The sequence below is a fragment of the Pseudoduganella ginsengisoli genome, from assembly GCF_009720865.1.
GTDB classification, from domain to species: Bacteria; Pseudomonadota; Gammaproteobacteria; order Burkholderiales; family Burkholderiaceae_D; genus Rugamonas; species Rugamonas ginsengisoli.
Window position 1 is genome coordinate 1 of sequence record NZ_WNLA01000018.1, and the last position, 57,671, is coordinate 57,671.

General features: G+C 62.5%; 50 protein-coding genes (1 of these 50 running past the window's edge). 36 read left to right on the forward strand and 14 right to left on the reverse strand.

Going from position 1 to position 57,671, the window contains the following annotated elements:
- A partial coding sequence (locus tag GM668_RS22135) for a type I polyketide synthase (RefSeq protein ID WP_155441139.1) occupies positions 1-4,976 on the reverse strand: 4,976 nt, incomplete at its 3' end.
- 275 nt (positions 4,977-5,251) lie between these two features.
- On the opposite strand from GM668_RS22135, the gene GM668_RS22140 reads away from it, so the two are divergent.
- The gene (locus GM668_RS22140) at positions 5,252-5,920 is read left to right on the forward strand and encodes a substrate-binding periplasmic protein (RefSeq protein WP_229499730.1); all 669 of its coding nucleotides are present in this window, start codon (positions 5,252-5,254) and stop codon (positions 5,918-5,920) included.
- Between the two features lie 63 nt (positions 5,921-5,983).
- Here the strand turns inward: GM668_RS22140 and GM668_RS22145 are convergent, their stop codons facing one another.
- A complete protein-coding gene (locus tag GM668_RS22145; RefSeq protein WP_155441141.1) occupies positions 5,984-8,092 on the reverse strand; it encodes a prolyl oligopeptidase family serine peptidase in 2,109 nt (702 codons plus the stop codon).
- 14 nt (positions 8,093-8,106) lie between these two features.
- Positions 8,107-10,902, reverse strand: a complete 2,796-nt coding sequence (locus tag GM668_RS22150; RefSeq protein ID WP_170305767.1) for a TonB-dependent receptor plug domain-containing protein — start codon at positions 10,900-10,902, stop codon at positions 8,107-8,109.
- Between the two features lie 203 nt (positions 10,903-11,105).
- Between GM668_RS22150 and GM668_RS22155 the strand changes: the two genes are divergently transcribed.
- Complete coding sequence (locus GM668_RS22155) at positions 11,106-11,933, forward strand: crotonase/enoyl-CoA hydratase family protein (protein WP_229499732.1); 828 nt, start codon at positions 11,106-11,108, stop codon at positions 11,931-11,933.
- An 18-nt stretch (positions 11,934-11,951) separates the two neighbouring features.
- Here GM668_RS22155 and ftsZ read toward each other — a convergent pair whose 3' ends face one another.
- Positions 11,952-13,001 (reverse strand): cell division protein FtsZ, encoded by a 1,050-nt coding sequence (ftsZ, locus tag GM668_RS22160; protein ID WP_155441143.1) that lies wholly within the window; start codon positions 12,999-13,001, stop codon positions 11,952-11,954.
- 201 nt (positions 13,002-13,202) lie between these two features.
- Here ftsZ and GM668_RS22165 point away from each other — a divergent pair, with 201 nt between their 5' ends.
- Positions 13,203-15,851, forward strand: a complete 2,649-nt coding sequence (locus GM668_RS22165; protein ID WP_155441144.1) for a polysaccharide deacetylase family protein — start codon at positions 13,203-13,205, stop codon at positions 15,849-15,851.
- A gap of 15 nt (positions 15,852-15,866) precedes the next feature.
- Here the strand turns inward: GM668_RS22165 and GM668_RS22170 are convergent, their stop codons facing one another.
- A complete protein-coding gene (locus GM668_RS22170) occupies positions 15,867-16,937 on the reverse strand; it encodes a DJ-1/PfpI family protein (RefSeq protein WP_155441145.1) in 1,071 nt (356 codons plus the stop codon).
- Between the two features lie 204 nt (positions 16,938-17,141).
- Between GM668_RS22170 and GM668_RS22175 the strand changes: the two genes are divergently transcribed.
- Genes GM668_RS22175 through GM668_RS22195 form a run of 5 tightly spaced genes read left to right on the forward strand, consistent with a single transcriptional unit; the run spans position 17,142 to position 20,634 of the window.
- The gene (locus tag GM668_RS22175) at positions 17,142-18,146 is read left to right on the forward strand and encodes an ABC transporter substrate-binding protein (RefSeq protein WP_155441146.1); all 1,005 of its coding nucleotides are present in this window, start codon (positions 17,142-17,144) and stop codon (positions 18,144-18,146) included.
- Positions 18,146-18,712: an SCO family protein gene (locus GM668_RS22180; RefSeq protein WP_229499754.1), complete on the forward strand. Its 567-nt coding sequence runs from the start codon at positions 18,146-18,148 to the stop codon at positions 18,710-18,712. Before GM668_RS22175 ends, GM668_RS22180 begins: the two co-directional genes overlap by 1 nt.
- Complete coding sequence (locus GM668_RS22185) at positions 18,709-19,155, forward strand: cupredoxin domain-containing protein (RefSeq protein ID WP_155441148.1); 447 nt, start codon at positions 18,709-18,711, stop codon at positions 19,153-19,155. The genes GM668_RS22180 and GM668_RS22185 overlap by 4 nt, the downstream gene beginning before the upstream one ends.
- Positions 19,152-19,907 (forward strand): ABC transporter permease, encoded by a 756-nt coding sequence (locus GM668_RS22190; RefSeq protein WP_155441149.1) that lies wholly within the window; start codon positions 19,152-19,154, stop codon positions 19,905-19,907. Before GM668_RS22185 ends, GM668_RS22190 begins: the two co-directional genes overlap by 4 nt.
- Positions 19,897-20,634 (forward strand): ABC transporter ATP-binding protein, encoded by a 738-nt coding sequence (locus GM668_RS22195; RefSeq protein WP_155441150.1) that lies wholly within the window; start codon positions 19,897-19,899, stop codon positions 20,632-20,634. The genes GM668_RS22190 and GM668_RS22195 overlap by 11 nt, the downstream gene beginning before the upstream one ends.
- Here GM668_RS22195 and GM668_RS22200 read toward each other — a convergent pair whose 3' ends face one another.
- On the reverse strand, positions 20,635-20,985 hold the full coding sequence (locus GM668_RS22200; RefSeq protein WP_155441151.1) for a hypothetical protein: 351 nt from the start codon (positions 20,983-20,985) through the stop codon (positions 20,635-20,637).
- 134 nt (positions 20,986-21,119) lie between these two features.
- Between GM668_RS22200 and GM668_RS22205 the strand changes: the two genes are divergently transcribed.
- The 4 genes from GM668_RS22205 to GM668_RS22220 all read left to right on the forward strand — a co-directional run bounded on the left by GM668_RS22205 (position 21,120) and on the right by GM668_RS22220 (position 24,653).
- Positions 21,120-22,502: an alpha/beta hydrolase family protein gene (locus tag GM668_RS22205; protein WP_155441152.1), complete on the forward strand. Its 1,383-nt coding sequence runs from the start codon at positions 21,120-21,122 to the stop codon at positions 22,500-22,502.
- Positions 22,503-22,670: 168 nt separating this feature from the next.
- Positions 22,671-23,426, forward strand: a complete 756-nt coding sequence (locus tag GM668_RS22210; protein WP_155441153.1) for a hypothetical protein — start codon at positions 22,671-22,673, stop codon at positions 23,424-23,426.
- Positions 23,423-24,040 (forward strand): YdeI/OmpD-associated family protein, encoded by a 618-nt coding sequence (locus tag GM668_RS22215; RefSeq protein ID WP_155441154.1) that lies wholly within the window; start codon positions 23,423-23,425, stop codon positions 24,038-24,040. Before GM668_RS22210 ends, GM668_RS22215 begins: the two co-directional genes overlap by 4 nt.
- Positions 24,041-24,107: 67 nt before the next feature.
- Complete coding sequence (locus GM668_RS22220) at positions 24,108-24,653, forward strand: hypothetical protein (RefSeq protein WP_155441155.1); 546 nt, start codon at positions 24,108-24,110, stop codon at positions 24,651-24,653.
- A gap of 24 nt (positions 24,654-24,677) precedes the next feature.
- Here the strand turns inward: GM668_RS22220 and GM668_RS22225 are convergent, their stop codons facing one another.
- Together GM668_RS22225 and GM668_RS22230 are read right to left on the reverse strand one after the other, a co-directional pair.
- A complete protein-coding gene (locus GM668_RS22225; protein ID WP_170305776.1) occupies positions 24,678-25,898 on the reverse strand; it encodes an MFS transporter in 1,221 nt (406 codons plus the stop codon).
- Between the two features lie 27 nt (positions 25,899-25,925).
- On the reverse strand, positions 25,926-26,831 hold the full coding sequence (locus GM668_RS22230; protein WP_155441156.1) for a LysR family transcriptional regulator: 906 nt from the start codon (positions 26,829-26,831) through the stop codon (positions 25,926-25,928).
- Positions 26,832-26,937: 106 nt separating this feature from the next.
- Here GM668_RS22230 and GM668_RS22235 point away from each other — a divergent pair, with 106 nt between their 5' ends.
- The 7 genes from GM668_RS22235 (at position 26,938) to GM668_RS22265 (ending at position 33,394) form a co-directional block, all read left to right on the forward strand.
- On the forward strand, positions 26,938-27,579 hold the full coding sequence (locus GM668_RS22235) for an NAD(P)-dependent oxidoreductase (RefSeq protein ID WP_155441157.1): 642 nt from the start codon (positions 26,938-26,940) through the stop codon (positions 27,577-27,579).
- A 110-nt stretch (positions 27,580-27,689) separates the two neighbouring features.
- Positions 27,690-27,839, forward strand: a complete 150-nt coding sequence (locus tag GM668_RS22240; RefSeq protein ID WP_155441158.1) for a hypothetical protein — start codon at positions 27,690-27,692, stop codon at positions 27,837-27,839.
- Between the two features lie 113 nt (positions 27,840-27,952).
- Entirely contained in the window at positions 27,953-28,690 is a 738-nt protein-coding gene (locus tag GM668_RS22245; protein WP_155441159.1) for a transporter substrate-binding domain-containing protein, read from the forward strand.
- A gap of 168 nt (positions 28,691-28,858) precedes the next feature.
- Positions 28,859-29,935: a 4-hydroxyphenylpyruvate dioxygenase gene (gene hppD, locus GM668_RS22250; RefSeq protein WP_155441160.1), complete on the forward strand. Its 1,077-nt coding sequence runs from the start codon at positions 28,859-28,861 to the stop codon at positions 29,933-29,935.
- An 18-nt stretch (positions 29,936-29,953) separates the two neighbouring features.
- Positions 29,954-31,147, forward strand: coding sequence for an amino acid aminotransferase (locus GM668_RS22255; RefSeq protein ID WP_155441161.1), 1,194 nt, complete (start codon positions 29,954-29,956; stop codon positions 31,145-31,147).
- 227 nt (positions 31,148-31,374) lie between these two features.
- A complete protein-coding gene (locus GM668_RS22260) occupies positions 31,375-32,190 on the forward strand; it encodes a heparin lyase I family protein (protein ID WP_155441162.1) in 816 nt (271 codons plus the stop codon).
- A gap of 40 nt (positions 32,191-32,230) precedes the next feature.
- Entirely contained in the window at positions 32,231-33,394 is a 1,164-nt protein-coding gene (locus GM668_RS22265) for a putative peptide maturation dehydrogenase (protein ID WP_155441163.1), read from the forward strand.
- Here the strand turns inward: GM668_RS22265 and GM668_RS22270 are convergent.
- A complete protein-coding gene (locus tag GM668_RS22270) occupies positions 33,383-35,464 on the reverse strand; it encodes a response regulator (RefSeq protein ID WP_155441164.1) in 2,082 nt (693 codons plus the stop codon). The genes GM668_RS22265 and GM668_RS22270 overlap by 12 nt on opposite strands.
- A gap of 201 nt (positions 35,465-35,665) precedes the next feature.
- On the opposite strand from GM668_RS22270, the gene GM668_RS22275 reads away from it, so the two are divergent.
- Positions 35,666-36,778, forward strand: a complete 1,113-nt coding sequence (locus tag GM668_RS22275; protein ID WP_155441165.1) for an acyl-CoA dehydrogenase family protein — start codon at positions 35,666-35,668, stop codon at positions 36,776-36,778.
- Here the strand turns inward: GM668_RS22275 and pdxR are convergent.
- Positions 36,775-38,253 (reverse strand): MocR-like pyridoxine biosynthesis transcription factor PdxR, encoded by a 1,479-nt coding sequence (gene pdxR / locus GM668_RS22280; protein ID WP_155441166.1) that lies wholly within the window; start codon positions 38,251-38,253, stop codon positions 36,775-36,777. The genes GM668_RS22275 and pdxR overlap by 4 nt on opposite strands.
- Before the next feature lie 121 nt (positions 38,254-38,374).
- On the opposite strand from pdxR, the gene GM668_RS22285 reads away from it, so the two are divergent.
- The 6 genes from GM668_RS22285 (at position 38,375) to GM668_RS22310 (ending at position 44,298) form a co-directional block, all read left to right on the forward strand.
- The gene (locus tag GM668_RS22285; protein WP_155441167.1) at positions 38,375-39,655 is read left to right on the forward strand and encodes a 4-aminobutyrate--2-oxoglutarate transaminase; all 1,281 of its coding nucleotides are present in this window, start codon (positions 38,375-38,377) and stop codon (positions 39,653-39,655) included.
- Between the two features lie 17 nt (positions 39,656-39,672).
- Positions 39,673-41,127 carry an NADP-dependent succinate-semialdehyde dehydrogenase gene (gene gabD / locus GM668_RS22290; RefSeq protein WP_155441168.1) on the forward strand — a complete coding sequence of 485 codons (1,455 nt, stop codon included), beginning with the start codon at positions 39,673-39,675 and terminating at the stop codon, positions 41,125-41,127.
- A 207-nt stretch (positions 41,128-41,334) separates the two neighbouring features.
- The gene (locus GM668_RS22295; RefSeq protein ID WP_155441169.1) at positions 41,335-42,525 is read left to right on the forward strand and encodes an acetyl-CoA C-acyltransferase family protein; all 1,191 of its coding nucleotides are present in this window, start codon (positions 41,335-41,337) and stop codon (positions 42,523-42,525) included.
- Positions 42,526-42,623: 98 nt separating this feature from the next.
- Positions 42,624-43,055, forward strand: a complete 432-nt coding sequence (locus GM668_RS22300) for a PhzF family phenazine biosynthesis protein (protein WP_170305768.1) — start codon at positions 42,624-42,626, stop codon at positions 43,053-43,055.
- Positions 43,056-43,234: 179 nt separating this feature from the next.
- Positions 43,235-43,549, forward strand: coding sequence for a hypothetical protein (locus GM668_RS22305; RefSeq protein WP_155441170.1), 315 nt, complete (start codon positions 43,235-43,237; stop codon positions 43,547-43,549).
- A 56-nt stretch (positions 43,550-43,605) separates the two neighbouring features.
- Positions 43,606-44,298 carry a Shedu immune nuclease family protein gene (locus GM668_RS22310; RefSeq protein WP_155441171.1) on the forward strand — a complete coding sequence of 231 codons (693 nt, stop codon included), beginning with the start codon at positions 43,606-43,608 and terminating at the stop codon, positions 44,296-44,298.
- Positions 44,299-44,338: 40 nt separating this feature from the next.
- Here GM668_RS22310 and GM668_RS22315 read toward each other — a convergent pair whose 3' ends face one another.
- Positions 44,339-45,274: a LysR family transcriptional regulator gene (locus GM668_RS22315; RefSeq protein ID WP_155441172.1), complete on the reverse strand. Its 936-nt coding sequence runs from the start codon at positions 45,272-45,274 to the stop codon at positions 44,339-44,341.
- A 152-nt stretch (positions 45,275-45,426) separates the two neighbouring features.
- On the opposite strand from GM668_RS22315, the gene GM668_RS22320 reads away from it, so the two are divergent.
- From GM668_RS22320 to GM668_RS22340, 5 genes are all read left to right on the forward strand, one after another.
- Complete coding sequence (locus GM668_RS22320; RefSeq protein WP_155441173.1) at positions 45,427-46,203, forward strand: putative hydro-lyase; 777 nt, start codon at positions 45,427-45,429, stop codon at positions 46,201-46,203.
- Between the two features lie 33 nt (positions 46,204-46,236).
- Complete coding sequence (locus tag GM668_RS22325; RefSeq protein ID WP_155441258.1) at positions 46,237-47,511, forward strand: MFS transporter; 1,275 nt, start codon at positions 46,237-46,239, stop codon at positions 47,509-47,511.
- A gap of 106 nt (positions 47,512-47,617) precedes the next feature.
- Positions 47,618-51,241 (forward strand): hydantoinase B/oxoprolinase family protein, encoded by a 3,624-nt coding sequence (locus tag GM668_RS22330; protein WP_155441174.1) that lies wholly within the window; start codon positions 47,618-47,620, stop codon positions 51,239-51,241.
- A gap of 70 nt (positions 51,242-51,311) precedes the next feature.
- Positions 51,312-52,373, forward strand: a complete 1,062-nt coding sequence (locus tag GM668_RS22335; RefSeq protein WP_155441175.1) for a porin — start codon at positions 51,312-51,314, stop codon at positions 52,371-52,373.
- A gap of 12 nt (positions 52,374-52,385) precedes the next feature.
- Positions 52,386-52,853, forward strand: a complete 468-nt coding sequence (locus GM668_RS22340; protein ID WP_155441176.1) for a cache domain-containing protein — start codon at positions 52,386-52,388, stop codon at positions 52,851-52,853.
- Positions 52,854-52,864: 11 nt separating this feature from the next.
- Here GM668_RS22340 and GM668_RS22345 read toward each other — a convergent pair whose 3' ends face one another.
- A complete protein-coding gene (locus GM668_RS22345) occupies positions 52,865-53,026 on the reverse strand; it encodes a hypothetical protein (protein ID WP_155441177.1) in 162 nt (53 codons plus the stop codon).
- Positions 53,027-53,203: 177 nt separating this feature from the next.
- Between GM668_RS22345 and GM668_RS22350 the strand changes: the two genes are divergently transcribed.
- Genes GM668_RS22350 through GM668_RS30945 form a run of 3 tightly spaced genes read left to right on the forward strand, consistent with a single transcriptional unit; the run spans position 53,204 to position 54,103 of the window.
- Positions 53,204-53,575, forward strand: coding sequence for a four-helix bundle copper-binding protein (locus GM668_RS22350; RefSeq protein WP_155441178.1), 372 nt, complete (start codon positions 53,204-53,206; stop codon positions 53,573-53,575).
- Between the two features lie 41 nt (positions 53,576-53,616).
- Positions 53,617-53,907: a helix-turn-helix domain-containing protein gene (locus GM668_RS22355; RefSeq protein ID WP_371868757.1), complete on the forward strand. Its 291-nt coding sequence runs from the start codon at positions 53,617-53,619 to the stop codon at positions 53,905-53,907.
- Complete coding sequence (locus GM668_RS30945; protein WP_371868758.1) at positions 53,852-54,103, forward strand: LysR substrate-binding domain-containing protein; 252 nt, start codon at positions 53,852-53,854, stop codon at positions 54,101-54,103. The genes GM668_RS22355 and GM668_RS30945 overlap by 56 nt, the downstream gene beginning before the upstream one ends.
- A 9-nt stretch (positions 54,104-54,112) precedes the next feature.
- Here the strand turns inward: GM668_RS30945 and GM668_RS22360 are convergent, their stop codons facing one another.
- Both GM668_RS22360 and GM668_RS22365 read right to left on the reverse strand, forming a co-directional pair.
- Entirely contained in the window at positions 54,113-54,388 is a 276-nt protein-coding gene (locus tag GM668_RS22360; RefSeq protein ID WP_155441179.1) for an acylphosphatase, read from the reverse strand.
- A gap of 10 nt (positions 54,389-54,398) precedes the next feature.
- The gene (locus GM668_RS22365) at positions 54,399-56,120 is read right to left on the reverse strand and encodes a PHA/PHB synthase family protein (protein WP_371868759.1); all 1,722 of its coding nucleotides are present in this window, start codon (positions 56,118-56,120) and stop codon (positions 54,399-54,401) included.
- Positions 56,121-56,217: 97 nt separating this feature from the next.
- On the opposite strand from GM668_RS22365, the gene GM668_RS22370 reads away from it, so the two are divergent.
- Both GM668_RS22370 and GM668_RS22375 read left to right on the forward strand, forming a co-directional pair.
- Positions 56,218-56,997 (forward strand): enoyl-CoA hydratase-related protein, encoded by a 780-nt coding sequence (locus GM668_RS22370; protein WP_155441180.1) that lies wholly within the window; start codon positions 56,218-56,220, stop codon positions 56,995-56,997.
- 48 nt (positions 56,998-57,045) lie between these two features.
- A protein-coding gene (locus GM668_RS22375; protein ID WP_155441181.1) for a ferritin-like domain-containing protein crosses the window boundary here: on the forward strand, positions 57,046-57,671 show its 5' portion. The gene runs 172 nt beyond the window's last position; 626 of the gene's 798 nt are visible here — the first part of the coding sequence; it begins with the start codon at positions 57,046-57,048; its stop codon lies beyond the right edge, outside the window.

A 57,671-nucleotide genomic window follows, 5' to 3' on the forward strand; every position in this document is an offset into this window, starting at 1 on the left:
GGTAGCGCTGCGCGCGGCGGCACCGCCATCGGTGCGGCGGCGATGGCGGCCGCAGGCAATGGCATGGCCAGCGGCGCCGGAGCCGCGCCCAGGTAGCCCAGCATGATATCGCGCTGCTGCTGGACGAAATGATTGACGCTGTCGAAATAGCTGCGCATCACGGCCGCGCGCGCGCCGTCGTCGTATGGCGCCGGTTGCGCTGGGTGCGCCAGCGCCGGCTGCAGCGCCAGTTTGGTACCCAGCGCAGGATCGTACGCGTGTGCAGGCAGCTTGCCCTGCAGCGGCCTTGCGTGCTGGCCGTTGACGCTCCACATGGTCGCCGCCAGCGGTTTGGGATGCGCCAGATCGAGCACGCGCAGGCGCCGGTTGGCGTACAGCGCGCCTGGCGCCAGCGGTGCGCCCAGCGTGGCCAGGCGGGCCAGCGCATGCATCAGCCCTTTCAGTGGCGGCGCGTCGCGCAGCATCAGCGGCAGCGTCTGCACCGGTGCGCCGTCGAGAATATTGTTCACCAGCGACGACAGCGCGCCGCCCGGACCCACCTCGACAAACGTGCGCACGCCTTGTGCGTGCATGGCCCGTATCATGGCTTCGAAACGCACGGGCGAGGCGATTTGCCGGCCCAGGCTATCGGCCAGCGCATCGGCGGCCAAACCGTCTGGATAGGGCGCGGCGTGCTGGTTCGACCAGACAGACGTATCCGGCTGGATCGGAGCCAGCGGCAATTCGCGCAGGAAGGCGCCGAAATGATCGGCGGCAGCGCCCAGGCTGCGGCTGTGGAAGGCGCAGGCGACCGGCAGCATGCGCGCACGCATGCCAGCCTGCTTGCATTGCTGCAGCGCTGCCGTGATTGCGCTGGTGGGCCCTGCCAGCACGGTCTGGCGCGGCGCGTTCAAGTTGGCGATGTCGATCTCGCGCATTTCGCCAAGGCTGCCCAGCACTGCGTCAACCTGCGCCGCGTCGCCCTCGACAGCCAGCATGGCGCCGCGCTCCGCGCCGTCAAAGCTGCCGAGGATGCTGTCGGCACGCTGGCGGCTCACTTGCACCAGCGCGTTTTCCGCGATACTGCCTGCGTGGCACAACGCGCTCAGTTCACCGAAACTGTGGCCGGCCAGCTGGCTCGCTTCGATGCCGAGCGTGCGCAATACCTGCGCCGCCGCCATGCTGACGACGCCCAGCGCCGGCTGCGCCATGCGCGTGTCCGTCAGCGCGGCGTCCTGCGCGGCGCGCTGCTGGTCCGTCAGGGCGCTGGGCGGATACATGGCCGCGCACAGCGCCGGCTCGCCGGCCAGGTACGTTCGGGTGGCAGGGAAATACGTCAACAAGTCGGCGCCCATGCCGACAAACTGGCTGCCTTGGCCGGGGAACAGGAAGGCCAGCGGGCCTTCCATCGGCAGGCCGGCGCCGGTATAGACGCCGAGCGGGTCGGCCTGGCCCTGGACCGCCCGCGCCAGCCTGGCGCGAAGATCCTCCACGCTGGCCGCCACCACGGCGAGCCGCACCGGGCCATCGCCTTCATTGCTCAAGTGGTGGCTGTAGGCGATGTCGCACAGCCGGTGCTGGTGGCCGCCGGCCAGGTACGCTTGCAGGCGTTCGGCCTGCTGGCGGGCCTGGTCGGCGTTGTGGCCGCGGAACAGCAATAATTCATAAGGCCAGACCTGGGGCGCGGGCGGGACCGCGCCGCCAGGGCCGGCGTGGCCACGGTCGAGCACGAGATGGTAATTGGTGCCGCCGAAACCAAATGCGCTGACGCCGGCCTTGCGTTCGTGCGCCAGCCAGGGCAGCGTGCGCGCGGAAAAATAGAAGGCGCTGTGTTCTTGCCGGTAGTAAGCGTTAGGCTGTTCCAGATGCAAGGTGGGCGGCAGCAAGCCCTGTTCTACTGCATACGCCGACTTGATCAGGCTGGCGATGCCGGCGGCGCACTTGGTGTGGCCGATCTGGGTCTTGACCGAGCCCAGCGCACAAGCGCCGGGGGCGCTGCCTGCGCTGGAAAACACGGTTTCCATCGACGCCAGTTCCGTGCGGTCACCCACCACCGTGCCGGTGCCATGCGCTTCCAGCAAGCCGATTTCGGCCGGTGAAATCCCGGCGCGGCGGTAAGCGCGGTTGAGCGCCCGCTGCTGCCCCTGGCGGCGCGGCGCGGTCAAGCCCAGCGACTTGCCGTCGCTGGCGCCGCCGATGCCGCGGATCACCGCATAGACATGGTCGCCATCGGACAACGCATCTTCATAGCGCTTGAGCACCACGGCGCCGGCGCCTTCGCCCAGCGCGATGCCGTCCGCCAGTTCGGAAAAACTGCGGCACCTGCCGCTGGACGACAGCGCGTGGGTGCTGGAAAACATCAGGTAGTCATGGATGCCGTTATGGAAATCCACGCCGCCGGCAATGGCCACGTCGCTCTCGCCATAGCGTAATTCCTTGATGGCCGCATCGATGGCCGCCAGCGACGATGCGCACGCGGCATCGACGGTAAAGTTCTGGCCGCCAAGATCGAGCCGGTTACTGATACGGCCCGACACGACATTGCCCAGCACGCCGGGGAAGCTGTCTTCCGTCAGGCGCGGCAGGGCGGACAGCGCCTGGCCCAGCGCCGGTTCATCGAGCAATTGCGGCAGCATGATGCGCAACCCGTATGCGCCAGAAATGTCGGCGCCCGGCTCGATGCCGAAGATGACGGACGTGCGTTCGCGGTTGAAAGGGCGTTCGAGGTAGCCGGCGTCTTGCAACGCCTGGTAAGCCACCAGCAGGCCGGCAATCTGGGCCGGATCGATCGAGCCCAGGCTTTGCGGCGGAATGCCGAACAGGGCTGGATCGAAATGGAAATCCGGCACGAAGCCACCCCATTTCGAGTTGGTTTTCTCGCCGCGAGCACCGGCCGCGTCCGGGTCGTAATACAGCGCCTTGTCCCAGCGTCCGTCAGGCACCTCCGTGACGCAGTCTTTGCCCTCGATGATGTTGGCCCAGAATTGCTGGGCCGTCAGCGCGCCGGGGAAGATGCCGGCCATGCCGACAATGGCGATGTCGCACGGACTGCCGCGCTGTGTGGCCGTTGCCGGCACGCGCACATCGCGCAGCCATTGCGCGCTGGCGGCCAGTTCCTCGTGCAGGGCGGCAATGCTGAGCACTTGCTGGCGCAGGCAGGCGACGTCGCCAATCATGTACATGCCTTCATTGCGCTGCGTGTGCGTGTCGACTTCCGTGGCCACGCCGCCGATTCGCTTGCTGCCTTTGGACGCAATGCGCAAATGGCCGGCATTCATCTGTTCAAGCGCGAGGAAGATCTCGTCGCGGCTCTTGCCTTCGGCGCGCAGCCGCAGCCGCTCCTGTTCGAGGAAATCGACATACGGCGTGCGCAGGCAGCGTGTGACGTGGCCCGGCCGGGTTTGCACCAGTGCAGTCTCGCTGCTGGCCACGGCCAATTCCTGGTAAGCCGCCAGGATCGCGCCTTCGCGCACGGCTTCCTCGGTAAACAAATAGGCCGTGCCCATTGAAATGCCGACCTTCGCACCCAGCGCGGCCAGCGGCGCACACATGGCGCCCAGCAGCGCGCCAGACAGGCGGTCGTGCAAGCCGCCCGCAAACAGCAGCGACAATTCCGCGCAAGCGCCGGATTCCAGCGCCAGCGTAATCTGGCCCTCCCACAGCGTCATCGACGACAGCGGCCCGACGTGGCCGCCGCATTCGCGCCCTTCGAACACGAAACGGCGCGCGCCGCCGGCCAGGAAACGTTCGAACAGGCCGATCGTGGGGCAATGCAGGAAAGTTTTGACGCCTTGCTGCTCGAACGCCTTGGCCTGGTCGGGCCGGCCGCCAGCCAAAATCACGTAAGACGGCGCCATGGACAGCACCAGCTCGGCTTGCGCCTTGTACAGTTCGGGTGGCAGGAAACCCAGCAGGCCGACGCACCAGGGTTTGCCGTTGACGCGGTCCCGGGTCTGCTCGAGGATAGGCCGGGCGCGCTCTGGCGGGAGCACGGCCAGCGCGATCGACGGCATGGCGCCGGCATCGGCCACGGCGGCGGCGAAGCCAGGCCGGTCCGACACTTGCGCCATGGGTCCCTGCACCAGCGGATAGCGCAAGCCATGTTCGCGGGCGAACGGCGTATCGGCGCCGAACAGCGGCACGCGCCGGGCCTGGCGCAAGTGGCCTGCGATGGCTTCTTCGGTCGCGTGCACCAGGCCATCGATGTCGCCGTACTGCGCGTGGAACAGCTGGGCCAGCGCCAGGTCTTCACCGGCCAGCAGCGGTGCGGTTCCGCTGTGCAGTTGCGCCAGCAACTGGTCCCGGCTGGCGTCGTCGTCCACGTCGGGCACAAGTTTGTGGCGCAGGAAGCGGTAGCCGCCGGCGACCGCTGTTTCCGAACCGTTAACTGCCCTGAACACAGGCAGCAGCCCGGGGCGGCTGTGCGCGGCCGGCATCAGCGCCAGTTGCGCGTCGTACAGCACGCCTTGGGCGCCCGCCACCACGGCAGCTGCCGCCCCGTGCGGTCCCATGCCGCCCTGGGCCCAGTATGGCAGCGACAGGCGGCCGTGGGTCTGCTGCAGCAAAATGAAACTGTTGAATGCGCCGATCCGGCCGCCGCTCTCGGCGCCCTTGAGGATCAAGCCATGGGCGCCCAGGCGCTGCGCTTCCAGCGCTTCTTCCAGCGACACCACCTGCACCACGTGAAAGAAGCCGGACAGCGGCTGGAAGGCGGCCGGCGCCGCGTGCATCAGTACTTTCACACGCTCGCGCAGCGGCGCCAGCGCCGTCTCGTCCACGCGCACGCCTTCGGGAATACGCAAGCCGAAGCTGCCGGGCGCAGCCGCCTGGACACGCGTGATGGCGGCGCGCGCCTGCGGCCAGTCGCGCCCGATGTCAAGGAAAGCGAAAGCGCCCGCGCGCATGGCGTCGGCCACCAGACGGGCGTCGGGTGTTTCGAACGGCGACACGATCAGGACACTATTTAAGATGCCTTGCAAACCAGCCTCAGTACTCATGCTTGTATTCCTTGCTGTCTAAATAACTTTTAGTCGGCAAGTATGGTTGGCACGCGATGGCGAGTCTTGATCTTTTTACATGGAAAACTGCGCTAAATCGGCACAATGCGCTGGTTTTTACCCGTTGCGGCTATCATTCCGCAGAACAAATTCACTGGATCACTGATTTGATGTATTGCGAACTGGTTACTGGCCAACTGATGAAGGCCGCTGCGCGCCTTATGCTGGTTGCCTTTCTTTTGATCCCACACAGGGCAGGGGCCGCTGAACTCGTGATGGCCATTTCCAACGGCAGCGCCATGCCGATGACCGATATACGCGATGAAGCGCTGCGCGGCGGGATACTCAAGGAATTCGGCGATGCGCTCAGCGCACAGCTGCACCGCCAGCCGCGCTACGTGGTATTGCCGCGCACCCGGGTGGAAGGCGCACTGCTGCGCGGCCACGCGGACTTGCTGTGCGACTTGCGGCCCGAGTGGCTCGACAACCAGTCCTTCCTGTGGTCGGACGCGATCATCTCGAACCGCATGATCGTCGCCATGCGCCGCGAAACCCCTGCGCCCGCGTCCTTGCAGGCGATGGCGGGAGCGCGGGTAGGGACGATCCTGGGTTACCGCTATCCGGAAATCGAACAGCTGCAGCCCAACGTCGTGCGCGATAATGCCGCCAATGACAGCCAAAACCTGGAAAAGCTGTTGCACGGACGCTTCAACTACATTGTTACAAACCGCATTTATTTCGACTACCAGCGCAAGGTGCACCCGGAGCGGGCGCAGCTGGCGTCCCACCACTTGAAGATCACCGACTTCGATACTTTTTGTGCTGTTGGCCCGCAAGGCAAAGTCGGTATCCGGGAAGTGAACCAGGCGATCGCGGTATTGAAGGCGCGCGGCGTGATCCAGGCTATCCTGGGGCGGTACCGGCCACACGGCGCCACGCACTAGCAGCGGACTGCCCAGTTTAGCCGCGCCGGAACCACGTTCGCTCCGGCGCGCCCGCCACTTGGATTACTTCAAGCGGTCCCACAGGAAGCTGTACACCATGCCATACAGCTTGGCTTGCTGCTCGCCGTTTACCGCGCCGCCATGGCCGCCATCCATGTTTTCCCAATACAAGACTTGATGCCCTTGTTCTTGCATGCGCGCCACCATCTTGCGCGCGTGGGCTGGATGCACGCGGTCATCCCGGGTGGAACTGGTGAAGAACACCGGTGGATACGAGCGGTTCTTGTCCAGCAAGTGGTAGGGCGAATAGCGCGAGATATAAGCCCACTCGTCAGGACGGTCCGGATCGCCATATTCATCGATCCACGAGGCGCCGGCCAGCATCAGGTGGTAGCGCTTCATGTCGGCCAGCGGCACCTGGCTGACGACGGCATTAAACAGTTCAGGACGCTGCAGCGCGGCGACAGACACCAGCATGCCGCCCAGGCTGCCACCCATGATGCCCAGGTGTTGCGGCGACGTGACTTTCCGTGCGATCAAATCTTCAGCCACCGTAATGAAGTCGTCATATGACACTTGCCGCTTTTCCTTCAGCGCGGCTTCATGCCAGCGCGGCCCGAATTCGCCGCCGCCGCGGATATTCGACAGCACGTAGACGCCGCCTTTTTCCAGCCACGCGCGGCCGACGGTCGCGTTGTACGTCGGCCGCATGGAAATTTCAAAGCCGCCATAGCCGTACAGCAAAGTCGGGTTGTTGCCGTCGAACTTGACGTCCTTGCGCATGACGGCGAAATACGGAATCCGGGTACCGTCCCTGGCGGTGGCAAATTGCTGCTCCACCTTGAGTCCGGACGCATCGAAGAACGCCGGCTGCGATTTCAATGGCTGGCGCAAGTCGGTGCCGACCTGGCCCAGGTGCAGCGACGTCGGCGTGAGGAAGTCGTTCAGCACCATGAAGTAGCTGTCCGATTCCAGGTAGTCGACCGGCGAGATCGATACGCTGGCGTAGGGCGGCGTCGATACCGTCCGGCGTTCCCATTTGCCGTCCTGCATGCGCCACTCGTGTACCTGGCTGCGCACGTTGACCATCTCGTTCAGCACGATGGCGCTCTTGGTGGCCGTCACCGATTGCAGCGAACGGGTGGCGTCGGGTTCGTACAGGACGTTGAAATCGCGCTTGCCCGCCATGAAGCCATCAAAGCCGATGGCCAGCAGCGAGCCTTGCAAATAGGTCTTGCCGCCGGTATTCCAGTCCGCCCGCAAGCGGATCAGCAGCTGATCCCTGAAGGTGAAGGCGGTCGCGCTGTTTGGCTTGTCCAGCTTGACCAGCTTGCCCGCATGGCGGTAGTACATGTCGTTGGTAAAGAACGACGTCGATTGCAGGATGAATTCGCGGTTGACTCCCGGGTACTCGTCGGCATAGCCGGAGGCGCTGATGTCGGCCGGCTGTCCTTCAAACACAACGGAGGCAGCCTGCAACGGCGTGCCGCGCTTCCACTCCTTGACGATGCGCGGATAGCCTGAGCTGGTCAGCGATCCTGGACCGAAGTCGGTGGCCACCAGCAGGCGGTCCCGGCTCACCCAGTTGACGTCGCTCTTGGCTTCGGGCAGGGCGAACCCTCCCGATACGAATTGCAGGCGGCCCGTGTCGAACTCGCGCACGACGTGCGCATCGCCGCCGCCGCGCGTGAGGGAAAACAGGCAGCGCTCAGCCTTCGGCTTCAGGCAGTTCATGCCGTGCCATACCCAGTTTTCCTTTTCATCGCGCGCCAGGCGGTCAACGTCCAGCACGGTGTCCCACTTTGGCGCGCTGCTCTTGTAGCGTTCCAATGTCGTGCGCCGCAAGACGCCGCGCGGGTGCCCGGCGTCTTTCCAGAAGTTGTAGACGTACTTGCCTTGCTTTTCAACGAAGGGAATCCGTTCGCGCGAGTCGACGATTTCGCGGATGGCCTTGGACGTCTGCTGGAAGCCCGGCAGCGCGCCCAGCCGGCTGGTCGTCAAGTCGTTCCACTGCCTGACCCAGTCCAGCGCCCGCTCGGAGCTGACGTCTTCAAGCCACAGGTAGGGATCGGTATTGAGGGCCGGCGCCGGCGATGGCGCTTCCGCCTGCGCAGCGGCGCACAGCAGCAGCGCTGCCGCTGCTGCCAGGCCACGTGTCCTGGTTGGTGTCATGTGGCGCATTCCTCTCAGAACATGTGTTCAACGGTCAGTTTCAACGTGCGCGTGCGCAGCGGCAGTGCGCTGTTCGGATACAGTTTGACCGGATCCTTGCGGTCGAACAGGTTGAACACGTTCGCGGAAATCGTCGTGCCAGGGCGGAACGTATAGCGCGTCCAGAAATCGACCGTCGTATCGGACGCAATCTTGCACTCGTCCTTGCTGACGCTACGGCCTGCGCAGCCATCAATGGTGTTGGCAGTATCGAGTTCACCCCACGCCAACTGGGTGCCGCTGGCAAAGTTTGCGCGCAGGCCGGTGACCAGCACGGCATTTTCCCACGACAGCTTGGCGACAGCGCGCGTGCGTGGCACGCCGCGGTAGCCGACATAGTTTTGCGTGTACGTGTTGGCGAAGCTGTCCCACTGCTGGTATTCGAACTGGTGGTTAAGTTCCAGGCCCACGTTCACGGTACCCATGTCGCCCAGCGTCCAGCGGCCCTTGGCGTCGAGATCGATACCAGAGACACGGGACTTGCCATAGTTCTGGTACTGTGCCGCGATGGTGCGGATCGGGCCGATCGGGTACGCGACGTTTTTGCCCGACAGTTCGGCAGCGCGGCGGGCAATGTCGATATCTTGCGTGGTCAGCGGGTCGCGCTGCACCAGCCCGTTCGTCCGGTCTTCATTGGCCAGTGTCTGGTCGATATCCTTGACGGCAATTTCGTCACGGCGCTTGATGTTGTAATAGTCGATGGTAAAGCTCAGCGCACGGATCGGCTGCAATACCAGGCCCGCCGTGAAGCTGTTGGTGTGTTCCGGCTTCAGGTCCGGGTTCGGTGTGACGACCGACGGGAAGTTAACCTTGCAGCCCAGGTCATAGGCGGTCAGGGCCAGGTTCTTGTCTGCCGCGTTGCCGGTATTGAGGATATTGCGCAATTCCGTGGCGGCTGCGCAGCGCTTCGGATCCAGATAGCCATTGTTGAACCACGACGCGCCGCCATTGCCGGTTTCCGGCAGGCTAGGCGCGCGGAAGCCTTTGGAGACGGTGCCGCGCACCATCAGCATGTCATTGGCCGTGTAACGCAGGCCGAACTTTGGCACAATGGCGCCGGCCTGGTTAATGACCTTGTCGCCACGGATGGCAAAGCTGCCTTCCAGCTGCTTGGTGAATGGGGCGGCCAGTTCGGCAAAAGCGGCGGCAACGTTGCGCGCGCCATCGATCTTCACGCCGCTGAACTGTACGATGCGCGCTTCCAGCACGTTATCGCTGCTCATGTGTTCAAACGACTCGTGCCGCAGGTCGACGCCGGTCGCCAGCTGCAGCGGGCCGCCGGGCAGCGCGTACAGTTCACGGCTGGCTTTGAAGTCCATGAAGGCTTGACGGTATTGGCCATGCGAGCCCATTTCCGGGAACATTTTTTCCAGCAGCGCGCGGTCATTGGTCTGGCCGAATTTGTAGGCGCCGCTGACGATCGCGTCGGCGTACGCATAGCGGTCGCGGTACAGGTGCTGGCGCTGGCGGGCTTTCGAGCCCATGATGCCGACTGCGCTGTCCCATTCCCAGCCCATGCTCTCGCCCTGGATGCCAGCCAATGCACGGAACTGGTCCGACGAACCGACGTTCTTGAACATGTCGCGGTCGTCGGCGAAGCGGTAATTCAAGCCGATCGGGAAACTGTACGGATTGTTGGGGTGGCCCACCGGCAATTGCGGATCCGTGAAGTATTGCATCTTGCCGGTAATCGAGTCATACCATGACAGCGGTACGCCCGTGACGCTGCTGCGCGGCGGCGCCGTATGGTAGTCGTTGCGGGTTTTCGCCAGTTGCAGTTCGGCGTAGCCGGTCATGTCGTTGGGCAGCTTCATCTTTGCCGAGCCGAGGAAAGTGGCGCGCTCCGCAGGCGGGCGGGCCAGGCTGTCTTGCCAATAGTCATAGAAGCACAAGCCGCCTTTCAGGTTTTCCGGCGCGCAGCCGGGCGCTGCCACGTTGATCGACTTGCCTGCCAGCTTGGGGTCGCTATAGTTGGCCGGATAGCGGCCGACGTAGTTGCCGGGAATCGAACCGGTGGACGTCGCATCGCGGTCCGGGTTCATGCGGATATACCAGTCGGGCAGCAGAGGGCGGACCTGGCGGTCAGTATATTTACCGCGTGAATACAGTTCGAGGTGGGCGAAGGCGTTATAGCCGTCCGTGTCGAAGTCGCCCGTACCGCCAATGATGGACGCCTTGTGTTCGCGGTTAAGGAACGAACGCTCCAGCGATTGCTGGGCCGATGCTTTCACGCCCACGCCGCGGAAATTCTTGCGCGTGATGATGTTGATGACGCCAGCCACCGCGTCGGAACCATACACGGCGGAAGCGCCATCCTTCAGGATTTCGACCCGGTCGATGACGTCGCTTGGGATGGAATCAATGTTGACGAAGTTCGCTTGCAGGGCGTCTGCAAAGCCATATGCCGACAGGCGCCGGCCATTGAGCAGCACCAGCGTGGCGCCGGTGCCGAGGTTGCGCATGGAAACGCCCGATGCGCCGCTGGCCCACGAATTGGTGCCGCCCAGGTCGCTGATTGCGCCACGGTCGTTGCCGGTCAGGTTGTTGAGGATTTGCGCAACAGTCTGTGCGCCGCTTTGCTCGATTTCCTGGCGCGATACCACCTGGACCGGCGACGCGGTTTCTGAATCCACGCGCTTGATGTTCGAGCCCGTCACGACGACTTTTTGGACGTGCTTGCTGTCGGTCTCCTGCGCCAGGGCGAGGCCGGGAAATGCTGCGGCCAGCGATGCGACGAGGACGGTATATTGCAATTTACTGCTGTGCTTCACGTGTGTCTCCTTGTTCATCATGGACGATTTGATATCGTTCTGCATGTTGTTGGAAGGATACTTTTGCGTGAGGGGCACTGTCTTGTGGGTTTTCCCAGGCTAGCACGATGAAATCAGCACAGTGTGTTTTTGCGCTTTAGATTGACCCCTCGGAAATTTCGCAACGAGAATAGCGGTTTTCTACAATTGCGAAAAAGGCGCCCATGTCCACTGAATTGCCTGTCTTTGAAACTGTCACCGTCACTGTCGCGGATCACGTCGCCACCGTACGGTTGAACCGGCCGGAAAAAATGAATGCCATGAACCTGGCCATGTGGCATGACATCCGCCGCGCATTCGATTACATCGATGCGTTGCCGGAAGCGCGTGTGGCGGTGCTGGAAGGGGAAGGGCGGGCATTCACGTCCGGCATCGATTTGCAAATGATGATGGGCTTGAGCAGCCAGATCCAAAGCGACTGCGATGGCCGCATGCGGGAATCGCTGCGGCGCGTGATCCTCGATTTGCAAGACACGCTGACCAGCCTGGAACGCTGCCGCAAGCCTGTGCTGGCTGCCGTACATGGCGCGTGCGTCGGTGGCGGAATCGACTTGATCACCTGTGCCGACATGCGCTACTGCTCAGCCGACGCATGGTTCAGCATCAAGGAAATCGATATCGGCATGACGGCGGACGTCGGTACGCTGCAGCGCTTGCCGAAACTCATCGGCGAAGGCATGGTGCGCGAACTGGCGTACACGGGCCGCAAATTTGATGCGGCGGAAGCGAAGGATGTCCGGCTGGTCAACCGCGTGTTCGAGTCGCCTGAGGCGCTGCGCGACGGCGTGCGCGCAATTGCCGCGGAGATTGCCGCCAAGGCGCCGCTGGCGGTGCGCGGCGTGAAAGAAATGATTACGTATGCGCGCGACCATACGGTGGCCGATGGCTTGAACTACAACGCGACGTGGAATGCCGCGATGCTGATGTCGGCCGACTTGCAGGAAGCCATGATGGCGGGCATGGCCAAGCGCACGCCGCAATTCCGCGACTGAGGCCGCGTGCAACACTGTTCAGCCCGCAGCCTCGAAGCGGGTCTGGCGCACCTGGCCCAGCACGCCGCTGGGGCCTGAGCGCGATATCGCCGGGCGCCGCGTGCCGGCCGCGAAGTCGCTGGGCCGGTTCAAGCCGGTAGCGACAACGGTGACACGCATGGCGTCGCCCAGCGTATCGTCGAACACTGCGCCGAATTTGATGATGGCGTCTTCGCTGGTCTGCGCACAAATCACCGTCATCACTTGCTTGGTTTCACGCAATTTCAGCGTTGCTTCGGACGCGGTAATGTTGACCAGCAAACCGCGCGCGGAGTGCAGGTTGGTGCCATCGAGCAGCGGGCAAGAGATGGCTTCCTCGGCAGCTTTGACGGCGCGGTCGTCGCCTGCGTGCTGCGCCGAACCCATCATGGCCATGCCGGTCTGGCGCATGACGGTACGGACGTCTTCGAAATCCACGTTGATCATGCCGGGCACGGTGATGATTTCCGCGATGCCGGAGACCGCCTTGCTCAGCACGTCGTCGGCCGCGGCAAACGCCTGCTTTTGCGTGACATCGGCGCCCAGCACTTCTTCCAGGCGGCTATTGAGGATGATGACGAGCGAATCGACACTCTTGGCCAGCATGGCAATGCCTTCTTCGGCAACCCGCATGCGGCGCGGGCCTTCAAATTCAAACGGTTTCGATACCACGCCGACCGTCAGGATGCCCATTTCACGTGCGACTTCCGCTATCACGGGCGCAGCGCCGGTACCGGTGCCGCCCCCCATGCCGGCGGTAAGGAACACCATGTTGGCGCCCTTAAGCGCGTCGGCAATGGCGGTGCGTTCACGCATGGCGCTTTCCCGTCCGACGATGGGGTCGCTGCCCGCGCCCATGCCGCTTTCGCCAAGCTGGATCTTTTTTTCCACGTGGACCAGCGACAGCGCCTGCGCATCCGTATTGGCGCAGATAAATTCGAAGCCAGACAAGCCGGCAGACGCCATATGGTTGATCGCGTTGCCGCCCGCGCCGCCGATGCCGATGACTTTGATTACCGTTTCCGGCTGGGAATGTTTGTGGTCGTGCAAGGTAGACTCCTTCAATCGAATTGCGCTCGGCCGCCATGGCGGCCGATGCTTAGTCCGTTAGCCTACTTGCTGACGCGCGCACGATACAGCGTTTATGCGATTCAATCGCAAGCATTTGTAATAAAGCGTGCAATCTGGCGACAACTCGTGGCACACCGCAGTCTCGGCTAGAATTGCATAATTACAATTAATTAATAAAAAATGAAGATTTCCAAATCTGCGGTAATCGCGGCGGGCCTGGCTGCAGCGCTTGCCGGTGCGGTGTACATGAAGACCAGCCCGCCGCCTGCTGGCACGCAAGCAGCAGCGGCCAGCGCCGATCCCCAAGCGCCCTTGCAGGCAGAGCTGCAAAATATCCTGGCGAACTACCGCAAAATCATTGTCTTGCTGGCGGACGAGCAGGCCATGGCGGAGCCAGACCGCAAGGCCGCCGGCCAGGTTGGCCAAGTGTTGTTCCATGAGAACGTCGAGCGGCTGGGTAAAGTGCGCCAGCTGCTGGCCGCATTGCAGCAGGGGCCAGCGGCCCAGCGCGACACGGCTTATGACTTGTTGCTGGCTTACATTGAATCGGCCACCGATTTGTTTGACGCCGACCGCCTCGCCTTCCGCGAAGTGTTGGTGGAGATGCAGTTGCAGGCAGCCGCCAACCAAACGCTGCCAGGTATCAAGCTGCACAAGCGCGTCAGCGAAGACCTGGCCGCGCTGGAAGACATCGAGCGCCAGTATGACAAGGAGCTGAGCGGCATCTTTGCCCGCTTCGACCAGCGCGCCATCGTGCCGAAGCGCGAGCGGTGGGAAGACTACGTTGCCCACTTGAAAAAGCTGTTCACGCGTGACCAGATTATGAAGGATTACGGCGTCATCGTGCCTTACCCCGTGAAGCCGGGCGCCGCCGATTCCGCGGAAATCTTCGGCAAGTCGCTGCCGCCGAAAACCGTCGTGCTGACCTTTGACGACGGGCCGCATGCCACTTACACCGATGAAGTGGCGGCCATCCTCAAGCAATATGGCGTGCCGGGCGTGTTCTTCCAGGTCGGCAAGAACCTGGGCGAAGTCAACGCGCAAGGCAAGGAAGCGCTGGGCAAGCAAGCCGCTGCCAGCCGCCGCCTGCTCGATGGCGGCAATGTATTGGCCAACCATAGCTATAGCCACGCATTGCTGTCGAAAGAGCAGGGCGACCAGCTGTATGGAGAAATTGCGCAGGCCGACAAGTTGCTGAAGGCGGTCGACGCGCGCCGTTCTGCGCTGTTCCGTTTCCCTTATGGTGCGCACAATGCCGAGGGACTGGAAGTACTGAACAAGCTGGGGCTGCGTTCAGTGATGTGGAATATTGATTCACTGGACTGGGCCGATCCGGTGCCGAGTTCGATTGCGAACCGTGTACTGGGTTCGCTGGAGAAAGAACAGCGCGGCATCATCCTGTTCCACGATATCCACGAGCGTACCGTCAAGACCTTGCCGCTGGTGCTGGACAAGCTGATTGCAGACGGCTACAGCTTTGCCACATGGGATGGCAATGACTTTACAGTGGCCAAGGCTGGCAGGCCGGAGCCGGACAAGGTCGCCATCAGTACCGGCTACGCCAACAGCTATGCGGTGGTCATCGGCATTAACGACTACCAGAAATGGCCGAAGCTGCAATATGCGGTGCCCGATGCGAAGGCCATCCGGGATACGCTGGTGAGCCGTTTCGGTTTCGATAGCACGCGCGTATTTACGCTGACCAATGGCGAAGCGACCCGCAATAATATCCTGGCCGTATTCCACGACAAGCTGGGAGAAGCCCGGCTGAAGAAGGATGACCGCATCTTTGTATTCTTTGCCGGCCATGGCGCGACACGCCAGCTCAGTTCCGGCCGCAGCCTGGGCTACATCATTCCAGTCGATTCCGATCCGCAGCAAGTCAGCGTGGATGCGATCCCGATGACGGACTTGCAAAACATTGCGGAAAGCTTGAGTTCCAAGCATGTGCTGTTCGTGATGGATGCGTGCTATAGCGGCCTCGGCCTTACCCGGGGCGGCGGCACGTCAGCTTTCTTGCGCGACAATGCGCGCCGCATTGGCCGCCAAATGCTGACTGCGGGCGGCGCCGATCAAATGGTGGCCGACGGTGGGCCCAACGGCCATTCCGTATTCACGTGGACGTTGCTGCAGGCGCTAGGCGGCAAGGCCGACCTGAATGGCGACGGCATGATTACCGCGACCGAACTGGCGGCGTATGTGGCGCCGGCCGTGGCCAGCGTGTCGCAGCAGACGCCGGCCTTTGGTAGTTTGCCGGGTTCCGAAGGGGGAGAATTTGTATTCCAGTTGCCTGTCGAGACGGAATTCCTCAGCGGGGGGAGTCCCCAGCTGTCGCCGGAAGCCATTGCGCTCAACAGCAAGCTCGATAGCGGCCGCCAGCAGCAGGCTGACGGCAATAGCGTGGCCGTGAAAAACCTGCAAGGCGAAGTGCAAAAGCTGGCCGCCCCCAAGCCGGTGGATGCATCGAACCGGCAACTGGCGCAGCGCGCCAACGACCGTGGCTTGCAGCTGTATAAGGAAAAACAATATGCCCAGGCCGAGGCGGCCTTTACCGAGGCATTGAAATACCGTCCCGACTTCGGGCTGGCCGCCAATAACCTGGGCTTTGTGTATTTCAAGCAAGATAAATTTGCGGAAGCGGCGCGCTGGTTTGAAAACACGATTCAGATCGATGCGTCGCGCGCCATTGCTTATCTGAACCTGGGCGATGCGCGCCAGCGGCAGGGCGACCAGGACAAGGCGAGAAAGGCATACACCAGCTTCCTCGAACTGGCGCCGAACCACCCCAGCGCGCCGTATGTGCGGGAACAGTTGAAAAAACTAGGGTAACCGTGCCGGGCGCGCTCAGCGGAAGCCGGGGTATTCGAATTCCATGGCGATCCGCTTGGCGGTACGGGGACCATAGTTGTCTGCAATGCGGGCCAGCACTTTGTCCAGCACCTTGCCCGCCGCCACATTGTCCGGCGCTTCCAGCATGTCGTCCGGGGCGCCGGCTGTACCGGCAATGTGGTCCGGTTCGATCGCCAGGCCGAAGCGGCTGGTGACCGGGGCCGTGTTGGCGGCAACAAACAAGACTTTATTGCGTCGGCTGCGCGCGTAGGCGTCACTGGTATAGGCGAGGGCGATTTCATCGACGCCGTTGGCCACGGGTAAGCCGACCGGCTTTGCACGGTGGAACCAGCTGTCGGTAAAGTGCGTCAGCCAGATGTTCAGGTTGCGGCCGAATTTCGGCGCATACACGCCGCTGTCGTGCTGCGTACTCCAGTCCTGCACGCCAACGTCGCTGGCGACAGCTGCCGCGCGGTCATGGCCGGCAATGGCTTCCACCAGCGCCAGCGACGTTGGCATGGCGGCGCTGATGCCTGCGCTGGACACAACCTTGCCATCGGCCACATAGCGGACATTCGACAGCCACGTGGTGGCGGGGTATTTTTCTACGCGTAACTCATGCGTGGCCCAATGCGCCGTGCCGCGATGGCCCTTCAGCAAGCCGCTGTTGGCCACCACCAGCGCGCCATCGCAAATACTGACAACCGTCGCCCCTTTGGCGCCCTGGGCGGCCAGCCACGACAGCATGGGCGGCGCGTCGTCATGGGCCATGGCCGGGACGATGACGTAGTCCGCACCTTGCGGGTAGAGCCGGTCGAACGTTGCAAGGTCCAGGTCAGGTTTGATGCGCAAGCCGGTATTCATCTTGATCCATCCCGGTTCGGTGGCCACCGCCAGGATGTCGGCTGCGCCGGCGCGTTTCAATACACCGTAAGGCAGCATGAAATCAGTGATTTCCGTCGACGTGCTGTTGCCAATGACTGCGATAACGGGCCGCGCGCGGTCGAAGCGCGGCTGGTATGGGGGGATTTCACCGGCGTGGGCAAAGGTGGCGATGAACAGGAGCAGCAATAAAAACTGGCGCATGGCAGGTCGGCAAGTGAAGGTATGCGCAGATTATCTGCCGTGCGCTGGTGTCAGGAATGCCAGTAAACCGTCAAATCCTGCCATTTTTGGCGAATCCAGGCTCCGTGATTTAAACCGGTTCGAGGTTTGTTGGCCGTCAACACGAAATTTGCTAAACTTGAGTGGTTCGGCGGCAATTCCGTGCAGCTGTTACTGTCCACGTCAATGAATTCACATCTTCCTGATCACTTCCAGCGACGCCGCCAGCTGCTGGGAACTGCGCTGGCGCTGCCGGTCGCGGGCCTGGCTTCCAAGCCGGCGCATGCTGCCGGCAAGCTTGTTGTCGGCGGCCTGCCGGTCACGTGCAACCTGACATTGCCGATCGCGTGCAGCGCGGCCCGCAGCGGTTCGTTTGAATTCAGCAAATACAGCGGCTGGCCGGAAATCAAGGAAGCGCTGATGACAGGCCATATCCAGGCAGCCTATATGCTGGCGCCACTGGTGATGGACCTGACCGACAAGAAAATTCCGCTAAAAATCGTGTCGCTGGGCCACCGCTCCGGCGCCGTCATCATGGTGCGCACGGACTCCACCTACAAGCGCTTTAGCGAGTTGCGCGGCAAGCGCATCGCCATCCCCAGCCGCTTTGCCGTGGACTTCCTGTTCCTGCGCAAGATGCTGGCGCGTGAAAACATGTCGCCGAAAGATGTGCAAATCATTGAAATGGCGCCGCCCGATATGCCGGCCGCCTTGTACGCGAAGGCCGTCGACGCCTATTGCACCGGCGAACCGTTCGGCGCGGCAGCCCAGCGCGCAGGCTATGCGCGCCCGCTGTCGATGACGCGCGATGAATGGCGCAATTACATTTGCTGCGTGCTGACAGTGCGCGAAGAATTGATCAAATCGGACCGCCCGCTGGTGCAGGAACTGGTGAACCACGTGCAGGCGGCAGGCAACTGGCTCGATGCGGCGCCGGCCAACCGCGCCAAAGCCGCCACCATTGCTGCGGGGCGCAAATTCTTCAACCAGGATCCCAAGGTGATCCAGTTCGTCATGGATAACCCGGCCGACCGCGTGACCTATGGCGATTTGCGCATGATCCGCGCGGAATTCGATGAATTGATGAAGCTGTCGATGGAAGCGGGCACGCTGAAAAAGCCCGTCGCGTTTGACCAGTATGTGGATGAGAGCTTCGTCAAATCCATCCAGCCCGTGCCCATCGCTTTATGATGCGCGCCGTGTTGTTTTCCCTGCTGCTGGCGGCAGGTGCGGCGCACGCTGCCGATAAGCTGAAGTCCGGCACCTTTGACCCGCCGCGCATGGCGCCGAATATTGCGCAGCAGGCGGCCGATGGTAAGCCGTTTGCGCTGGATAAGCAGCGCGGCAAAGTCGTGGTGCTGGAATTCGGCTATACGAATTGCGCGGATGTGTGTCCGGTGTCGCTGGCGCTGTTGAAACAGGCGCGCGAACGCCTGGGCCCGCTGCGCGACAAGCTGCAGGTGGTGTTTGTCAGCGTGGACCCGGAACGCGATACGGCTTCCCGCCTGAAAAGCTACCTGGCGCAATTCGATCCCACTTTTATCGGCTTGACCGGGTCCGCGCAGCAGATGGCGGCCATCCGCACCGCGTATGGCATTAGCGCGGCCAGGTCGGGCAAAGGCGATGATTACGTCATGGGGCATTCGTCTTACCTGTACTTCATTGATCCCAAGGGCCAGTTGCGGGCGCTGATGCCTTTCGGGCGTCCGGCCGACGATATCGTGCATGACGTGACGTTGCTGGTGCAGGGCCAATGACGCGGCGTATCGGGGCGTGGACAGCCGCCGTATTGCTGCTGGCCGCTTGCGGCGCGGCGGCATGGGCAGCGTTTGCGCCTATTCATGCGGCGACACGCGATGCGCTGTTTGAAATCCCCAAAGGCACGTGGCAGCGCCGCATGGCGGGCGACAAGACTGACATCCTGCCCGACAAAATCACGCTGATGCTGGGCGTCAGCGATGTGCTGTTACTGCGCAACAGCGACACGGTGCCGCAGATTTTCGGCCCCGTGCTGATCATGCCGGGGCAGGATTTCCGCCTGCCATTCGAACAGGCGGCGGAATACCCGTTTGCCTGCACGGCCCACGCGAGCGGCCAGATGACTGTGGTGGTTGAACCCGCGCCGCAGGCGGGCTGGCCGCGGCTGCAGTGGCGCGCAAAGAATTTGTTGAATTTAACCTTGGTGAAACGAACCGGATGAAGTTATCGAAAGTATGGCCGCCGCTGGCGGTGCTGACGGCAGTCGTTGCCGTCTGGTGGTGTGCAGTGCTGGCCACCGACAGCCTGATTTTCCCGACTCCCGCGCAAGTGGTGAGCGGCGCCATGGAACTGGTGGAAGACGGCACCCTGTGGGAGCACATCAGCGCTTCGCTGGGCCGGGTCGGCGCGGGCTTTGGCCTGGCGCTGCTGGTAGCGATACCGGTCGGACTGTGGATGGGGCGCGTGGACGGCGCTTTCGTCACGCTGAACCCGATCATCCAGATCTTGCGCCCGATTTCGCCCATCGCGTGGATACCCGTGGCAATCCTGTGGTTTGGCGTCGGCAATGCTTCGCCTGTCTTCCTGATCTTTATTGCGTCCGTCTTCCCCATGATTGTGCAGACGGCGGCCGGCGTGCACACGATAGAAAAGCGCTACCTGCGCGCGGCGGAAAACTTTGGCGTGCCGCGTTCCAAGCTGTTCCGGCAAGTGATCGTGCCGGCGGTGCTGCCGGAAATGATCGTCGGCATGCGCATTGCGCTGGGCGTGGCGTGGCTGGTGGTGGTGGCGGCGGAAATGATTGCGCTGCGCTCCGGCCTGGGCTACCTGATCATCGATTCGCGCAATGCGGGCAACCGGTATGACCTGGTCATCGCCGGCATGATTATTATCGGCCTGATCGGCCTGGCGCTGGATGGGCTGATGCGCCTGCTGGAACATTTGAAAATCGTAAGGTGGCGCTATGGACGCTAAGATCGTCGTCAACTCAGTTAAGAAGAATTTCAATGCCTTGCCGGTGGTGGACGGCGTCGACTTTACCGTGGCGGACGGCGAGTTCGTCGCCATCGTCGGGCCGTCCGGCTGCGGCAAATCAACGCTGATGAAAATCGTCGCGGGGTTTGAACGGCCCGACCAGGGCGCTGTCTCCATCGACGGCCAGCCGTTGACGAAGCCGGGGCCGAAAGGCATCGTGATTTCCCAGCATGGCTCCGTGTTCCCCTGGCTGACCGTGCAGCAAAACCTGATGTTTGGCCTGAACAGCGGTTCCGACAGCGAAAAGGCTGCGCTGGCCGACCACTATGCCGAGATGGTGGGCTTGAAAGGGTTTGAAAACGCGTATCCGCACGAACTGTCGGGCGGCATGCTGAAACGGGCGGAAATCGCGCGGGCGCTGGTGGTCAAGCCGGAAATCCTGTACATGGATGAACCGTTTTCCGCGCTGGATGCGCTGATGAATTTAAAGATGCGCAACGAGTTGCTGCGCGTGCTGGCGGAAGAACGCCACACCGTGCTGCTGATTACGCACGACGTGGAAGAAGCGATTTACCTGGCGGACCGCATCCTCGTGCTGTCGCCGCGGCCGACGCGGATCCAGGCCAGTTTCCGGGTCGATCACGCGCATCCGCGCAAGCTGTCGCACCCGGACTTGCTGCAATTAAAGGAAGACATACTGGCCCAGTTAGGGCTGTCCGGTTTGTGATTACTCGTCGTCAAATTCGGACGTCAAGTCTTTGAAACCCTTGCGCACGGCGAACGGCAGGAATTCATCCGGCGTATCGAGCACGATCAGGCGCTTTTCCTGGATCACCGGGTCGCCGGCCGTCAAATCCGGGCCGCTGTAGCCCAGCGTGCGCAAGTGTGCGCTGATGTTGGCAATGAGTTTTTTGTCCTTGTGCAGCCCGTCGCTGGCCGGGGCGGCCAAGTCCACATACACGTCGATGACGCCATAGCCTTCATCGAAAATGCGGATGGCTTTGATGTCGATGGCGCGTCCGCTGCCATCGGTGGTCTTGAAAGGACCGCTGAGCTGGATATCGGTATCTTGGTTCATGCCCGCAGCATACACCCAAATGGCACAAAACTGCAGTTTCGTGACATCAAACGGGTGGTTCGCCGCATTGTCCTGCGCGGCGGACGGCGCTGGGTTAAGGTGGTGCTTCTTTAAACAATGGAAGGCGCACGAACATGAGGAAATTGGCAGGCGGCCTGCTGGCCATGGCAGCTATCAGTACGGTAAGCCCGGCTTGGGCGGAAGACGCACAGGGACATTGGCACGGGACGATCGCCGGTACGCTGGCCGTGGTACTGGATGTCAGCAAGACGCCGGCCGGCGTGTGGGAAGCAACGCTGCATAGTCCCAGCCAGGCATTTTCCACCAAGGTCAGCCAGTTTGCATCGGACGCCGCTCACCTGAGCTTTGCAATTCCGAAGCTGGGCGCCAGCTACCAGGCTGTTTGGAACGACAAGGACAAGGTATGGGCAGGAACGTGGACACAAGGCCAGCAAGCGCCGCTGAATTTGACGCGTACTGATGCGGGCGCCGCTGCCGCGCTGCAGCCGCGCCGTCCGCAGGAAACAGCGATAGCCGCCGCCAGCGCGCCATACACCAGCGACGAAGTGCAATTTGGCCATGCGCAATGGCAGCTGGCCGGCAGCCTGTTTGTTCCGAAAGGGGCCGGGCCGTGGCCCGCAGTGGTGCTCGTACATGGTTCCGGCCCGAATAACCGCGATGAAGATATTTTCGGCCACAAGATTTTCCTGGTGCTGGCCGACCACTTGGCGCGCAACGGCATTGCTGTGCTGCGTTATGACAAGCGCGGCGTCGGCGGTTCCAATGGCGATTACGACACGGCCACCACGCTGGATTTTGCTTTCGATGCACAGGCAGCCGTCGCTTACCTGCGCACCCGGCCGGACATCAATGCGCGCCATATCGGCATGATAGGCCATTCCGAAGGCGGCCTGATTGCACCGATGGTGGCGGCGCGCGACCCGCAGCTGGGTTTCGTCGTCTTGATGGCCGGCCCCGGCGTGCGCGGCGACGTGCTGATGGCCGAGCAAATGGCGCGCAATGCAGAGCTGGACGGATTGCCGCCGGAAGCCGCGGCCCGGCAGCGCATTGCCAACCGCGCACTGTTTGCCGCCATCATGGCAGAGCATGATCCGCAACGGGCCCGCAGCAAGGCCACGGCCATGCTGGAACAGGGCGAGCGCGATGGCTTGTATGTGCCGGGTACGGCGGCCATGACGGCCAAATCATTGACCAGCCCATGGTTTCATACATTTTTGACGCTGGACCCCGGCGTCGCCTTGAAGGCCATGCGCCAGCCCGTGCTGGCGCTGAATGGCGAATTGGACTGGCAAGTGCCGTCCCGGCTGGACCTCGACGCGATGCGCGCGGCACTGGCCAATAATCCCCGCGCCGTGGTAAAAGAGCTGCCCAGGCTGAACCATTTATTCCAGACCGCCACCACTGGCAGCGGCCAGGAATATGCGCAAATTGAAGAGACGCTGGCACCTTCGGCGCTGGAGGCCATCACTGGCTGGATACAGGGCCAGGTGCGCTAACATCAACGCGGCTCATCGTTGTCGCAGCCCTGCGCCCTGCGGCGGGCGCAGGCTGTTGGCGCTTCAAGAGCGACGTGTATCTGGCGTGAGATAGCCCGCACGTTGAAATCATGGCCGGCGCCGTCTACAATTGCTGTTTTATTAATGCGGTTACTGGCGGAGACCCGAATGGCCAAGGCAACGGTTTGTAAGCGTATCGGCAAAGGTGTGCTGGGCCTCGTGCTGTGCTGGGCCGCCTATGAATCGGTGGCGGCTGTCCCAGGGCCGTTTTTCCCGCATACGTATGAGCGCGGCGCCTTTATCGTGCATTCGGATGAAGCGATTCCAGCCAGCGCCGCGCACGTGATCGATGATGCTCAGCGCCGCATAGAGCGCTCGCCGCTGCATGGTGCGCACGACAAGTACGACATCTACATCTGCAATTCGCTGGCCAGGTTCGCGTTCTACAACCATAAATTCACGACACGTGCTGGCGGAGTCACGGAAGGGGCGTTCACGCGCCACGTGTTCATCCGCGGTGTGGATTTCGATACCAACAGCCTGCGCATGCCGGGCGGCGCCAGGATTGTCGATGCCGAGTCGCGCTCCGCATCGTATTTCCTGGCGCACGAGGCGGCCCACGTGATGGAATCGCGCCGGTTCGGCAGGCTGGCGTATGTGAAGTATCCGCACTGGCTGATGGAGGGGTATGCCGATGTGGTGGGAAAAAACGATGCCTTCCATATTGCCGATTACCGCCAGCCATTTGCCTCGGGGACGCTGGCGAATGACGGCACATACAAGCGCGAACACTTGCTGGTGGATTTCCAGCTGGGATTGGGCAAGACCGTGATGCAAGTGTTTGCGGAAGCGCTGCCGCAGCACACGGTGGAAGCGCAGCTGGCGGCGGCGCTGACTCAAAACGAGATCGGAGCAATCAAATGACAGCAGATGTTGAGTCGATGCTGTTTCCATCCCAAGGAGCGTTTGCACATTGGCTGGCGGCGCACCACGATATCTCCGGCGGGGTGTGGCTGCAGCATGCAAAGAAGGGGGCGCCGCTCCCCAGCGTCAGCTACCAGGAGGCGCTGGAAGTTGCGCTGTGCTTCGGCTGGATTGATGGCCAGAAGCGTTCACTCGACGCGCATTACTATCTGCAGCGCTGGACACCACGGCGCGCACGCAGTTTATGGTCCAAGGTCAATCGCGAAAAGGCGCTCAGGTATATTGAGGAGGGCAAGATGCAGCCGAGTGGACTGGCTGAAATCGAGCGGGCGCGCAAAGATGGCCGATGGGATGCTGCCTACGATTCGGCCAGCATGGCCAGCGTGCCGGCCGAACTGCTTGCGGCCTTCGCTGACCACCCCGGGGCCGCTGAATTTTTCGCTACGCTCAATTCTCAAAACCGTTACGCAGTGTTGTTCCGGTTGCAGACAGCGGTAAAGCCGGAGACCAAAATGCGTAAGGCGCAGGAGTATGCAGCCATGCTGGCCCGGCATGAAACGCTGCATCCCGTCATGGCAAAGAAGCCGGGCAAGGTGGCCGGGGACGCGCCATGAAAGTCATTCGTCGCCGTGACGCCGGAAAATGGCCAAATGTGGACCATTAAGCGAGAAAGGAACTCACGTGAATAGATTATTGATTAGCTTCGTCATGTTCATATTGTGTTGCCCGGGTGCTGCGGCGCAAGAGCAACCTCCGGGCAATTTTGAAAACTGGGGAGTCTGTCCTTTCGAATGCTGCACGTACCGGGACTGGACCGCCAATGCGGATATTGCTGTGCATGAAAGCCGGAACAACCAGTCCGCTGTCGTATTCCGCCTGCGCAAAGACGAACAGGTCCGGGCCCTGACGGGTGTCGTGGTGACGGAGAAAGCGTCGATAGTTCGCATCGACAAGACTGTGCAGGATGGCTATGTCCAAGGCGTCGACAAGCCGCAGCTTGCGCTCAAGGCCGGGGATGTCATTTATATGCTTGCTCCGCTGGGTGAGGGTTCCTATCTGTTCTGGTACCGGGGCAAGGTCTATACCAGCGGCGCCGGTCTCGCCGCGATGCCCGGCGTCGATGGAAAGGATGCGAAAATGACTTGGTGGAAGCAGGTCGAAAACAAGGCCGGCAAGCGGGGCTGGACTGCCTCCGACGAGTTTTCAAACGCAGACGCATGCGGTTGACAGGGCTAATCAATGCTTCTGACACTACGTCTGCTTGCCCACGCCTTCTTCGGGCGGGCGCACATCCTTGAACAGCACATACAGCAGCACGTCATACGTGATTTTCAAGCCGCCGGCCATCACCAGCGGCCAGCCAAACGGTGAGATGCCCAGCAGGTATCCGGCCAGTACCGGACTGGCTGCCGCAGCCAGGCTGCGCGGCACGGACGTGATGCTGGCCGCCGCGGCCCGTTCTTCCGGCGGCACGATGGCCATCACGTAGGAACTGCGCGTCGGGACGTCCATCTGCGACAGCGCGCTGCGGACAAACAGCAGCAGCACGGCTACCGTCAGCGACGGCGCGAAGGGTATCGCGATCAGCAGCAGGCTCGAAGGCAGGTGCGTAAACACCATCGTGTTGATCAGGCCAAAGCGGTCTGCCAGGCGCACGGCGGCCAGGTACGACAATGCCGCCAGCAAGCCGCAGCATGCAAAGATGGTCCCTGCAGCGGCGACGGACAATTGGAATTGCTGGAACAGCCACAGCGCCAGCAGCGACTGCACCAGCAAGCCGCCGCCAAACGCGTCGAGGCTGAACAAGGCGGCCAGCGTATAGACGTGGCGCCGCGACTGCCTCAACGGGGAGGGCGCTGCCTTCGCCGCCGCGCGGGGCCGTGCCGGCAAGCCCCGGTAAATCGCGACAGCCGCCAATCCTGCCGCGCCATACAGGACGAACATGCACTGTAATGCCGTGACGCTGGCCATGCCCGTTGCCGTCGAGATGAACGCGGGAGCGCCGGCAGCCAAGGCGCCTGCCGCCGCCGACAACGTACCCGTCAGGCTATAGCGGGCGAACAGCGCGGTGCGCTCCCGGGCCTGGCCGGATTGCGTCAGCAAGGCATGTTCGATCGGCAGGAATACGCTGACGTCGCCACTGGACGGGTTCAGGGTTCCCACCACCGCCACCAGCAACAGCGGCCAAAAGCCGGGCGCCAGGGCAAAGCCGAATCCCGTCGCGGCCATCAGTAGCGAGGCTGCCAGCAGCAGTGTGCGGGCCTGGAAATGCGTGGCGCGCATGCCGGTCCATAACACCATGGCGCCGGAACCGGCCAGCGTGGCGGTGGCGATCACACCAATCTCGACCGGCGCCATGCCCAGCGCATGCAGGTAGACCGGCAGCAAGATACTGATGCAGCCGTCGGCAAATCCGCGCAAGGCGCGCACGTACAGCAGGCGCTTGACGGTACTGGTGTCGCTGTCTGCCATCACGCAATTCTCCCGTTGCAGCGCCAGCTATCTGGACGCCAGATAATCTTGGTAAAAGCGCGTAAATGCCTGCGCCTTGGCGGAAATGTGGCGGCCGGGCGGATACACGGCATACAGGCCGCCGCGCGGCGGCTGCCAGTCCGGCATGACCCGTACCAGCTCGCCCGAGGCCAGGTCCGGTTCCGCGCTGAACTGGTCCAGCACGGTGATGCCCGCGCCATGGCGGATCAGCGAGCGCAAGGCGCCCGCCGAATCGGCTTTGATGCGGGCTTTGACTTGCACGGTTTGCATGCCGCCTTCGCCATTGGTGAACGTCCACGTCAACGGCGCCGGCAGCAAGGTCAGCGCAATCCAGTCGTGCCGCGCCAGGTCGGCAGGGGCTTTCGGCGTGCCGGCGCGGGCCAGGTACGCCTTGGACGCCACCACGTACTGGCCGAAATCGCCCAGCCGCACTGCGCGCAGCGATGAATCGCGCAGCCAGCCCATGCGGATGGCCACGTCGATGCCTTCGGCCACCAGGTCGGCCAGCCGGTCGCTGGTGCGCAAGTCGATGTGCAGGGCGGGGTGCATTGTGGCAAAGCGGGCCAGCGCGGGCGCCAATGTCTGCGTGCCGTGGTCGACAGGCGCGGCAATGCGCAGCACGCCGGACAGCTGTTCCTGCGTGCCGTGCAAGCCATCGAGCACCATCTGCATTTGCGCCAGCAGGGGCGCGCATTGCCCATGCAGCGCCTGGCCGGCCTCCGTCAGCACGACTTTGCGCGTGGTGCGGGTAAACAGCGCCATGCCCAGCTGCGTTTCCAGGCGCGCGATTTCCAGGCTGACCTTGGCCGGCGCCACGTGCAGGCGGCTGGCGGCCGCGGTAAACCCGCCCGCCTCGGCCACCGCCGTAAACACCACGAGGTCGTTGAGGTTGATGTGCCCGGGGAGCGTCATAATTATTTAGAAAACCGAATCAATCAATTATGACTCTTATTGTTTATCATATCAATCAAAGCAGGCAACATGGCGTCATTCCATTCAATGACGACAGGAGTACAGCATGAAAATCGCAATCATCGGCGCTACCGGCTATATCGGTTCCAAATTGCTGGCGGAAGCGCTGGCGCGCCAGCACCAGGTTACGGCGCTGGTATCACGCCCGGAACGGGTTCCGGCCCATCCGGCAGCCACAGCGGTCAAGACGGATGTGCTGGACACGGCGGCGCTGGCATCGCAGCTGGAAGGCCATGACGCTGTCATCACGGCATTCAGCGGCCACGCGCACGGCGACAATACGTATGACTACTATGTGCAAGGCATGCGGGCTATCATTGCCGCCGCCAAGCGCGCCCACGTCAGGCGCTTGCTGGTGGTGGGCGGCGCGGGCAGCCTGGAAGTGGCGCCCGGCGTGCAAGTGGTCGACACGCCGGACTTCCCGGAACAGTGGAAGCAAAGTGCGCTGGGTGCGCGTGAAGCGTTGAATCTGCTGCGCAAGGAAGAAACGCTGAACTGGACCATGCTGAGCCCCGCCGCGCATATCGTGCCGGGCGAACGCACGGGCCGGTTCCGCCTCGGCAAAGACCAGTTGCTGGCCGATGCACATGGCGAGAGCCGCATTTCCGTGGAAGATTATGCGGTCGCCATGCTGGATGAACTGGCGCAGCCGGCGCACGAACGCAGCCGCTTTACCGTCGCGTATTGACCCCGGTGTTGTACGTTGTCGTTCCAAATTGCAAGCAAATGTGACACTTTAATCGGGCGCCGCTGCAGCCGATAAAATGCCGTTTTTCATTTGCACTGGAACTTTGCAATATGGACGACAACGATGACAACAACCCGCTGAACAGGCGCGTCGCCATTGTGCTGGCGGTGCTGGCCATTACCACGCTGACCCGGCAGCGCAGGCTGCGCTGGCCATGGTGCCGACCGGGTTCGGCGTGTTCATGGGGCTGTGCGGATTGATGGGGTGGCACTGTCATCCGGCCGCGCTGATGGCATTGCTTTCCTGATATTGCCATTGCCGAGGGTGGTGGTTTCAATGCTATAGTGGCTTTCATTGTCACATTCTAGCGCGCATGTTTTTAAAGAACTTCCCATTCGCCGGTTTGCTCGTGGCAGCCTTGGCCGGCCCTGTATGCGCTGCCGAAGAAATCCGGATTGCGACCGGCCACGGCGCGATTTCCCAGACTGCCTTGTCGGTATTGCACGAAGCGTATCGCCGTATCGGCATTACCGTGTATGACACGGCGACGCGGGCGGACCAGTCGCTGCTCGATGCCAACCGGGGCGAACTTGATGGCTTGCCGGCCCGGGTTGCTGGCCTGGAGCTTAAATATCCGAACCTGATTCGCGTGCCGGTGGCGGTGGTGACGGTCGACGCCATGGTCTTTGGCAACCGTACGCCGCTGGCGCTGCATGGCTGGGAAAGCTTGCGGCCTTACCGCATTGGTATCTTGAAAGGGGTGCAATATGCGGAAGATGGCACGCGTGGCATGAAAGTTGACGTGTTTGCCGACAATACGCAACTGTTCACCAAGCTGGAAAGCGAAGAGATCGACTTTGCCGTCGCCACGCGCATCGAGGGTGTGCTGAAAATGCGGGAATTGCGCACCCGCAAAGTCACCATGCTGGAGCCGCCGCTGGCCAAGGTCGTGCTGTACCACTACCTGAACGCCAGCCACCGCGACCTGGTGCCGAAAATTACCGCCAGCCTGGCTGCGATGGAGCACGAGGGGCGCATGCGCCACATCCTGCAGCAGACGCTGGCGCGCATGCTGGAAGAGACACGCGCCAGCGGCACAAAGAAGCAATAGGGCGCGGAATCCGCCGGTTCCAGGGTGCGTGCAATGAATGTGCATGAATTTGCCCGTTTTCGGGATTTGTGTGCGTAAATAACACGGAATGGCTGGCGCATCGCGCGCAAATTGCATTGCTGGCGCAATACACTTTCATGCATACCTACAACTGACGAGGAGCATGAAATGTCCGATCTGTTTGACAACCCAATGGGCCTGATGGGCTTTGAATTCGTTGAATTCGCATCGCCAAAGCCAGGCGTGCTGGAACCTGTATTTGAGGCCATGGGTTTCACCAAGGTCGCCAACCACCGCTCCAAGCAAGTGACGCTGTACCGCCAGGGCGGCATCAACTTCATCATCAATAATGAACCGGGCAGCGCGGCTGCGTACTTCGCGGCGGAACATGGCCCGTCCGCGTGCGGCATGGCGTTCCGCGTGAAAAACTCGCAGCACGCCTACCGCCGCGCGCTGGAACTGGGCGCGCAAGCGGTCGACATGCCGGTCGGCCCGATGGAATTGCGTTTGCCTGCCATTAAAGGCATCGGCGGCGCGCCGCTGTACCTGATCGACCGCTTCGAAGAAGGCAAATCCATTTACGACATCGACTTCGAATACATCGAAGGCGTGGACCGCAACCCGGTGGGTTTCGGCATGACGGAAATCGACCACCTGACGCACAACGTGTACCGTGGCCGCATGGCTTACTGGGCCGGCTTCTATGAAAAGCTGTTCAACTTCCGCGAACTGCGCTACTTCGACATCAAGGGCGAATACACGGGCCTGACGTCCAAAGCCATGAGCGCGCCGGACGGCAAGATCCGCATCCCGCTGAACGAAGAATCGTCCAAGGGTTCGGGCCAGATCGAAGAATACCTGATGCAATTCAATGGCGAAGGTATCCAGCACATCGCGCTGTTCACGCCGAACCTGATCGACACGCTGGACCGCCTGAAAGAAGCCGGTGTGCCGCTGATGGATGCGCCGCCAGCCACCTACTACGACATGCTGGAAGGCCGCCTGCCGGGCCATGGCGAGCCGGTGGAGGCGCTGAAAACGCGCGGCATTTTGCTGGACGGCGATACGTCGAACGGTAACCGCCGCCTGCTGCTGCAAATCTTCTCTAAAACCCAGCTGGGTCCTGTATTCTTCGAGTTCATCCAGCGCAAAGGCGATGAAGGCTTTGGTGAAGGCAACTTCAAGGCGCTGTTTGAATCCATCGAGCGCGACCAGATCCAGCGCGGCGTGTTGAAAGCTGACTAAGCAGATTAAGGAAACAAGATGTTCAAGCATGTGGAACCATTCCCGGGCGATCCTATCCTGACGCTCAATGAACAATTCGGCGCCGATCCGCGCCCGAACAAAGTCAATCTCAGTATTGGCGTCTACCTGAATGAAGCCGGCAAAATGCCGGCCATGCGCGCCGTGCTGGCTGCGGAAACCGCACTGGCGGCCGACCTGGGCACGCGCCCATACCTGCCGATGGAAGGCAATGCCGCCTACCGCAAGGCGGTCAGCGCGCTGACCTTTGGCGACGCTGTTCCAAGCGAGCGGATTGCTGTCGCACAGACGCTGGGCGGCTCCGGCGCGCTGAAAGTGGGCGGCGATTTCATCGCCCGCTACTTCCCGCAAGCGGCGGTCTGGGTCAGCGACCCAACGTGGGATAACCACCACAGCATTTTCCAGGGCTCGGGCCTGAAGGTAAAAAAATACCGGTACTTCAATCCGGCTACCGGCCTGGTGGATTTCATGGGCATGCTCAATGCGCTGGAAACCGTGCCGGCCGGCGACGTGGTGCTGCTGCACGCATGCTGCCACAACCCGACCGGCGCCGACCTCGATGCGCAGCAGTGGCGCGAAGTGGCGGCACTGGTGAAGCGCCGCGGCTTGCTGCCATTCTTTGACATGGCATACCAGGGCTTTGGCCAGGGTGTCGATGAAGATGCGTTCCCGATCCGCCACTTTGCCGCGCAAGGCATCCCGCTGTTTGCCGCCACGTCGTTCTCGAAGAATTTCTCGCTGTACGGCGAGCGTTGCGGTTCGCTGTCCGTCGTGTGCGCCGATGCACAGCAGGCCGACAACGTGCTGGGCCAGCTGAAAGCCACGATCCGCCGCAACTATTCGAACCCGCCCACCCACGGCGCCCGGATCATTGCCCGCGTGCTGGGCGACGCTGCGCTGCGTGCCGACTGGCGCGCCGAACTCGATGGCATGCGCCTGCGCGTGGCCGCCATGCGCAAAGGCTTGTACGACGCGCTGCGCGAACGCATGCCGCAGGGCGACTTTGAATACCTGGTGCGGCAGACCGGCATGTTCAGCTACACCGGCCTGACGGCGCAGGAAGTGGAAAGCATGCGCGTGGAATCGGCCGTCTACCTGGTGGGCTCGGGCCGCCTGTGCATCGCGGCGCTGACGCAAGCGACCATAGCGCCGGCTGCCGATGCCATGGCGCGCGTCCTGAAGCGGCGCGGCTGATTGTTCCCTTCAGCCACGGCGGCGCGCCGGCAGCGCGTCGCCGTGTAGTTCACGGCAACTCTCTTGTCAGTTTTGAATATCAGGTTGAAATGTGAGTTGATCTAACGATATTCGAAATGTTTTATTTTTATCGAAATTTAATTTCGTAATGTTGGTTTGCGGCAACAATTAGTAGCCATCAGCATGCTATCGTGCCTCCCAGTTCGTATCGGATTTGGGAGAACACCATGAGCACATTCAAACAAGCCTGCCTGCTTTCCAGCCTGTTGTTTTGCGGCGCAGCCAGTGCGCAAATCGATCCGCTGATCGGCGGCGTCACCACGCCGTCGGCATTTTATGACCGCTATGCGCTGGATTCGGCCAGCGGCGGCAATATCAGCTTTATTCCTGACCCGGCGGGCAGCGGCCGCACGGTGGTCAGCAGCGTGGTGCGCAGCACGGACACGCCGGTGGGCGGCTTGATGCGCACGGATTATTACCCGCTCAATGAAAGCACGGCGTCCGGCGTGCGCTGGTATGGCATCAGCGTATTCTTGCCGGCTGACTGGGTCGTGCATCCGAATCCCACGGTGATTGCGCAAATCGACAGCAGCAGCACCAATGCCGCCGGGCAGGCCGCGCCGCTGACGCTGCTGGTGCGCGGCGGCGGGCTGGAATTGAACCTCAACACGAACTTTTTCGACCCGGCCAACGCGACGGCGGACAATTCCGCACGCCAGGTGATACAGCTGGGACCGGCCATCACGAACCGCTGGTATTGCCTGGTGGTGCGGGCCGACTGGGAAGCGGCCCTTGCGACCGGCGCCACGACGATGTGGATGAACGGTGAAAAAGTATTCAATGCAGCCAATTCCAGCAATTCCTACTACGGCGCGCTGCAGCGCCCGCGGGCCGGCGTGTCGTTCCCCGGCTTGATGGGTGTGACGGAACGCACGGTGATCTCGGACTTTATCCGTGTCGGCGGCGCCACCACGACCACGCTGCAGATGTACCAGAACAGCCCCTGCTCGACATTCATCAACGGCTCCACCATCCAGTGGTAGCGGACGTACAATCGCGTATCCCCATCACTGGAGAACGCGGATGCTGGCGAGGCGCTGTGCGGTACTGTTGATCGAACCCAGGGAAGCACTGGAACTGGATTGGCAAGCGATGCTGTCCGGTGGCGGCGCGCTGGCCGCGTCGCTGAGCTGGGTGGCGCTGGCGCCGCACCTGGACCGTGAAGTACCGGTGGCGGCGGAAGACGTGGCCGCGCTGGGACGCGTGGGCCAGACTGTGTGGCAGCCGGTGGCTACGCTGGAACAGCAGCTTGGCGACGCATGCGTCGCGCGCCTGCTGGCATGCGGGCTGCTGGTGGCGGACGGCGGCGGATTGCCGGACGGCTTGCCAGATGCGCTGGCGCATTTCCGCGCCCGCGACGACGTGCTGCGCGCCCAGCACTGGCGGCCTTTATCGGCCGTGGCCCACATGTTCAGCCGGTGGCGCGGCATGCGCAGCGAATCGGGCATGCAATTCCCGACTTTCGACGAACTGGTGCAAGTGTATGGCCAGCCGCCGGAACCCGCCGTCACGCGCGGCGCGCAGGGCTGCGCCATTGCATTGCCGCAGCCGGAAAAGAGCACGCTGGACGGCGTGCTGCTGCGGCGCTACACGGGCCGCAATTTCGATACGAAGGCACAGATGCCGCTGGCGCTGGCGGCACGCCTGCTGCAGCGCACTTTCGGCGCGCAGGGCCGGCGTGAAATGGCGCCCGGTGCATCGGTGCTGAAGAAAACCAGTCCGTCCGCGGGCGGGCTGCACCCGTGTGAAGCGTATGTGCTGGCGCAGCGTATCGATGGCGTGGCGCCGGGCCTGTACCACTATCACGCGGTGGACCATGTGCTGGAACCGCTGCACATGATGAGCGGCGGCGCGGCGCGGCAATTGGCGCTGGTGGCCGTGGCGGACCAACAATGGTTTGCCGATGCGCCATGGATGGTGATCGTGGCCGCCCGGGTGGCGCGCAATTTCTGGAAGTACCGCAACCACGCGAAAGCGCACCGCGCGCTGCTGCTCGATGCCGGGCATTTGTCGCAGACGCTGTATTTGCTGGCGGCGGAAGCCGGCATGGCCGGTTTCGTCACGGCGGCCATCAATGAGGGGGAACTGGAACAGGCGCTGGGACTGGATCCGCTGGCCGATATGGTGGTGGCGGTGTGCGGCTGTGGATTGCCCGCGCCCGGCGATTACGTGGAGTTACGTCAATAGCGCCTGTTGCAGACACTGGGCCACGCAGGCGCGCACGGCGTCGGGCTTGTATGGCTTGGCAATATAGCCTGCAGCGCCCAGTTCGAGGCCGCGCGCGCGGTCATCTTCGGTATCGAGCCCGCTGACGAACACCACGGGAATGTGGGCGGTGCGGCAGTCGTCTTTCAGTCGGCGCAGCACTTCGTGGCCGTCCATCCCTTCCATCACGACGTCCAGCAGAATCAGGTCAGGCTGGTGCTGTAGCGCCAATTGCAAGGCGTGCGCGCCGTCGCCGGTTGCTGTGATGGCGTACGTATCGTCCAGCAGCAAGGACAGCAATTCCCGGTTCAGTTCATGGTCGTCGACGATCAAAATGTGCGGCGGGCCCCCTGGCGTGGCGGTGGAGGAGGGGGCGCCGTCCGCCGCCTGCATGGCTGCTGTCAATGCTGCCAGCGTCGCGGCCAGCGGCGCCCGCATTGACTGGGCATCGGCGCCGCGGCCTTCGCGCAGCGCGCATTCCAGTGCGGACGCCATCTGCATGGCGGCATGGGCGCCGATCGTGGCGGCGGCGGATTTCAAGCCGTGCGCAAAGCGCTGCAATGTTTGCTGCGGTGTGGCGGGATCGTGCAGCAGCGCCTGTCCCGCAGCGCCGTAGGTGGCGCGGAAACCGGTAATCACTCTTTGCAGCAAATCATGGCGCTGGTCGACGCGGTGCAGCGCCGCCTGCCAGTCGATACCGGCAATGGCTGGCAATGGGGCGCTCTGGCAGGCTTTTGCGGGGCTGGCGGCGTGCGCCAGCATTGGCGCTGCGGGGATGCGTGGCGCGATCCAGCGCAGCAATGCCGCATACAGCGCGGCGGGATCGATGGGCTTCGTCACGTGTTCATTCATGCCGGCCGCCATGCTGGCTTCCCTGTCGCTGCGCAGCGCGTGCGCCGTCATGGCAATGATGGGCAACCCGTCAAATTGTCCCAGCGCGCGGATGGTGCGCGCGGCTGCCAGGCCATCCATGACGGGCATTTGCACATCCATCAGCACCAGGTCGTAGTGCTGGTTCTGCACCATTTCTACGGCTTGCATGCCATCGAGCGCTACATCGACAGTCACCGGCGCGTCGGACAAGAACGCCAGCGCCACTTCGCGGCTGATGGCATTGTCTTCCGCCAGCAGTACACGGGCGCCGGCCAGCGGCGCCAGGTCGGGCTGGCGTGCGGGGTGGCTTTGCGCCACGGCCTTGGCGTTTTCCGCGGGCGCGATGCCGAGCTGGATGTCGAAAATAAAGCAGCTGCCCACGCCCGGCTGGCTGGTGACGGTAATGGCGCCGCCCATCAGCTCCACCAGCTGGCGGGAAATCGACAGTCCCAGCCCGGTGCCGCCATATTTACGGGTGATGGAGTTGTCCGCCTGGGTAAAAGACTGGAACAGGCTGGTGAGCTGTTGCGGCGTCATGCCGATGCCCGTGTCGCGCACGGCAAATTGCAGGACCACACTGTCCGCATACCGTTCCGACAGTTCGACCGACAGGACGATTTCACCGCGTTCGGTAAATTTTGCCGCATTGCCGGCCAGGTTCAGCAACACCTGGCCCAGCCGCAGCGGGTCGCCCAGCAACCGGCGTGGCACGTCCGGCGCCACGCTGCAAGCAAGCTTGATGCCTTTTTCTTCGGTTTGTTGCGCAATGACGCCAGCCACATTGTCCAGCAGTTCGTCGAGCGGGAAGGGGATGTGTTCCAGCTGCAGGCGGCGCGCTTCGATTTTGGAAAAATCCAGGATTTCGTTAATGATGTCCAGCAGGTTTTCACCCGACCACAGGATCTTGTCCAGGTAATCGCGCTGCTTCGGCGTCAGGTCCGTGCGCAGCGTCAGGCGCGACAAGCCGATCAGCGCATTCATCGGCGTGCGGATTTCATGGCTCATATTGGCCAGGAATTCACTCTTGGCGCGCGATGCGGCTTCCGCGTCGGCCCGCGCCTGGTCAAGCATGCGCAATGCTTCTTCCAGGTCGGCTTGGGCGCGCAGCAGGCCGCGCACGCGCCATTGGTACAGAGCCCAGGCGGCCGCGCTACTGCCAAGAAGAATAATCCAGGACAAACCGGCGTGCTCCTGCCAAATGTTGATGCCATGAAACTATGCAAGCCATGGCGGGGATGCGGTTGCTTTGTAGGACTGTTCCTACACGCACATCGTAGCATGCAACTGTCCGGGGAAGTAAAAAAGTTGTGCAAATTGCACGGATTTGGGCTGGCGGGCCGCCGTGGTATGCTGCGCGCCTTGCATTTCCGGAAATCCGCCATGCCGCCACCACCTTCCTGTCCCGTCCCTGAACTGTCCGAACGTGATGGCAGCCGCTTGCGGCGCCATGCCGCCGCGGCGGATGCCGGCGGTTTTCTGCACCCGGTGCAGCAGGCATTGATACACCGGCGCGGCTGGCTGCGCATGCTGGCGCCGCTTGCGGCGGGCGGTATGGAATGGCCGCTGCCGAAAGCCGTACGGCTGGAAGAAGCCGTGGCGCGGCAAGATGGCAGCGCGGGCTGGGTGGTGACGCTGTGTGCGGGCGCCGGCTGGTTCGCCGGATTCCTGCCGACAGATGTGGCGCGCGGCGTGGTGGGCACGCACCGCGTCTGCCCGGCAGGCAGCGGGGCACCAACCGGTTATGCGGACGAAGAGGGCAGCGGCTTCCGCCTGACTGGGCGCTGGGATTACGCCAGCGGGGCGCCAATGGCGACCCACTTTACATTGAATGCCGTGTTGCGCCGCGGCGGCTTGCCGCTGCTCGATGAAAGCGGCGCGCCGCGCATCCGCGCATTCCTCGTGCCGGCCCGCCACGTGCAAATCGAGGCGACGTGGAATATGACGGGCTTGCGCGGCACGGCGTCGCACAGTTACCGCATTGAAGGTCAATGGGTGCCTGCGGGGTACGGCTTTGCCATCCGCCCGGATGCGGCGACTGCCGCCGGGCCCTTGTACCGCTTCCCGTTTTATTCGCTGGCGTATGTGACGCTGGCCGCCAATGTGGCGGGCATGGCGGCGCATTTCATGGCGCTGGCAGCGGAATGCCTGGCGCACCGGCGCCAGCCGGGAACGCAGGCGCCGGTTGCGCAAGCATCCGTCGTGGCAACGCTGTCGGCTGCGCTGCACCGTTCATTCGACGATGCGCGCAGCGCCTTTTATGCGGCGCTCGATGCAGGCTGGGCGCGGGTGGAAGGCGGCGAAGCGCTCGATGAGCAGGGCATGACGGTGTTGAAGGAGGTGTCGCTGGCGCTGGTGCGCGTTTCGCGCGAAGCGGTCGATGGCCTGTACCCTTATTGCGGGCTGTACGCGGCGCGCGAAGACAGCGCCATCAACCGGGTGTGGCGCGACTTCCATACGGCGTCCCAGCACGCGCTGCTGCTGGCGCTTGATTAACGATATTTGTTGATCACGCGCGCCAGTTGCGCGAACGTGGGCTGGATCAATTCATCCGGGACGCACGCATACCCCAGCAGCAAGCCCCGTTGGCCCTGCTGCGGATCACTGTAATAGCCTGACAATGGCCGCGCGATCACGCCTTCCAGCGCCGCGGCGCGGCTGACTGCCTGGTCATCGCAGCCCGGCGGCAGCAATAACGTCAGGTGCAGGCCGGCGTCGCCGCCCGTGGTGGCCAGCTTGCCGCCAAACGCGTCATCGATGGCTTGCTGCAGCAAGTGCCGCCGCTGCGCATACAGCTGGCGCATGCGCCGGATGTGCGACGCAAAATAGCCCTGCGCCATGAAGTCCGCCAGGACCGCCTGCGTAAAAATCTGGCCGCCCCGGTATAGTTCCGCCACGCCCGTCGCAAAGGCGTCCGCCACGGGTTCCGGCACCACCATGAAGCCGATGCGCAGGCCGGGAAACAGGGTTTTGCTGAATGATCCCAGGTAGACGACGCGCTGGAACGTATCCATGCCTTGCAGCGACGCCAGCGGCCTTCCGGTATAGCGGAATTCACTGTCGTAATCATCTTCCATGATCCACACCTGGTGGGCGGCCGCGTAGTCGAGCAGCGCGCGGCGGCGCGCCAGCGACATCACGGGACCGAGCGGGTACTGGTGCGACGGCGTGACGAAAATAAAGCGGGGCGGCGTGCGCAGCATCTCCGGAGGCAAGGTCATGCCTTCGCTGTCGACCGGCACCGGTACCGGCGCCAGGTCCAGCGAATTCAATACGCTGTGCGTGCCCCAGTAGCACGGATCTTCCACCCACGCGCGGTCGCCGGATTCACCCAGCAGCTTGGCGGCCAGGTCGATCGACTGGTGGATACCGGCCGTGATGATGACTTGCCCCGCGTGGCAATTGACGGAACGGGCCACGCGCAGGTAATCGGCAATGGCTTCCCGCAGCGGCAGGTAGCCCGCGCCGGACGCATAGGACAGCAATTCCGGTTTGCCGCGCTGCCAGTGCACGTTTTGCAGGCGGCTCCACACCTTGACGGGGAAGCGCGTGATATCCGGCACGCCCGGCATGAATGCGCCCCACTGGGTTTTTGATGCGCCGGCCCGCTGCACGAGGCGCGCACCGCGCGCCGACAATCCTGCGTGGCCGCCGGCTTGCCGCACAGCCGGTTCCGTGCGGTCCGCATCGGACAACTGGTCCGGCACGGTGTCCGTGACGAACGTGCCGGCGCCTGTGCGGGTGGCGATATAGCCTTCCGACGCCAGGTGGTCGTAGGCATTGATGACCGTATTGCGCGAAATACCCAATTCCCGCGCCAGGTCGCGCGACGACGGCAATTGCAGGCCGGCTGGCAGCACTTCCGCCAGGATCGCTTCGCGCACCACCTGGTACAACTGGCGGTTCAGCGGCTGGCCGGCGGCGCGGTCGATGCGCTGCAACAGGTAATCGGAAAGCGTGGCGATCTTCAATACAACCTCAGAAAAGTGGATCCATCATTTATTGGCGATTGGATCTGTATTATAGGTCCAGTGGACTCTACTATGAAGCCTCGCCAACCTGGCTTCATTGATTTCCTGGAGGGACACCAACATGAACAACGCCGATCTGCAACAGCGCAAAGAACAAGCCACCCCACGCGGCGTGGGCGTGATGTGCCAGTTTTACGCTTCCCGCGCAAAGAATGCTGAATTGTGGGATGTCGAAGGCAAGCGCTATATTGATTTCGCAGCCGGCATCGCAGTACTGAACACGGGCCACTGCCATCCGAAGCTGGTGGCCGCCGTACAAGGCCAGATGGAAAAATTCAGCCACACGGCATATCAGATCGTCCCGTATGAAAGCTACGTGCAGCTGGCGGAACGCATCAACCGCCTGACGCCGGGCACGCATGCGAAGAAAACCGCGTTTTTCACCACGGGCGCGGAAGCCGTGGAAAACGCCATCAAGATTGCGCGCGCCGCCACCAGGCGTTCGGCCGTGATTGCCTTCACGGGCGGCTTCCATGGCCGCACCATGATGGGTATGGCGCTGACCGGCAAGGTGGTACCCTATAAAGTGGGTTTCGGGCCATTCCCGGCCGACGTCTATCACGCGCCATTCCCTTGCGCGCTGCACGGCGTGTCGATAGAGCATTCGCTGCAGGCGCTGCAAACCCTGTTCAAGGCGGACGTGGATCCGGCCCGTGTGGCCGCCATCATCCTGGAACCGGTGCAGGGCGAGGGCGGTTTCTATATGGCGCCGCCGGCGTTCATGCGCGCGCTGCGCGCGCTGTGCGACCAGCATGGCATCTTGCTGATTGCCGATGAAGTGCAGACCGGCTTTGCCCGTACCGGCAAGATGTTCGCGATGGAGCACTATGACGTGCTGCCTGATTTGATGACGATGGCAAAGAGCCTGGCGGGCGGCATGCCGCTGTCGGCTGTCTGCGGCCGCGCGGAAATCATGGACGCGCCGCTGCCGGGCGGCCTGGGTGGCACGTATGGCGGCAACCCGGTGGCGATTGCATCCGCGCTGGCCGTGCTGGATGTGATTGAAGACGAGCGCCTGCTGGACCGCGCCGTGGAACTGGGCGGCAAACTGCGCCAGCGCCTGCACAGCGTGCGCGAAGCGGGTGTACCGCAGATTGCCGAAGTACGCGGCCCTGGCGCCATGGTGGCGGCGGAATTCTTCCGGCCCGGCACGCAGACGCCGGATGTCGATTTCACGAAACTGGTACAAACCCGCGCGATGGAAAAAGGCTTGCTGCTACTGACGTGCGGCACCTACGGCAACGTGATCCGCTTCCTGTTCCCGCTGACCATAGAAGATGCGCTGATGGATGAAGCGCTGGACATCCTGGAAGGCGCGCTGCGCAGCGCCGCCGGCCTGTAATTTACGAAGGAATCACTATGCTGCATTTGAAAGACCCCAGCCTCTTGCGCCAGCAAGCCTACGTCAACGGCACGTGGTGCGACGCCGACAGCGGCGACCTGTGCTCCGTCACCAACCCTGCCACCGGTGAAACCATCGGCAGCGTACCCAATATGGGCGCGGCGGAAACCCGCCGTGCGATTGCCGCCGCCAGCGCCGCCTGGCCGGCCTGGCGCGCAAAAACCGCCAAAGAGCGCAGCGCTATCCTGCGCCGCTGGAACGATTTAATCGTCGCCAATGCCGACGACCTGGCGGTCTTGATGACGACCGAACAGGGCAAGCCACTGGCGGAAGCCAAAGGCGAAGTGGCGTACGCCGCGTCGTTCATTGAGTGGTTTGCCGAAGAAGCCAAGCGCGTGGCGGGCGATACCCTGCAATCGCCGTGGGCCGACAAGCGCCTGATGGTGACAAAAGAACCGATCGGCGTCTGCGCCGCCATCACGCCATGGAATTTCCCTGCCGCGATGATAACCCGCAAGGCGGGACCGGCGCTGGCTGCCGGCTGCCCGATGGTTGTCAAACCGGCGGAAGCAACGCCATATTCCGCGCTGGCGCTGGCCGTGCTGGCCGAGCGTGCCGGTGTGCCGGCCGGTGTCTTCTCCGTGGTGACGGGCGATGCGCGCGCCATTGGCGGTGAAATGACGTCCAACCCCACCGTACGCAAACTGAGCTTCACGGGTTCCACGGAAGTGGGCCGCTTGCTGATGCGCCAGTCGGCCGACACCGTGAAGAAGCTGTCGCTGGAATTGGGCGGCAATGCGCCCTTCATTGTGTTTGACGATGCGGACCTCGACGCGGCGGTTGAAGGCGCGATGATTTCCAAGTTCCGCAACGCGGGCCAGACTTGCGTGTGCGCGAACCGCATCTATGTGCAGGATGGCGTGTATGACGCCTTTGCCGCGAAACTGACGGCTGCCGTGGAAAAGCTGAAAGTGGGCCATGGCCTGGAATCCGGCACCACGCAGGGTCCGCTGATCGACAGCGGCGCCGTGGCCAAGGTCGAGCAGCACGTGGCCGATGCGGTCGGCAAGGGCGGCCGCGTCCTCACGGGCGGCAAGCGCCATGCGCTGGGCTACAGCTTCTTTGAGCCGACCGTGATTGCCGGCGCCACGCCGGACATGCTGGTGGCCAAAGAAGAAACCTTCGGCCCGCTGGCGCCGCTATTCCGTTTCAAGGAAGACGCGGACGCCATTGCCATGGCCAACGATACGGAATTCGGACTGGCTGCGTACTTTTATGCACGTGATATCAAGCGCATCTGGCGCACGGCCGAAGCGCTGGAAACCGGCATGGTCGGCGTCAATACCGGATTGATTTCCAACGAAATCGGCCCGTTTGGCGGCGTCAAGCAGTCGGGCCTGGGGCGCGAAGGGTCGCACTACGGCATGGACGATTACCTGGTCATCAAATACATGTGCCTGGGCGGCATTTAACTCCGGACGCAACGCTGGGCCGCCTCTTTACCCGCAAGCCTTACGGTCTGCGGGTTTTTTTTATTGCGGCGCAATTTGTTGCATTGCGTCACAAAACATACCGTAGAAATACGAACGATCGTGCTTTAAATTTGGATTGTGTGTATAGTGGTTTTAAACTTGAGCAACCCGTGAGGCAGCCCGCCTCACATCAATCAGGAAAAGATCATGACTCAATCCAAAGACATCGTCATTGTCGGCGCAGCCCGTACTGCAATCGGCACCTTCGGCGGTTCGCTGAAAGATTTCTCCGCTGCCGACCTGGCCACCATCGCCATCAAGGAAGCGTTTGCCCGCGCCAAGGTGGAAGCCGCTGCGGCGCAACAAATTGTGCTGGGCAACGTGATTCATTGCGAGCCACGCGACATGTACGTGTCGCGCGTGGCCGGTATCAATGCCGGCATGGCCAAGGAATCGGCTGCGCTGACGTTGAACCGCCTGTGCGGTTCCGGCCTGCAGGCGATTGTCACGGCGGCCAATGCGATCCAGCTGGGCGATGCGGATATCGCGGTGGGCGGCGGCGTGGAAACCATGAGCCGCGCGCCTTACATCGTGCAGGCTGCCCGCTGGGGTGCGCGCATGGGCGACACCAAGATGCTGGACATGATGCTGGGCGCGCTGCAAGACCCGTTCGGCGCGGGCCACATGGGCATCACGGCGGAAAACGTGGCGGAACTGTACAAGATTTCCCGCGAAGAGCAGGACGCGTTTGCTGCCGACAGCCAGCGCAAGGCCGTGGCAGCGATTGAAGCGGGCTACTTCAAGTCGCAAATCGTGCCGGTGGAAGTCAAAGGCCGCAAGGGCGTGACCTTGTTCGATACGGACGAACACGCGAAAGCCGGCACCACGGTGGAATCGCTGGGCGCGCTGAAGCCGGCGTTCAAAAAAGAAAACGGCACCGTGACAGCCGGTAACGCGTCCGGCTTGAATGATGGCGCGGCTGCCTGCGTGCTGATGGATGCCGCTGCCGCCTCGCGCGCCGGGCTGGCGCCGCTGGCCCGTATCGTGTCGTACGCGGTGGCCGGCGTGGAGCCGTCGCTGATGGGCACCGGCCCGATTCCGGCTGTGAAACTGGCATTGCAGCGCGCCGGCCTGACCCTGGATCAGATGGACGTCATTGAATCGAACGAAGCGTTTGCCGCCCAGTCGCTGGGCGTGTGCCGTGGCCTGGACCTGGATCCGGCCCGCACCAACCCGAACGGCGGCGCCATTGCGCTGGGCCACCCGCTGGGCGCATCCGGCGCCATCATTACCGTCAAGTGCCTGTATGAATTGCAGCGCACGCAAAAGCGCTATGGCTTGGCGACCATGTGCATTGGCGGCGGGCAGGGTATTGCAGTGATTTACGAGCGCCTGTAATTCCGCATTGCGTTCATGTGGCCGGGGCTGCTGTGTAGCAGCTCCGGCCTTTTCTTTTCAAGGGCTGATGGATTCGATAAGATTGGCATTCGGAGTCCGTGTATCCCGTGCCGGAGGCGCTGTTAAAAGGCTTGTCGATCCCGCCGAAGGAAGTGCTGGTCAATCAACAGGCGTATGTCGCGGTTTATGAGAGCGAGCAGGAGATTTACGCGCTCGCGTCGGTATCAGAGCAGTTGAAAACGCTGGGCCCGCACGACGTCGTCGTGACGGCGCCCGGCCATTCGCATGATTTCGTTTCGCGCTATTTCTGGCCAGCGAATGGCGGCGATGAAGATCCGGTGACAGGCTCCATCCATGCGGCGCTTGCGCCGCTATGGGCCGAGCGCCTTGGCAAGCGCGAACTGGTGGCGTTCCAGGCGTCGCAGCGCGGTGGGCTGCTATATTGCAGTGTGGAGGCCGATCATGTCTTCGTCAGCGGGCAGGCGGTTCAGTATCTTGAAGGGATCATTGAAGTCCCTGGCGGGGGTTAAATAAACACCGGCGCGCAAGTCCTGAGCTATTACGAAAAGGGCGTGAAACATGGCTGAAGGTCTATAATAAAGTCCATAAGCCAAGCCGCGTACGCGTTCAAAGAGCGTCTGGGCATGCTGCTGAGACACAACCTCATTCCTCTCGGATAGGTTTGACCAGACGGAAACGGAGTGAAGCAATGGCGCCGAAAATGAACAAAAGTAGTCCAATGCATCAAGAACTAGTGAACACATCTGGAACCACATCGATTTCTCCTGAAGCGATGCAGGCATGGGGGCGGATTCCACAGCAGTACAAAACCGAGATCATTGAGGCCGTCGAACGTCCTTCTGCTGCTGGCGGGGCTGAGACGAAGTCTGTCAAGGTTGGCACGAAGACCTTTACTGTCCGTAGGGTGTCGTCTGGCTTTAGGGTCGTATACGATCCTAGCAACGGACGCAATACGATCGTCTCGGTAATGACGCCGCGCGAAGCGCGCCTGGTGAAAGGCTGACGTTGGCAACTGCGAAAACGCCTGCCCCCGGGATCGGTACAGCTGTCAAGAAACCTGTGCGCGCCAAGAAGGCCGCCAGCGCCACTGCTTGCATCGCTGCGAATACATTCCATCTTTTTAATTTCGACAGTCGTACGTTGCCAATCTGGAAAGCCGAGCTCGCTGCTTTCAAGGCGCTCATTTCGCCTGCTGCAGCGCCAAACGGTGTGGATGAGCAGACGTTACTGGACTGGTTTGGTGCATCGGTTGAGCGCATCGCACTGCTTGTCTATGCCCTCTATCGCATCGTACCTACTCATGTGGCTCGCGAATTGACGATCGGTAATTTCCGAGCCGACTACGGATGGGCCGACGTCGACCCGGCTGTGGATCCGACCGTGGGTCTCATTGAACTGGAGAACTGCGAGCCAAGCACGCTCTTTGTGCAAAAAGGACGCACGGCTCCGTATCTCGGCAATCGTTTTCTTGGAGGCTTTGGCCAGCTGGTCGACTGGTGTGCCTTTGGACGGACCGCCGCGAATGCTGATGCAAAGATTTCGGCGGTGTTAGGCGCCCGTCACCATAGTGCGGCGTATGTGTATGCGCTGGTGGCAGGTGATCAGCGCTTCGCAAGCGATGCGCTGTCGCAAATGCGTATGCAATGGTGGCATGAGAACCTTAAGTTGGGGCAAGGTACGGTGACTCGTACGTTCGACAAGCTGATCACGGACGGAGGCCAGGCTCTCACCATTCTAGACAAAGCCAAGTAGGGCATTTTTCTCCTCTTTCCGGTGCTTGCACATTCATTCGTTAACACAGCGCCCGAATATACCGCTCCTCATGCCCCGCGCAATACCCCGCGCATGCCACCCTTGCCGCAGTCGCCGCCGCATGCACCATCATTTCCGCATTGGCGTGAAAGCACATCGACACAATGATGGGCGGCGGTTCCGGCTGCACCGGCACTTCGATGAATTCGCCGCTTTCCAGGTAGCTGGCGACAAATAAGCTGGGGATCGCCGCCACGCCGTAGCCGTCGCGCACCAGCTGCACGATGGCGGCCACGGACGGGGAACACGTGATGCGCGTGCTTTCCAGCGGCACGGTAGCCAGGTTCGCCATCTTGCTGACGATTTCTTCCAGCATCCGGTGCGGCGCCGTGCCGCGCCCGAACGTCAAGATCGGCCGTTGCAGCAGGCGCTGATTTAGCCCTTCCTTGCGCGTATCGAGCAAGCCTTGCCGCGCAATCCAGTGCAGCGGATACATGGCCAGCGCTTCCGACACGATATCGCTGCTGTCCACCCCTTCGACTTGCACCACCAGGTCCAGCTCGCGCGCCCGCAAGCGCCGCTCCAGCACATTGCTCATGTCAACGGCCAGGTCGATTTCCAGTTCCGGGTAATCCGCATTGAGTTCGCGGATATATTGCGCCAGCCAGCTGTGCACCACGGATTCAATCACCCCCAGCCGCAGCCGTCCGCGCACCGCATTGTCGCGCCGCGCCGCGCTTTGCAGGCGCCGCGTGGCATCTACCACGGCTTTGGCATGGCTGAGCAGGAATTCCGCATGCGCGGTCAGCCGGAAATCCTTGGCGGTGCGGTCGATCAGCTCCGTCTCCAATTCATCTTCCAGTGTTTTGATGCGCAGCGAAATCGCTGCCGGTGTCGCGTGCAGTGCTTGCGCTGTGGCGCGGAAGCTACGCAGCTGGGCGAGGATGACGAAAGTTTCAAGGAAGCGCGTGTTCATGGTGAAACAAGAATACCTTAACCCTCTATAGGTACAAAGGTTCTCCCGTTAAGAAAATCTAAACAACAACAGCAAAAATTACTAGATGGATTGCCGCTATGTTCACGCATATGCTGGTTGCATTGGAGAACACATTGCAACGAGGGAGCACCATGACAACACCAGCACAATTCCGCCAGTCTGTCCGCAATGGCGCGTTTCGCCAGCCAACGTCCGGCTATTGCGGCGATTACGCCCAAGCCAACCTGGTCATCCTGCCGCAGCAGCATGCTGCGGACTTTTTACTGTTTTGCCAGCGCAACCCGCGCGCCTGCCCGCTGCTGGCTGTGGGCGAACCGGGCCAGTGGTCGTTGCCGAAACTGGGGCTCGACCTCGATATCCGCACCGATATTCCCGGCTATAACGTGTACCGCAACGGCGACCTGGCGGCGCAGCCCGTGACCTTGCACGAACTTTGGCGCGATGACTTCGTCGTCTTCGCCATCGGCTGCTCGTTCTCGTTTGAACAAATGCTGACCGATGCCGGCATCCCGCTGCGCCACGTGCAGCAGGGCCGCAACGTCGCCATGTACCGCACCGACATCGTCAACCAGCCGGCCGGCCCATTTGGCGGCAACCTTGTGGTGTCGATGCGTCCGATGAAGGCCGCCGACGCCATCCGCGCCATCCAGATCACCAGCCGCTATCCGGCAGTCCATGGCGCCCCGGTACACCTGGGCGATCCGGAACTGATCGGCATTACTGACGTGGCGCAGCCTGACTATGGCGATGCCGTGGACATCCTGCCCGATGAAGTGCCTGTGTTCTGGGCCTGCGGCGTGACGCCACAGGAAGCCATCCGCCATGCGCGCCTGCCGCTCGTCATTACCCACCAGCCGGGCTACATGCTGGTGACCGATATCCGCAACGCCGACCTGGCGGCATTTTAATAACCAGACTGTCAAAATAACCAAGGAGACATGATGAATACCCAAACCATCAGCACCACGGAATCAGGCGGCTACTTGGCCTGGTTCCACGCCCTCACCAGCAAGGAGCGCCGCACGTTCTGGAGCTGCAAAGTCGGCTACGCGCTCGACGCCATGGATACGCAATTCCTCAGCTTTGTCATACCCACGCTGATTGCCACGTGGGGCCTGTCGAAAGGCGACGCAGGCTTGATCGGCACCGTCACGCTGCTGACATCGGCCGCCGGCGGATGGATTGCCGGCATCATGTCGGACCGCATCGGCCGCGTGCGCACGCTGCAAATCACGATCCTGTGGTTTGCGTTCTTCACCGTGCTGTGCGGCCTGGCGCAAAACTTCACGCAATTGCTGCTGGCGCGGGGCCTGATGGGCTTTGGCATGGGCGGCGAGTGGACGGCCGGGGCAATTTTGATTGGTGAAGTCATCCGCGCCAAGGACCGGGGCAAGGCTGTCGGCATGGTGCAGGCCGGGTGGGCGCTGGGCTGGGGCACGTCGGCGATCCTGTATGCGCTGATGTTTTCGCTGCTGCCGCCGGAATGGGCGTGGCGTTCACTGTTCCTGCTGGGGATTTTGCCCGCGCTGTTCGTGATCTTCATCCGCCGCTTTGTCGATGAGCCGGAACTGTACGTCGCGCAAAAGAAGCACGAAGAAACCTCGGCGCAGCAGGCATCGTTCTGGGAAATCTTTTCGCCATCGATGTTCAGTACGACGCTGCGTGCCGTGCTGCTGACCACTGGCGCACAGGGCGGCTACTATGCCATCACGACGTGGCTGCCGACCTTCCTGAAAACCGAGCGCCATTTGACGGTGCTGGGCACGGGCGGCTACCTGGCCATGGTCATCGTGGGCTCGTATGTCGGCTACATCGTCAGCGCATTCCTGACCGACCTGCTGGGCCGCAAAAAGAACTTCATCCTGTTCGCGGCCGGTTCCATGTGCATTGCCGTCGCTTACACCCGCTTGCCGGTCGATGACAGTGTCATGCTGTTCCTCGGTTTCCCGCTGGGCTTCTTTGTGTCCGGCGTGTTCAGCGGCATGGGCGCCTTTTTGACGGAATTGTTCCCGACCCGTATCCGTGGTTCGGGCCAGGGTTTCAGCTACAACATGGGCCGCGCAGTCGGTTCACTGTTCCCCCTGATGATCGGCCTGGCCTCGAAAGACATGGCGCTGGGCGAAACCATCGGCATCTTCGCCGGTATCGCGTACGGCGTCATGATGCTGGCCGCGCTGACCCTGCCGGAAACCGCCGGCAAAAAACTCGACAACTAATTACCCCCTTGGTTTAGCCGCGCGGCAGTGCGGTCCCGTCATGCCAGCGCCTCAACAGCGCAGGCAGGGACAATTGCGCGCCGCGACTATGAAAGTGAGACTGATCATGAAGAACGATATCCCTGCACAACAACTGCGCTGGCAATTCTGGGTGGATCGCGGCGGCACGTTTACCGACATCGTGGCGCGCCGTCCGGACGGCAAGCTGGTGACGCACAAGCTGCTGTCGGAGTGCCCGGAGCGCTACAGCGACGCCGTCACCCAGGGCATGCGGGACTTGCTGGGATTGCAGCCTGGCGAAGCGCTGCCGGCTGACCAGATCGACGTGATTAAAATGGGCACCACGGTGGCCACCAATGCACTGCTGGAGCGCAAGGGCGCCCGCACCGCGCTGGCCATCACGCGGGGCTTTGCCGACCAGCTGCGTATCGGCTACCAGGACCGGCCCGACATCTTCGCCATGCGCATTGCGCTGCCGGACTTGATTTACGAAAACGTCATCGAAATCGATGAACGCATCGGCGCCCATGGCGAAGTATTGGCGGAACCGGATGAAGCCGTGCTGCGCGGCCAGTTCCAAAGCTTGCGGGAACAGGGTGTGGACGCCATTGCGATTGTGCTGATGCATGCGTACCGCTATCCGCAGCATGAACGGCGCCTGCAGGCGCTGGCGGAAGAAGCAGGCTTTGCGCAAATCTCCGTCAGCCACCAGGTCAGCCCCCTGATGAAAATCGTGGGCCGCGGCGATACCACGGTGGTCGACGCCTACCTGTCGCCGGTATTGCGCGACTACGTGTCGCGCGTACAGTCGGAAACCGGCGACGTGCGCATCATGTTCATGCAGTCCAATGGCGGCTTGACGGAAGCGTCGCGCTTCCAGGGCAAGGATGCGATTTTGTCGGGACCTGCAGGCGGCATTGTCGGCGCCGTGAAAAGCTGTGAAGCCATCGGCTTGAAACAGGTGATCGGCTTTGACATGGGCGGCACGTCAACCGACGTGGCGCATTACGACGGCGCCTATGAACGGGTATTTGAAACCGTGGTGGCCGGCGTGCGGGTGCGGGCGCCGATGATGCATATCCATACGGTGGCGGCGGGCGGCGGTTCCATTTGCAGCTTCGACAATGGCCGTTTCAAGGTCGGACCGGAATCGGCCGGCGCCAACCCGGGCCCGGCCTGCTACCGCAAGGGCGGGCCGCTGACCGTCACGGACTGCAACGTCATGCTGGGCCGCATCCAGCCCGAGCACTTCCCCCATGTGTTCGGCCCGAATGGCGACCAGCCGCTCGACGTCGACGTCGTGCGGCAGCGCTTCACGGAACTGGCGCAACGCATCGCCCGCGAGACGGGCACGGTTCTGACTGCGTCTGCCGTGGCCGACGGTTTCCTGGCCGTGGCGGTCGACAACATGGCGCAAGCGATCAAGTCGATTTCCGTCGAGCGGGGCTATGACGTCAGCCGCTATGCGATGTGCTGCTTTGGCGGCGCGGGCGGCCAGCATGCATGCCGCGTGGCCGACGTGCTGGGCATGACGCGCATCGTGATCCACCCGTTTGCCGGTGTGTTGTCGGCGTTCGGCATGGGCCTGGCCGATATCCGCACCATGCGCGAAGCCGCCGTGGAGCAGGTACTATCCGACGCGGCGCTCGCTGCGCTGGCGCCGGCCATGGCTAAACTGTCGCGCGCAGCCACGGCGGAACTGGCAGCCCAGCACGTACCGCAAGACCAGATCACGGTGGAACTATGCGCCCGCGTCAAATATGAAGACAGCGACGCGGCGTTTGTCATCCCGTTCGGGCATGACGCGGACATGCGGGCAGCGTTTGCCCGCCAGTACAAGGCACGATTCGGTTTCGTCATGGATGATCAGCCGCTGGTGATTGAGTCCGTGTCGGCGGAAGCCATCGGCGCGGGCGATGGCGCCAGCTTTGCCATCGACGTGCCTGCGGCTGAGGGCAGCGATGCGTCGGACATGGTGCAGAGCTATGTCAACGGCGAAACACAAGCCATCCAGCTGCACGTGCGTTCCGCGCTGGCTGTGGGCGACCAGGTGGTGGGCCCGGCTCTGATCCGTGAACAGATTGCCACCACGGTGGTCGATGCCGGGTGGACCGCGACGGTATTGCCCGACTATACGCTGTCGCTGGAGCGTACGGGAGAGGCCGGGAGCGCGCACCGCATCACGACTGCGGTGCATCCGATTCACCTGGAAATCTTCAATAACCTGTTCATGGCCATTGCGCGCCAGATGGGCACCACGCTGGAAAACACGGCGTATTCGGTCAACATGAAAGAGCGCCTGGACTTTTCGTGCGCCGTGTTCGACCGCCATGGCAACCTGATTGCCAACGCGCCGCACATTCCCGTGCACCTGGGTTCCATGAGCGACAGCGTGCAGTGCGTGATTCGCCAGCATGCGGGCAAGATGGCGCCGGGCGATGCCTATGCGCTGAACGTGCCCTACAACGGCGGCACGCATTTGCCGGACATTACTGTCGTCAGCCCCGTGTTTGGCGCCAGCCGTGGTCCGGGCGCGCAGCCGGTATTTTATGTGGCGGCGCGCGGCCACCATGGCGACGTGGGCGGCATCTCTCCCGGCTCGATGCCACCCAACAGCACCACCATCGATGAAGAAGGCGTATTGCTGGATAACGTGAAAATCGTCGATGGCGGCGTGTTCCTGGAGCCGCTGGTGCGCGGCCTGTTTGGGGCGGGGCCGTGGCCGGCCCGCAATATCGACCAGAATATCGCCGACTTGATTGCCCAGCTGGGCGCGTGCGAAACCGGCGCCAATGAATTGCTGAAGGCCGTCGGGCTGTATGGCGAAGACGTGGTGCTGGCGTATATGCAGCACGTGCAGGATAACGCGGAAGCTGCCGTGCGCAAGGCGATTTCCACGCTGCGCGACGCGCAATTTGCGTATGAAATGGATGACGGCGCCGTGCTGCAGGTGCGGCTGTCGATTGACCATGCGAGCCGCAGCGCGACTGTGGACTTCACGGGGACCAGCGAACAGCGTCCCACCAACTTCAATGCGCCGCTGTCGGTCTGCAAGGCCGCCGTACTGTATGTGTTCCGCACCTTGCTCGATACGGATATACCGATGAACGAGGGCGTGTTGAAACCGCTGAATCTGATCGTGCCGGAAGGTTCGATGCTCAATCCCCGCTATCCGGCCGCCGTGGTGGCGGGCAACGTGGAAGTGTCGCAATACGTAACCGATGCGATGTATGGTGCGCTGGGCGTGATGGCCGCATCGCAGGGCACGATGAACAACTTCACGTTCGGTAACAGCGAACACCAGTATTACGAAACCATCGCCGGCGGCTCCGGTGCGGGGCCCGGTTTTGACGGCACGTCGGCGGTCCAGACCCACATGACGAACTCCCGCATGACGGACCCGGAAGTGCTGGAATGGCGCTTCCCCGTACTGGTGGAAACGCATGCGATCCGCCGTGGCAGCGGTGGCGCCGGCAAGCATACGGGCGGCGACGGTGCGCTGCGCCGCATCCGCTTCCTGGAAAAAATGACGGCCAATATCCTGGCCGGACACCGCCGCATTGCGCCGTTCGGACTCCATGGCGCGCAGCCCGGCGCACTGGGGCGCAACTGGGTGGAACGGGGCGACGGCACGGTGGAACATTTCGGCGCGACGCATACGGCCGATATGGAAGCGGGCGACGTATTTGCCATTGAAACACCCGGTGGCGGCGGCTACGGCGAAATGTAAAAGCAGTACTGCAGTAAAACCGGCGGGGCATGGTGCTCCGCCATTGAACAACCTTCAGATACCTACAACAATGAAAAAATCGATGCTTGCGCTCCTGCTGGGCGCATCGGCAGGGATGGCTGCCGCTCAAACTAACGTCAACGTCTATGGCGTGGCCGATATGGCCGTCGTGCGCGAGTCCGGCGGCGTGGCCGGATCCGTCACCAAAGCCACCAGCGGCGTGGCGTCCGGTTCGCGGCTGGGCTTCAAGGGCAGCGAAGAACTGGGCAGCGGTCTGCAAGCCATCTTCTTGCTGGAAAACGGCTTCCAGGCCGACACGGGCGCCATGGGGCAGGGCGGCCTGCTGTTTGGCCGCCAGGCGTATGTGGGCTTGCGCGGCAATGCGGGTAGCGTAACGCTGGGCCGCCAGTACACACCGCAATACCTGGCCGTGGCAGCGGTGGACCCGTTTGGTTCCGGCATGGCCGGCGACACGAAAAACCTGATGACGGCAACCGGCAACAGCGCCAGCCGCATGGACAATTCTGTCAAATACCAGTCGCCGCAACTGGGCGGGTTCACGGTGGAAGCCGTGTACGGCGCAGGGGAAGCCGCGGGCGACAGCGGCGCAGGCCGGCAGCTGGGCGCCAGCGTCGCCTATGCGCAGGGTCCGTTGGCCGTGCGGCTGGCGCACCATCACCGCGACAACAATAGCGCCACCGTGAAAAATGCCGGCAGCGCGCGCAATACCGTGGCCACGGCCGTGTATGACGTGGGCGTGGTGAAAGCGCACCTGGCCTATGGCGTCGACCAGGGCGTCAACAGTGCGCTGCCACGCAACACTGCCAACCCCTATGGCATTGCCGTCACGCCGTCAACGGACAGCCGGGTGCTGCTGCTGGGCGTGACGGTACCGGTGGGCCAGCACGTATGGCTGGCGTCGTGGATCCACAAGGATGACCGCTCGGTACGCAACCAGGATGCCAGCCAGTGGGCGCTGGGCTACCGCTATCTGTTGTCAAAACGCACGGATTTGTATGCAGCGGCAGCGCATATCCGCAACCGCCGCGGCGCAGCCTATACTGTCGGCAGTGCGATCGAGGGCGGCACGGGCAACCGGGCCGTCAACCTCGGTGTACGCCATAACTTTTAACAGGGAGGAGTCATGTTGCAGCGCAGGCATTTCCTGGCGATAGGCTTGCTGGCATTCGCCGGCAGCGGTTCGGTATGGGCGGCGGAAAAGGGGACGGCCGATGAAGCAGTGGCGATGGTGAAGCGCGCCGCTGAATTCCTCAAGAAAAATGGCAAAGACAAGGCGTTCGCTGAATTCAACAATCCGAAGGGCGCCTTTATTGACAAGGACTTATATATCTTTGCTTTCGGCGCCAATGGCGATGGCGTGGAATTGGCCAACGGCGCCAATCCCAAGCTGGTCGGCAAGAATGTGCTGGAAATGAAGGATGCCGATGGCAAGTTCCTCATCAAGGACATACTGAAAATCGGTATGGGCAAGGAGGGCAAGGGCTGGCTGGACTATAAATGGCCCAACCCCGCCAGCGGTACGCTCGACGCCAAGCGTACCTACGTCGAGCGGGTTGACGACGTGATCCTGGGCTGCGGCATTTACCGCTGACCTTACCGTGGTCAATGGCGGCGGGCTTGTTTCTTGCCGCCGCCAGCGCCTTCGCCTTTCTTGGCTTTGGTATGGCTGGCGGCTTCCTTGCCGGATTTCTTGGGTTCCTGTTCAGCGGATGCACGGTTGCCGGTTTCGGCGGCCTGGCGGTTTTGCGTATTTTGCTTGGGCATGGCGGTCTCCCGAAGTGGTAGTCGATGCCTGTATGGTATGACGGCGGGATCCGGCCGGTGTCGGTGCACACCGCCTGGCGCTGTAGGACAGCAGCGCTTGCTGCCTGGTATTGAGCGTGGCCGAATCCGCGACTGGCGTACAGTGGGCAGCTCCAACGGCGTTAAAGGAGCTGCAACATGAACCATTTCTATTCCTCCTGTATCGAAGCTTGCCATGACTGCATGCGGGCATGCGATTACTGCGCGCAGGCATGCCTGGCCGAACCGAATGCCGCGCAACTGGCGCATTGCATCAAGCTCGACATCGATTGTTCCGCACTATGTTCATTGGCGGCCGGGGCCATGGGACGCAACAGCGTCTTTATTGACGAGATTTGCGCGCTGTGCGCGGCTGCCTGTGATTTATGCGCGGAAGAATGCGAACAGCATCCGATGGCGCACTGCCAGGATTGCGCCATCGCGTGCCGCCGCTGTGCCGAGCAATGCCAGCGTATGGTGCGCTCGGCCAGCGGCGCCGCCACGGCGGAATTGTTGCGCGGCGCGCATTAATTTGCAGCGTCAATATTAAGCGTTTTGAGGACTTGCTGAGCGTGTCGCAGACACGCAGCTTTTCCCGTTCGGCGGAAGAGCGGGGCATCACGCAGTCTGCGCTGAGCAAGCGGATCCGGGCGCTGGAGCAATGGGGCGGCGCAGATTTGGTGGACCGCAGCAGTTTTCCCATGGCGCTGACGCCGGCCGGCATGCTGTCCGGGGCAGCGCCAGTCACCGCTGCCGCTGCCGGCGTATGGCGATGCGACGTATTTCGGCCGCGCAGTCGCGCTGCTGGTGGCGCGCGCCGGTCCGGCAGCCTTGGCGCCGTCCAGCGCGTCGGATATGGCTGAAGTATTGAAAGCATTTGCGCTGGCGGGCCAGGGATTGGCGTGGCTGGCGGCCAGCTGTATCGACCGGGAGCTGGCCGAGGGACGGCTGGTGCGTGCCGGCGGGCCCGCATGGTGCCTGCCGATGGAAATTCTCGCCGTGCGCAAGCGCGCCAGCGGCGCAGCCCAGGCGCTGTGGGAAGCGCAGCAAAACCTGTAGCGCCGAGGGTCAGGCGGTGGGCGCGATCTGGAAGGTATTGCCCGCCAATTCCACGTCGGCCGGCGCGACCTGCACGTCATCGACCCTTGCGGCGGGCGGCCCGTTGCGCGCCCACGCGACCACCTGGTCTATGGCCGGCGCTGCGCCCTGCACACACGCTTCCACCGTGCCATCGCGCCGGTTGCGCACCCAGCCTGCCAGCCCCAGTTCCGTGGCCCTCTCGGCAAATGCATAGCGGTAGCCGACGCCCTGCACCCGTCCAGCCACAATGATTTTTGTCGCCATGGCGTGGCTCCTATTTAACGAGGACATATTGGCCGGGCGCATCGCCCAGCACGGGATAGGCGGCCGAGCCCATGGCGGGCGGCGTCACGGGTGCGCCCGAATGCGCCTGCAGCCACGCCAGCCACGCCGGCCACCATGAACCTTGCTGTTCTGGTACCGCGCCAAACCAGGCGTCGGGATCCGTGTACGGCATGCCTTGCAGCCGCGTGCCGAGCCGGTAGTGGCGGTGTGGATGCCCCGGTTCGCTGATGATGCCGGCGTTGTGCCCGCCGCTGGTCAGCACGAACGTCAAGTCCGTATTGGTCAGGTAGTGCAGCTTGTATACGGAGCGCCACGGCGACACGTGATCGGTTTCCGTGCCCACGCAAAACACGGGCAACGTGATGTCGTTGAGCGATACGGGCCGGCCATCAACTGGATAGCGGCCCTCACTCAAGCGGTCTTCAAGGAACAGCCAGCGCAAATACTGGCTGTGCATGCGGGCCGGCATGCGCGTGGTATCCAGATTCCACGCCATCAAGTCGTTGAGTTCCGTGGCTTCTCCCAGCAGGTACTGGTTGATCATGCGTGACCACAGCAAATCATACGAGCGCAGCATCTGGAATGCGCCCGCCATTTGTTCGGCCTTCAGATAACCGGTTTCTGCCAGCTGCGCTTCGATCAGGCTGACCTGGCTTTCATCGATAAACAGCCCCAGTTCGCCCGGTTCGCTGAAATCCGTCTGGGCTGCAAACAGCGTCAGGGACTTCAGCCGGTTGCCGCCGTTGCGCGACAGCGCTGCAGCGCCGATGGCGGCCAGCGTTCCGCCAAGGCAGTATCCCGCCACGTGCACGTGCGCATCGGGCACGATATTGGCGAGGGCGTCGAGCGCCTCGAACATGCCCCGTTTCAGGTAATCGTCCATGCCCAGTTCCCGGTCCGATACATCGGGATTTTTCCAGGATACGCAAAACACCGTGTGGCCTTCTTCGACCAGGTGGCGGATCAGCGAATTGTGCGGCGACAGGTCAAGGATGTAATACTTCATGATCCACGCGGGCACCAGCAACACGGGTTCCGGGTGCACTTGCCCGGTGGCGGGGCTGTATTGAATCAATTCCATCAACGCATTGCGCAGCACGACCTTGCCTGGGGTGACGGCCACTTGCTGTCCCGGCGTGTAGCGTTCAAGGCCCGGCAACGGCCCGTTTTGCAGCTTGCGCAGCACATCGGCTGCCAGCGCCTGCGCGCCTTGCGCGAAATTTGCTCCCCATAGACCGGCTGTCCGTTGCAGCACAGTGGGATTGGTGCACCACAGGTTGCCGGGGGACGTGATGTCCAGCCATTGGCGGGCCAGGAATGACAGCACATCTTCATGGTGCTGGCTGACGCCCCACACGCCACGCACCGCCTGTTCCCACCAGTTCTGGCGCAGCAGGAAAGCCTTGCGCCACACGTGGAATGGCCAGTTATTCCATTCGGCGGCGGCAAACCGGCGGTCGCGCGACGGCGTCACTTCGCTGGACGGCTGCATGATGGTGGCAGCCAGTTCAACTGCTTCCTGCCATGCGAGCCATGCCAGGTCCAGTTGCCTGCCGGGGGATAGCGCCAGATGGCTGGCCCAGTCGACGGCTGCGAGCCGGACGGATTCCGGCGACAGGGTTTGGCAGAATTTGGCCCACGCCGCGTGCACGTGGGGATCAAACGCCTGCGCCATCGTGTGGGCGGGGGCAGTCGGGCGGGTTGTGAGCATGGCGGTTCCCCTTTGGTTGGAAATCACATATGATTCACAAAATAACAAATGTATATAAAAACTGTATCAATAATCCAGCTTGAACGGAACCGACATAATGAACGAATATCAGGATATCGTGGTGGAACCGGCCGCCTCCGGTGTGCAAGTCATCCGCTTGAACCGTCCCCAATCGAAAAATGCGCTGCGCAATGCCACATTGCGCGAAGTGGTGGCCGCGCTGGCGGCGGCGACCGATGACGCCAGCGTGCGCGCCGTTGTCATTACCGGCGGCGACGAGATTTTCGCCGCAGGCGCGGACTTGCACGAAATGGCGGCGCTGGATGCGATTGCCGCTGCCCGCGACGTGCGCCCTCAATATTGGCGGGCGATTGCGGGATTTTCCAAGCCGCTGATCGCGGCGGTCAACGGCTTTGCGCTGGGCGCCGGCTGTGAAATGCTGATGCATGCCGATATCGTGGTGGCCGGCGAATCGGCCCGTATCGGCCAGCCGGAAATCAACCTGGGCATCATTCCCGGCGCGGGCGGCACACAGCGCCTGGTGCGTACGGTCGGCAAGCCGCTGGCCATGAAAATGGTGCTGGGCGGCGAAATGATCTCCGCGGAACGGGCGCTGGCGGCGGGACTGGTCAGCGACGTGGTGCCGGATGGCGAAGTCATGGCCACGGCCATGGCGCAGGCGCAGCGCATTGCGCAAAAATCCCCGCTGGCCGTGGCGCTGGCCAAGGAAGCTGTGCTGCGCTCGTTTGAAATGCACCTGGAGGCGGGGCTGCAATTTGAACGCAAGTCGTTCTCGCTGCTGGCGGCCAGCGAAGACCGCAAGGAGGGGATTGCTGCGTTCATGGAAAAGCGGCAGGCGAATTTTACTGGCAAGTAGCGTGCAGGGATTTGGTACACTCCGTGCTTTTTGCTGCAAGGAAGTACCATGGCAGAGTTACCTGAACTGCGCGCAATGGCGCTCAGTTGCCTGCTGATTAACGATCCTGTCACCAAGGTGGCAGCCATCAACGCCATGAATGACGCGGTGCAGGCGGGCGCTTTTCGCCTCGGCAGCAGCAGCGCGCTGGACACGGCTGGCGAAATCCCCGGCCGGCCGCAACGTCCCGAACTCGTTGCCCCCAAGCTCGTGGGCCGCCGCTCCATGGTAACCGTGGAGGGCCGCGCCATGCTGGTCCATGCGCTGGCCCATATCGAATTCAATGCCGTGAACCTGGCGCTCGATGCGCTGTGGCGTTTCCCCGGCATGCCGGACCAGTATTACCACGACTGGCTGCGCGTGGCGCGCGAAGAGGCATATCACTATTCGCTGCTGTCGGCGCACCTGGAAGCGCAAGGCTTCCGCTATGGCGATTTCACTGCGCACGGCAGCTTATGGGAAATGGTGGAAAAAACCAAAGGCGACGTGCTGGCCCGCATGGCGCTGGTGCCGCGCACCTTGGAAGCCCGTGGCCTGGATGCGATCCCGCCGCTGCGCGCCAAGCTGGCGCAAGCCGGCGACCAGCAAGCGGCGGACATCCTCGACATTATCTTGCGCGATGAAATCGGCCATGT

Bases quoted from the DNA above. Each gene is read 5' to 3' on its own strand.
- GM668_RS22325 (WP_155441258.1), top strand. From the start codon at position 46,237: ATGAATACCCAAACCATCAGCACCACGGAATCAGGCGGCTACTTGGCC.
- GM668_RS22335 (WP_155441175.1), top strand. From the start codon at position 51,312: ATGAAAAAATCGATGCTTGCGCTCCTGCTGGGCGCATCGGCAGGGATG.
- GM668_RS22350 (WP_155441178.1), top strand. From the start codon at position 53,204: ATGAACCATTTCTATTCCTCCTGTATCGAAGCTTGCCATGACTGCATG.
- GM668_RS22215 (WP_155441154.1), top strand. From the start codon at position 23,423: ATGACAGCAGATGTTGAGTCGATGCTGTTTCCATCCCAAGGAGCGTTT.
- GM668_RS22190 (WP_155441149.1), top strand. From the start codon at position 19,152: ATGAAGTTATCGAAAGTATGGCCGCCGCTGGCGGTGCTGACGGCAGTC.
- GM668_RS22180 (WP_229499754.1), top strand. From the start codon at position 18,146: ATGCGCGCCGTGTTGTTTTCCCTGCTGCTGGCGGCAGGTGCGGCGCAC.
- GM668_RS22370 (WP_155441180.1), top strand. From the start codon at position 56,218: ATGAACGAATATCAGGATATCGTGGTGGAACCGGCCGCCTCCGGTGTG.
- GM668_RS22320 (WP_155441173.1), top strand. From the start codon at position 45,427: ATGACAACACCAGCACAATTCCGCCAGTCTGTCCGCAATGGCGCGTTT.
- GM668_RS22175 (WP_155441146.1), top strand. From the start codon at position 17,142: ATGAATTCACATCTTCCTGATCACTTCCAGCGACGCCGCCAGCTGCTG.
- gabD (WP_155441168.1), top strand. From the start codon at position 39,673: ATGCTGCATTTGAAAGACCCCAGCCTCTTGCGCCAGCAAGCCTACGTC.
- GM668_RS22285 (WP_155441167.1), top strand. From the start codon at position 38,375: ATGAACAACGCCGATCTGCAACAGCGCAAAGAACAAGCCACCCCACGC.
- GM668_RS22330 (WP_155441174.1), top strand. From the start codon at position 47,618: ATGAAGAACGATATCCCTGCACAACAACTGCGCTGGCAATTCTGGGTG.
- GM668_RS22155 (WP_229499732.1), top strand. From the start codon at position 11,106: ATGTCCACTGAATTGCCTGTCTTTGAAACTGTCACCGTCACTGTCGCG.
- GM668_RS22275 (WP_155441165.1), top strand. From the start codon at position 35,666: ATGCCGCCACCACCTTCCTGTCCCGTCCCTGAACTGTCCGAACGTGAT.
- GM668_RS22225 (WP_170305776.1), bottom strand. From the start codon at position 25,898: ATGGCAGACAGCGACACCAGTACCGTCAAGCGCCTGCTGTACGTGCGC.
- GM668_RS22240 (WP_155441158.1), top strand. From the start codon at position 27,690: ATGGACGACAACGATGACAACAACCCGCTGAACAGGCGCGTCGCCATT.
- GM668_RS22315 (WP_155441172.1), bottom strand. From the start codon at position 45,274: ATGAACACGCGCTTCCTTGAAACTTTCGTCATCCTCGCCCAGCTGCGT.
- GM668_RS22205 (WP_155441152.1), top strand. From the start codon at position 21,120: ATGAGGAAATTGGCAGGCGGCCTGCTGGCCATGGCAGCTATCAGTACG.
- GM668_RS22210 (WP_155441153.1), top strand. From the start codon at position 22,671: ATGGCCAAGGCAACGGTTTGTAAGCGTATCGGCAAAGGTGTGCTGGGC.
- hppD (WP_155441160.1), top strand. From the start codon at position 28,859: ATGTCCGATCTGTTTGACAACCCAATGGGCCTGATGGGCTTTGAATTC.
- GM668_RS22365 (WP_371868759.1), bottom strand. From the start codon at position 56,120: ATGCTCACAACCCGCCCGACTGCCCCCGCCCACACGATGGCGCAGGCG.
- GM668_RS22230 (WP_155441156.1), bottom strand. From the start codon at position 26,831: ATGACGCTCCCCGGGCACATCAACCTCAACGACCTCGTGGTGTTTACG.
- GM668_RS22145 (WP_155441141.1), bottom strand. From the start codon at position 8,092: ATGACACCAACCAGGACACGTGGCCTGGCAGCAGCGGCAGCGCTGCTG.
- GM668_RS22235 (WP_155441157.1), top strand. From the start codon at position 26,938: ATGAAAATCGCAATCATCGGCGCTACCGGCTATATCGGTTCCAAATTG.
- GM668_RS22305 (WP_155441170.1), top strand. From the start codon at position 43,235: ATGGCGCCGAAAATGAACAAAAGTAGTCCAATGCATCAAGAACTAGTG.
- GM668_RS22140 (WP_229499730.1), top strand. From the start codon at position 5,252: ATGGCCATTTCCAACGGCAGCGCCATGCCGATGACCGATATACGCGAT.
- GM668_RS22245 (WP_155441159.1), top strand. From the start codon at position 27,953: ATGTTTTTAAAGAACTTCCCATTCGCCGGTTTGCTCGTGGCAGCCTTG.
- GM668_RS22265 (WP_155441163.1), top strand. From the start codon at position 32,231: ATGCTGGCGAGGCGCTGTGCGGTACTGTTGATCGAACCCAGGGAAGCA.
- GM668_RS22200 (WP_155441151.1), bottom strand. From the start codon at position 20,985: ATGAACCAAGATACCGATATCCAGCTCAGCGGTCCTTTCAAGACCACC.
- GM668_RS22340 (WP_155441176.1), top strand. From the start codon at position 52,386: ATGTTGCAGCGCAGGCATTTCCTGGCGATAGGCTTGCTGGCATTCGCC.
- GM668_RS22165 (WP_155441144.1), top strand. From the start codon at position 13,203: ATGAAGATTTCCAAATCTGCGGTAATCGCGGCGGGCCTGGCTGCAGCG.
- GM668_RS22195 (WP_155441150.1), top strand. From the start codon at position 19,897: ATGGACGCTAAGATCGTCGTCAACTCAGTTAAGAAGAATTTCAATGCC.
- GM668_RS22170 (WP_155441145.1), bottom strand. From the start codon at position 16,937: ATGCGCCAGTTTTTATTGCTGCTCCTGTTCATCGCCACCTTTGCCCAC.
- GM668_RS22295 (WP_155441169.1), top strand. From the start codon at position 41,335: ATGACTCAATCCAAAGACATCGTCATTGTCGGCGCAGCCCGTACTGCA.
- GM668_RS22345 (WP_155441177.1), bottom strand. From the start codon at position 53,026: ATGCCCAAGCAAAATACGCAAAACCGCCAGGCCGCCGAAACCGGCAAC.
- GM668_RS22260 (WP_155441162.1), top strand. From the start codon at position 31,375: ATGAGCACATTCAAACAAGCCTGCCTGCTTTCCAGCCTGTTGTTTTGC.
- GM668_RS22185 (WP_155441148.1), top strand. From the start codon at position 18,709: ATGACGCGGCGTATCGGGGCGTGGACAGCCGCCGTATTGCTGCTGGCC.
- GM668_RS22255 (WP_155441161.1), top strand. From the start codon at position 29,954: ATGTTCAAGCATGTGGAACCATTCCCGGGCGATCCTATCCTGACGCTC.
- GM668_RS22360 (WP_155441179.1), bottom strand. From the start codon at position 54,388: ATGGCGACAAAAATCATTGTGGCTGGACGGGTGCAGGGCGTCGGCTAC.